The organism is Bacillus sp. GW823-FHT06A11, assembly GCF_058795355.1.
The window spans coordinates 774,230-830,422 of the sequence record NZ_JBXAHS010000002.1; the positions used below are offsets into that span (position 1 = coordinate 774,230).

Annotated in this window: 67 protein-coding genes (2 of these 67 only partly in view); 50 read left to right on the top strand and 17 right to left on the bottom strand. The window is 35.6% G+C overall.

Going from position 1 to position 56,193, the window contains the following annotated elements:
• The 8 genes from AC1Q8L_RS12625 to AC1Q8L_RS12660 form a co-directional block, all read left to right on the top strand.
• Positions 1-133, top strand: the final stretch of a protein-coding gene (locus AC1Q8L_RS12625; protein WP_000348490.1) for a ribonuclease H-like YkuK family protein. 386 nt of this gene lie to the left of the window's left edge; 133 of the gene's 519 nt are visible here — the last part of the coding sequence; the start codon falls outside the window, past its left edge; the stop codon is at positions 131-133.
• Between the two features lie 123 nt (positions 134-256).
• Entirely contained in the window at positions 257-448 is a 192-nt protein-coding gene (abbA, locus tag AC1Q8L_RS12630; protein WP_001188692.1) for an antirepressor AbbA, read from the top strand.
• A gap of 168 nt (positions 449-616) precedes the next feature.
• Positions 617-1,060, top strand: a complete 444-nt coding sequence (gene cbpB, locus AC1Q8L_RS12635; protein WP_000623573.1) for a cyclic-di-AMP-binding protein CbpB — start codon at positions 617-619, stop codon at positions 1,058-1,060.
• 153 nt (positions 1,061-1,213) lie between these two features.
• The gene (gene ccpC, locus AC1Q8L_RS12640; RefSeq protein WP_002094125.1) at positions 1,214-2,098 is read left to right on the top strand and encodes a transcriptional regulator CcpC; all 885 of its coding nucleotides are present in this window, start codon (positions 1,214-1,216) and stop codon (positions 2,096-2,098) included.
• A gap of 71 nt (positions 2,099-2,169) precedes the next feature.
• Positions 2,170-2,892, top strand: a complete 723-nt coding sequence (gene dapD, locus AC1Q8L_RS12645; RefSeq protein WP_000783241.1) for a 2,3,4,5-tetrahydropyridine-2,6-dicarboxylate N-acetyltransferase — start codon at positions 2,170-2,172, stop codon at positions 2,890-2,892.
• A 62-nt stretch (positions 2,893-2,954) separates the two neighbouring features.
• The gene (locus AC1Q8L_RS12650; RefSeq protein ID WP_000218671.1) at positions 2,955-4,085 is read left to right on the top strand and encodes an N-acetyldiaminopimelate deacetylase; all 1,131 of its coding nucleotides are present in this window, start codon (positions 2,955-2,957) and stop codon (positions 4,083-4,085) included.
• Positions 4,086-4,332: 247 nt separating this feature from the next.
• On the top strand, positions 4,333-5,199 hold the full coding sequence (locus AC1Q8L_RS12655; RefSeq protein WP_001167322.1) for a hypothetical protein: 867 nt from the start codon (positions 4,333-4,335) through the stop codon (positions 5,197-5,199).
• 82 nt (positions 5,200-5,281) lie between these two features.
• Positions 5,282-5,947, top strand: coding sequence for a potassium channel family protein (locus tag AC1Q8L_RS12660; RefSeq protein WP_000504032.1), 666 nt, complete (start codon positions 5,282-5,284; stop codon positions 5,945-5,947).
• 38 nt (positions 5,948-5,985) lie between these two features.
• Here the strand turns inward: AC1Q8L_RS12660 and rnjA are convergent, their stop codons facing one another.
• Together rnjA and AC1Q8L_RS12670 are read right to left on the bottom strand one after the other, a co-directional pair.
• The gene (rnjA, locus tag AC1Q8L_RS12665; protein ID WP_000670375.1) at positions 5,986-7,653 is read right to left on the bottom strand and encodes a ribonuclease J1; all 1,668 of its coding nucleotides are present in this window, start codon (positions 7,651-7,653) and stop codon (positions 5,986-5,988) included.
• Between the two features lie 4 nt (positions 7,654-7,657).
• Positions 7,658-7,870, bottom strand: a complete 213-nt coding sequence (locus tag AC1Q8L_RS12670) for a DNA-dependent RNA polymerase subunit epsilon (protein ID WP_000576435.1) — start codon at positions 7,868-7,870, stop codon at positions 7,658-7,660.
• A 547-nt stretch (positions 7,871-8,417) separates the two neighbouring features.
• On the opposite strand from AC1Q8L_RS12670, the gene AC1Q8L_RS12675 reads away from it, so the two are divergent.
• Positions 8,418-9,191, top strand: a complete 774-nt coding sequence (locus AC1Q8L_RS12675; protein WP_000998269.1) for a Cof-type HAD-IIB family hydrolase — start codon at positions 8,418-8,420, stop codon at positions 9,189-9,191.
• Positions 9,192-9,251: 60 nt separating this feature from the next.
• Here AC1Q8L_RS12675 and def read toward each other — a convergent pair whose 3' ends face one another.
• The gene (gene def, locus AC1Q8L_RS12680) at positions 9,252-9,806 is read right to left on the bottom strand and encodes a peptide deformylase (protein ID WP_000957039.1); all 555 of its coding nucleotides are present in this window, start codon (positions 9,804-9,806) and stop codon (positions 9,252-9,254) included.
• A 168-nt stretch (positions 9,807-9,974) separates the two neighbouring features.
• Positions 9,975-10,121 carry a YjcZ family sporulation protein gene (locus AC1Q8L_RS12685; RefSeq protein ID WP_000274562.1) on the bottom strand — a complete coding sequence of 49 codons (147 nt, stop codon included), beginning with the start codon at positions 10,119-10,121 and terminating at the stop codon, positions 9,975-9,977.
• Between the two features lie 514 nt (positions 10,122-10,635).
• Here AC1Q8L_RS12685 and pdhA point away from each other — a divergent pair.
• The 5 genes from pdhA to AC1Q8L_RS12710 all read left to right on the top strand — a co-directional run bounded on the left by pdhA (position 10,636) and on the right by AC1Q8L_RS12710 (position 15,993).
• Positions 10,636-11,751 (top strand): pyruvate dehydrogenase E1 component subunit alpha, encoded by a 1,116-nt coding sequence (pdhA, locus tag AC1Q8L_RS12690; protein ID WP_000536895.1) that lies wholly within the window; start codon positions 10,636-10,638, stop codon positions 11,749-11,751.
• A gap of 3 nt (positions 11,752-11,754) precedes the next feature.
• Entirely contained in the window at positions 11,755-12,732 is a 978-nt protein-coding gene (gene pdhB / locus AC1Q8L_RS12695; protein ID WP_000068163.1) for a pyruvate dehydrogenase complex E1 component subunit beta, read from the top strand.
• Between the two features lie 93 nt (positions 12,733-12,825).
• A complete protein-coding gene (pdhC, locus tag AC1Q8L_RS12700) occupies positions 12,826-14,115 on the top strand; it encodes a pyruvate dehydrogenase complex dihydrolipoyllysine-residue acetyltransferase (RefSeq protein ID WP_000863420.1) in 1,290 nt (429 codons plus the stop codon).
• A 5-nt stretch (positions 14,116-14,120) separates the two neighbouring features.
• A complete protein-coding gene (lpdA, locus tag AC1Q8L_RS12705) occupies positions 14,121-15,533 on the top strand; it encodes a dihydrolipoyl dehydrogenase (protein ID WP_000260104.1) in 1,413 nt (470 codons plus the stop codon).
• 232 nt (positions 15,534-15,765) lie between these two features.
• Positions 15,766-15,993 carry a hypothetical protein gene (locus AC1Q8L_RS12710; RefSeq protein ID WP_000697470.1) on the top strand — a complete coding sequence of 76 codons (228 nt, stop codon included), beginning with the start codon at positions 15,766-15,768 and terminating at the stop codon, positions 15,991-15,993.
• Between the two features lies 1 nt (position 15,994).
• On the opposite strand, the gene AC1Q8L_RS12715 is transcribed toward AC1Q8L_RS12710, so the two are convergent.
• Entirely contained in the window at positions 15,995-16,387 is a 393-nt protein-coding gene (locus AC1Q8L_RS12715; RefSeq protein ID WP_001163297.1) for a DUF1885 family protein, read from the bottom strand.
• Positions 16,388-16,517: 130 nt separating this feature from the next.
• Between AC1Q8L_RS12715 and AC1Q8L_RS12720 the strand changes: the two genes are divergently transcribed.
• The 4 genes from AC1Q8L_RS12720 to AC1Q8L_RS12735 all read left to right on the top strand — a co-directional run bounded on the left by AC1Q8L_RS12720 (position 16,518) and on the right by AC1Q8L_RS12735 (position 17,499).
• A complete protein-coding gene (locus AC1Q8L_RS12720; protein WP_000462038.1) occupies positions 16,518-16,814 on the top strand; it encodes a DUF3055 domain-containing protein in 297 nt (98 codons plus the stop codon).
• A 195-nt stretch (positions 16,815-17,009) separates the two neighbouring features.
• Positions 17,010-17,138, top strand: a complete 129-nt coding sequence (locus tag AC1Q8L_RS12725) for a GapA-binding peptide SR1P (protein WP_000536778.1) — start codon at positions 17,010-17,012, stop codon at positions 17,136-17,138.
• 59 nt (positions 17,139-17,197) lie between these two features.
• Positions 17,198-17,326, top strand: coding sequence for a GapA-binding peptide SR1P (locus AC1Q8L_RS12730; RefSeq protein WP_000536803.1), 129 nt, complete (start codon positions 17,198-17,200; stop codon positions 17,324-17,326).
• Positions 17,327-17,370: 44 nt separating this feature from the next.
• Entirely contained in the window at positions 17,371-17,499 is a 129-nt protein-coding gene (locus AC1Q8L_RS12735) for a GapA-binding peptide SR1P (protein WP_000536796.1), read from the top strand.
• A gap of 36 nt (positions 17,500-17,535) precedes the next feature.
• Here AC1Q8L_RS12735 and AC1Q8L_RS12740 read toward each other — a convergent pair whose 3' ends face one another.
• Both AC1Q8L_RS12740 and speA read right to left on the bottom strand, forming a co-directional pair.
• A complete protein-coding gene (locus AC1Q8L_RS12740) occupies positions 17,536-18,366 on the bottom strand; it encodes a protein-glutamine gamma-glutamyltransferase (RefSeq protein ID WP_000635337.1) in 831 nt (276 codons plus the stop codon).
• A gap of 75 nt (positions 18,367-18,441) precedes the next feature.
• Positions 18,442-19,914 carry an arginine decarboxylase gene (gene speA / locus AC1Q8L_RS12745; protein ID WP_000084899.1) on the bottom strand — a complete coding sequence of 491 codons (1,473 nt, stop codon included), beginning with the start codon at positions 19,912-19,914 and terminating at the stop codon, positions 18,442-18,444.
• 369 nt (positions 19,915-20,283) lie between these two features.
• On the opposite strand from speA, the gene AC1Q8L_RS12750 reads away from it, so the two are divergent.
• A complete protein-coding gene (locus AC1Q8L_RS12750; RefSeq protein WP_000456546.1) occupies positions 20,284-20,553 on the top strand; it encodes a UPF0223 family protein in 270 nt (89 codons plus the stop codon).
• A gap of 81 nt (positions 20,554-20,634) precedes the next feature.
• Here AC1Q8L_RS12750 and AC1Q8L_RS12755 read toward each other — a convergent pair whose 3' ends face one another.
• Complete coding sequence (locus tag AC1Q8L_RS12755) at positions 20,635-21,261, bottom strand: YktB family protein (RefSeq protein WP_000155318.1); 627 nt, start codon at positions 21,259-21,261, stop codon at positions 20,635-20,637.
• 206 nt (positions 21,262-21,467) lie between these two features.
• Here AC1Q8L_RS12755 and AC1Q8L_RS12760 point away from each other — a divergent pair, with 206 nt between their 5' ends.
• Together AC1Q8L_RS12760 and AC1Q8L_RS12765 are read left to right on the top strand one after the other, a co-directional pair.
• Positions 21,468-21,656 carry a YkzI domain-containing protein gene (locus AC1Q8L_RS12760; protein ID WP_001250164.1) on the top strand — a complete coding sequence of 63 codons (189 nt, stop codon included), beginning with the start codon at positions 21,468-21,470 and terminating at the stop codon, positions 21,654-21,656.
• A gap of 88 nt (positions 21,657-21,744) precedes the next feature.
• Positions 21,745-22,548: an inositol monophosphatase family protein gene (locus AC1Q8L_RS12765; RefSeq protein WP_001158700.1), complete on the top strand. Its 804-nt coding sequence runs from the start codon at positions 21,745-21,747 to the stop codon at positions 22,546-22,548.
• Positions 22,549-22,580: 32 nt separating this feature from the next.
• Here AC1Q8L_RS12765 and AC1Q8L_RS12770 read toward each other — a convergent pair whose 3' ends face one another.
• Positions 22,581-22,760, bottom strand: a complete 180-nt coding sequence (locus tag AC1Q8L_RS12770) for a DUF5325 family protein (protein WP_142317963.1) — start codon at positions 22,758-22,760, stop codon at positions 22,581-22,583.
• Between the two features lie 140 nt (positions 22,761-22,900).
• Between AC1Q8L_RS12770 and typA the strand changes: the two genes are divergently transcribed.
• The 3 genes from typA (at position 22,901) to AC1Q8L_RS12785 (ending at position 25,494) form a co-directional block, all read left to right on the top strand.
• Complete coding sequence (typA, locus tag AC1Q8L_RS12775) at positions 22,901-24,745, top strand: translational GTPase TypA (RefSeq protein WP_000914752.1); 1,845 nt, start codon at positions 22,901-22,903, stop codon at positions 24,743-24,745.
• Between the two features lie 156 nt (positions 24,746-24,901).
• On the top strand, positions 24,902-25,204 hold the full coding sequence (locus tag AC1Q8L_RS12780) for a YlaH-like family protein (RefSeq protein WP_000893662.1): 303 nt from the start codon (positions 24,902-24,904) through the stop codon (positions 25,202-25,204).
• A gap of 14 nt (positions 25,205-25,218) precedes the next feature.
• On the top strand, positions 25,219-25,494 hold the full coding sequence (locus AC1Q8L_RS12785) for a hypothetical protein (RefSeq protein WP_001258137.1): 276 nt from the start codon (positions 25,219-25,221) through the stop codon (positions 25,492-25,494).
• 35 nt (positions 25,495-25,529) lie between these two features.
• Here the strand turns inward: AC1Q8L_RS12785 and AC1Q8L_RS12790 are convergent, their stop codons facing one another.
• Positions 25,530-25,730, bottom strand: a complete 201-nt coding sequence (locus AC1Q8L_RS12790) for a YlaI family protein (RefSeq protein ID WP_002093346.1) — start codon at positions 25,728-25,730, stop codon at positions 25,530-25,532.
• A gap of 145 nt (positions 25,731-25,875) precedes the next feature.
• Between AC1Q8L_RS12790 and AC1Q8L_RS12795 the strand changes: the two genes are divergently transcribed.
• Complete coding sequence (locus tag AC1Q8L_RS12795; RefSeq protein ID WP_000024600.1) at positions 25,876-26,331, top strand: pyridoxamine 5'-phosphate oxidase family protein; 456 nt, start codon at positions 25,876-25,878, stop codon at positions 26,329-26,331.
• 246 nt (positions 26,332-26,577) lie between these two features.
• Positions 26,578-27,906 carry a PhoH family protein gene (locus tag AC1Q8L_RS12800; RefSeq protein WP_000358083.1) on the top strand — a complete coding sequence of 443 codons (1,329 nt, stop codon included), beginning with the start codon at positions 26,578-26,580 and terminating at the stop codon, positions 27,904-27,906.
• Positions 27,907-27,937: 31 nt separating this feature from the next.
• On the opposite strand, the gene AC1Q8L_RS12805 is transcribed toward AC1Q8L_RS12800, so the two are convergent.
• The gene (locus AC1Q8L_RS12805) at positions 27,938-28,435 is read right to left on the bottom strand and encodes a molybdopterin-binding protein (protein ID WP_001289810.1); all 498 of its coding nucleotides are present in this window, start codon (positions 28,433-28,435) and stop codon (positions 27,938-27,940) included.
• Between the two features lie 155 nt (positions 28,436-28,590).
• On the opposite strand from AC1Q8L_RS12805, the gene AC1Q8L_RS12810 reads away from it, so the two are divergent.
• The 3 genes from AC1Q8L_RS12810 (at position 28,591) to pyc (ending at position 33,962) form a co-directional block, all read left to right on the top strand.
• A complete protein-coding gene (locus AC1Q8L_RS12810; protein WP_000135694.1) occupies positions 28,591-28,878 on the top strand; it encodes an Fpa/YlaN family protein in 288 nt (95 codons plus the stop codon).
• Positions 28,879-29,003: 125 nt separating this feature from the next.
• A complete protein-coding gene (locus AC1Q8L_RS12815; RefSeq protein ID WP_000758407.1) occupies positions 29,004-30,182 on the top strand; it encodes an FtsW/RodA/SpoVE family cell cycle protein in 1,179 nt (392 codons plus the stop codon).
• Between the two features lie 333 nt (positions 30,183-30,515).
• Complete coding sequence (gene pyc / locus AC1Q8L_RS12820; protein ID WP_000164054.1) at positions 30,516-33,962, top strand: pyruvate carboxylase; 3,447 nt, start codon at positions 30,516-30,518, stop codon at positions 33,960-33,962.
• 88 nt (positions 33,963-34,050) lie between these two features.
• On the opposite strand, the gene ctaA is transcribed toward pyc, so the two are convergent.
• Entirely contained in the window at positions 34,051-34,986 is a 936-nt protein-coding gene (ctaA, locus tag AC1Q8L_RS12825; protein WP_001188740.1) for a heme A synthase, read from the bottom strand.
• 497 nt (positions 34,987-35,483) lie between these two features.
• On the opposite strand from ctaA, the gene ctaB reads away from it, so the two are divergent.
• The 7 genes from ctaB to AC1Q8L_RS12860 all read left to right on the top strand — a co-directional run bounded on the left by ctaB (position 35,484) and on the right by AC1Q8L_RS12860 (position 42,623).
• Entirely contained in the window at positions 35,484-36,407 is a 924-nt protein-coding gene (gene ctaB, locus AC1Q8L_RS12830) for a protoheme IX farnesyltransferase (RefSeq protein WP_001015053.1), read from the top strand.
• 93 nt (positions 36,408-36,500) lie between these two features.
• Positions 36,501-37,550: a cytochrome c oxidase subunit II gene (coxB, locus tag AC1Q8L_RS12835; protein WP_000745273.1), complete on the top strand. Its 1,050-nt coding sequence runs from the start codon at positions 36,501-36,503 to the stop codon at positions 37,548-37,550.
• A 60-nt stretch (positions 37,551-37,610) separates the two neighbouring features.
• Positions 37,611-39,446 carry a cytochrome c oxidase subunit I gene (gene ctaD / locus AC1Q8L_RS12840; protein ID WP_172794245.1) on the top strand — a complete coding sequence of 612 codons (1,836 nt, stop codon included), beginning with the start codon at positions 37,611-37,613 and terminating at the stop codon, positions 39,444-39,446.
• The gene (gene ctaE, locus AC1Q8L_RS12845; RefSeq protein ID WP_000557861.1) at positions 39,446-40,069 is read left to right on the top strand and encodes a cytochrome c oxidase subunit III; all 624 of its coding nucleotides are present in this window, start codon (positions 39,446-39,448) and stop codon (positions 40,067-40,069) included. The genes ctaD and ctaE overlap by 1 nt, the downstream gene beginning before the upstream one ends.
• Positions 40,070-40,072: 3 nt before the next feature.
• Positions 40,073-40,405 (top strand): cytochrome c oxidase subunit IVB, encoded by a 333-nt coding sequence (gene ctaF, locus AC1Q8L_RS12850; protein WP_000985703.1) that lies wholly within the window; start codon positions 40,073-40,075, stop codon positions 40,403-40,405.
• Between the two features lie 80 nt (positions 40,406-40,485).
• Entirely contained in the window at positions 40,486-41,391 is a 906-nt protein-coding gene (ctaG, locus tag AC1Q8L_RS12855; RefSeq protein ID WP_000069031.1) for a cytochrome c oxidase assembly factor CtaG, read from the top strand.
• Between the two features lie 233 nt (positions 41,392-41,624).
• Positions 41,625-42,623, top strand: coding sequence for a formamidase (locus tag AC1Q8L_RS12860; RefSeq protein ID WP_000535802.1), 999 nt, complete (start codon positions 41,625-41,627; stop codon positions 42,621-42,623).
• Between the two features lie 44 nt (positions 42,624-42,667).
• On the opposite strand, the gene AC1Q8L_RS12865 is transcribed toward AC1Q8L_RS12860, so the two are convergent.
• Complete coding sequence (locus tag AC1Q8L_RS12865; RefSeq protein ID WP_001160948.1) at positions 42,668-43,033, bottom strand: YugN family protein; 366 nt, start codon at positions 43,031-43,033, stop codon at positions 42,668-42,670.
• A 204-nt stretch (positions 43,034-43,237) separates the two neighbouring features.
• Here AC1Q8L_RS12865 and AC1Q8L_RS12870 point away from each other — a divergent pair, with 204 nt between their 5' ends.
• The 6 genes from AC1Q8L_RS12870 to AC1Q8L_RS12895 all read left to right on the top strand — a co-directional run bounded on the left by AC1Q8L_RS12870 (position 43,238) and on the right by AC1Q8L_RS12895 (position 46,762).
• A complete protein-coding gene (locus AC1Q8L_RS12870; protein WP_000735387.1) occupies positions 43,238-44,272 on the top strand; it encodes a CAP domain-containing protein in 1,035 nt (344 codons plus the stop codon).
• 186 nt (positions 44,273-44,458) lie between these two features.
• Positions 44,459-44,896, top strand: a complete 438-nt coding sequence (locus tag AC1Q8L_RS12875) for a YlbD family protein (protein ID WP_001143345.1) — start codon at positions 44,459-44,461, stop codon at positions 44,894-44,896.
• An 11-nt stretch (positions 44,897-44,907) separates the two neighbouring features.
• Positions 44,908-45,153, top strand: a complete 246-nt coding sequence (locus tag AC1Q8L_RS12880; RefSeq protein WP_001200990.1) for a YlbE-like family protein — start codon at positions 44,908-44,910, stop codon at positions 45,151-45,153.
• A gap of 76 nt (positions 45,154-45,229) precedes the next feature.
• Complete coding sequence (locus tag AC1Q8L_RS12885) at positions 45,230-45,802, top strand: histidine phosphatase family protein (RefSeq protein ID WP_000134944.1); 573 nt, start codon at positions 45,230-45,232, stop codon at positions 45,800-45,802.
• Between the two features lie 114 nt (positions 45,803-45,916).
• The gene (locus AC1Q8L_RS12890) at positions 45,917-46,369 is read left to right on the top strand and encodes a YlbF/YmcA family competence regulator (protein ID WP_000634361.1); all 453 of its coding nucleotides are present in this window, start codon (positions 45,917-45,919) and stop codon (positions 46,367-46,369) included.
• Positions 46,370-46,495: 126 nt separating this feature from the next.
• A complete protein-coding gene (locus AC1Q8L_RS12895; RefSeq protein WP_002082261.1) occupies positions 46,496-46,762 on the top strand; it encodes a YlbG family protein in 267 nt (88 codons plus the stop codon).
• Between the two features lie 54 nt (positions 46,763-46,816).
• On the opposite strand, the gene AC1Q8L_RS12900 is transcribed toward AC1Q8L_RS12895, so the two are convergent.
• Positions 46,817-47,206, bottom strand: coding sequence for a DUF7147 family protein (locus tag AC1Q8L_RS12900; RefSeq protein ID WP_000616017.1), 390 nt, complete (start codon positions 47,204-47,206; stop codon positions 46,817-46,819).
• Positions 47,207-47,704: 498 nt separating this feature from the next.
• Between AC1Q8L_RS12900 and rsmD the strand changes: the two genes are divergently transcribed.
• Positions 47,705-48,271, top strand: a complete 567-nt coding sequence (gene rsmD, locus AC1Q8L_RS12905) for a 16S rRNA (guanine(966)-N(2))-methyltransferase RsmD (RefSeq protein ID WP_001266976.1) — start codon at positions 47,705-47,707, stop codon at positions 48,269-48,271.
• Entirely contained in the window at positions 48,268-48,759 is a 492-nt protein-coding gene (gene coaD / locus AC1Q8L_RS12910; RefSeq protein ID WP_000200601.1) for a pantetheine-phosphate adenylyltransferase, read from the top strand. The genes rsmD and coaD overlap by 4 nt, the downstream gene beginning before the upstream one ends.
• On the opposite strand, the gene ylbJ is transcribed toward coaD, so the two are convergent.
• Positions 48,751-49,980, bottom strand: a complete 1,230-nt coding sequence (gene ylbJ / locus AC1Q8L_RS12915) for a sporulation integral membrane protein YlbJ (RefSeq protein ID WP_000273089.1) — start codon at positions 49,978-49,980, stop codon at positions 48,751-48,753. The genes coaD and ylbJ overlap by 9 nt on opposite strands.
• A 113-nt stretch (positions 49,981-50,093) precedes the next feature.
• Between ylbJ and AC1Q8L_RS12920 the strand changes: the two genes are divergently transcribed.
• On the top strand, positions 50,094-50,885 hold the full coding sequence (locus AC1Q8L_RS12920) for a patatin-like phospholipase family protein (RefSeq protein WP_000662590.1): 792 nt from the start codon (positions 50,094-50,096) through the stop codon (positions 50,883-50,885).
• On the top strand, positions 50,878-51,915 hold the full coding sequence (locus tag AC1Q8L_RS12925) for a SepM family pheromone-processing serine protease (protein ID WP_000476299.1): 1,038 nt from the start codon (positions 50,878-50,880) through the stop codon (positions 51,913-51,915). The genes AC1Q8L_RS12920 and AC1Q8L_RS12925 overlap by 8 nt, the downstream gene beginning before the upstream one ends.
• A 10-nt stretch (positions 51,916-51,925) precedes the next feature.
• Here the strand turns inward: AC1Q8L_RS12925 and AC1Q8L_RS12930 are convergent, their stop codons facing one another.
• Positions 51,926-53,107 (bottom strand): nucleotidyltransferase, encoded by a 1,182-nt coding sequence (locus tag AC1Q8L_RS12930; RefSeq protein ID WP_025118125.1) that lies wholly within the window; start codon positions 53,105-53,107, stop codon positions 51,926-51,928.
• Between the two features lie 213 nt (positions 53,108-53,320).
• Between AC1Q8L_RS12930 and AC1Q8L_RS12935 the strand changes: the two genes are divergently transcribed.
• The 3 genes from AC1Q8L_RS12935 to AC1Q8L_RS12945 all read left to right on the top strand — a co-directional run bounded on the left by AC1Q8L_RS12935 (position 53,321) and on the right by AC1Q8L_RS12945 (position 54,692).
• Entirely contained in the window at positions 53,321-53,821 is a 501-nt protein-coding gene (locus tag AC1Q8L_RS12935) for a YceD family protein (RefSeq protein ID WP_000872146.1), read from the top strand.
• A gap of 61 nt (positions 53,822-53,882) precedes the next feature.
• Positions 53,883-54,056 (top strand): 50S ribosomal protein L32, encoded by a 174-nt coding sequence (gene rpmF, locus AC1Q8L_RS12940; RefSeq protein WP_001984764.1) that lies wholly within the window; start codon positions 53,883-53,885, stop codon positions 54,054-54,056.
• Positions 54,057-54,185: 129 nt separating this feature from the next.
• A complete protein-coding gene (locus AC1Q8L_RS12945) occupies positions 54,186-54,692 on the top strand; it encodes an RsfA family transcriptional regulator (protein WP_000246469.1) in 507 nt (168 codons plus the stop codon).
• Between the two features lie 34 nt (positions 54,693-54,726).
• On the opposite strand, the gene AC1Q8L_RS12950 is transcribed toward AC1Q8L_RS12945, so the two are convergent.
• Positions 54,727-55,200, bottom strand: a complete 474-nt coding sequence (locus AC1Q8L_RS12950; protein ID WP_000506690.1) for an N-acetyltransferase — start codon at positions 55,198-55,200, stop codon at positions 54,727-54,729.
• A gap of 296 nt (positions 55,201-55,496) precedes the next feature.
• Here AC1Q8L_RS12950 and panE point away from each other — a divergent pair, with 296 nt between their 5' ends.
• Positions 55,497-56,193, top strand: partial view of a 2-dehydropantoate 2-reductase gene (gene panE / locus AC1Q8L_RS12955; protein WP_002094123.1) — the 5' portion only. The gene runs 188 nt beyond the window's last position; only the first 697 of its 885 coding nucleotides appear in the window; the start codon lies at positions 55,497-55,499; its stop codon lies off the right edge, out of view.

Sequence of the window (56,193 nt, forward strand, 5' to 3'; positions counted from 1 at the left end):
CATTGGGAATGATGGTTTAACAAGAGAATTTATTTTAGATATGACAGAAAAAATTCGAGCGATGGGATTAACTGCAAAAATTAAGCCGGATGCTTATGCGGCGTTTAGTTATGCAAATCGATATACGAAATGATTTTTTGTATGTTTATAATTGCTACATATCTTTTGGTAAAAACTGAATATTACATCTATTAAATAGGTTAAATTTTTTATATAATAAGAGTGAGTAACGATGCGAGTGTAAGGAGAGGGGTATATGCAAAGGGAAGTTGTTTTAACGAAGGAAGAAGAAAGTTTACTACTAGATATTTTATTTCAGCAAAATTATGCAAGTGAAATTTTAGCTGTGGAACTTACGGACATTGAGAATGGTTTGAAACAGACAGATGTGATGCAATATAAAAAAATCACAAGGTTATTTTACAGATTAAAAAATAAAGGGTATTAAGCGCTACCGGAATGGTAGTCTTTTTTTTGTGCTGTATGCTAAAATAGCTGTGTGATTGTATTTTTATTGAAATAAATTTAGGACAAAATAATAATATGAAAACGCTGTCATAAAATGTGAATAGAGTTATGAACATAAGCAGGAAAAAGGGAAAATGGGGGATGTAATATGATTAGTATTCCGAAAGACGAATTTCAACAAATTCTTGTGAAGGATTTAATGATTTCATCGGAAAAAGTAGCTCATGTCCAAATTGGAAATGGTTTAGAACATGCTTTACTCGTTCTTGTGAAATCTGGATATTCGGCGATACCTGTCTTAGATCCAATGTATAAATTACATGGTTTGATTAGTACGGCCATGATATTAGATGGTATGTTAGGATTAGAGCGTATTGAGTTTGAAAGACTTGATGATATGAAAGTAGAGCAGGTGATGAAGGAAGATATACCTTTTCTTAAATTAGAAGATTCATTTGCAAAAGCTTTAGAAATGACAATTGATCATCCTTTTATTTGCGCTGTTAATGAAGAAGGCTATTTTGAGGGGATTTTAACACGTCGGGCTATTTTAAAATTGTTGAATAAGAAAGTAAGGCAACATAATCGATAACGTGAGAAAAGTGACTTCATAGAAACGAAGAAGTCACTTTTTTTTCGTGCATATCACTTGTGTATGTATTATATTAAAAAAGACATAAAACATAAGGGAAGTTTGCGCTGAAAAATTGTATTTTCTGAATGAAAGCTTAATGGAATAAGGTGTATGGAAGCTAAGGAAAGAGGGAGAAAGTTGCAAATTGATGATTTTCAAATGATGGTTGTGTTAGCTCAGGAATCAAATATGAGAAAAGCGGCGGAACGTTTATTTGTTTCACAACCTGCGCTGAGTCAACGATTACAATCTATGGAGAAACAATGGGGAATGAAGTTTTTTATTCGCTCACAAAAAGGATTGACAATTACACCTGAAGGGGAAAAAGTTGCAAATTATGCCAAAGAAATGTTGCAAAAGGAAGAGGATATAAAAAGTGAGCTAGCTGTTTTTAGAACGGAAACTCATGGAACTTTAAAAATAGCTGTTGCATCAGTTATTGGTCAATATTGGCTCCCTCCTGTTTTGAAAAAGTTTGTGCATAAATATCCTTCTGTAAAGATATCGCTGTTTACTGGATGGAGTAGTGAAGTGCAAAAGCAGTTTTATGAAGGAGACGTTCATGTTGCTATACTGAGGGGAACACAAGAATATAAAGGTCAAAAGCAACAATTATTTGAAGATGAACTGTATTTAGTTGATAAAGAAATAAAAGATATTTCGATGCTAAAAGAAACAAATAGACCGTTCATTCAATTTAAAAGTGACTCAACTTATTATGGACAAATACAAAATTGGTGGTATGGTTTATTTTCTAATCCGCCTAAGCGAACGATTGTAGTTGACCAAATTGAAACATGCAAACAACTTGTTTTAAATGGTATAGGTTACGCCCTTTTACCTTCTACTGTTTTAAAGGAAGTACAGGAAAATATGTATAAAACACCTGTTCAACTGACGAGAGAAACATGGTTGTTAACAAGTGACTCGGCAAGGCAGTTGAAGCAAGTACAAGCATTTTTAGAAATTATAGAAGAAATTCAAAGGGAAAAATAAGATTATTATCTTGCTACTCGCTCTTTCGTTTGGTAGAGTAACATTATAAATGGATTTAGGAGGCAACAAGAATGAAAATGATGGACGCTAACGAAATTATTTCGTTTATTCAAAAAAGTGAAAAGAAAACTCCTGTAAAGGTATACATAAAAGGGGATTTAAAAGAAGTAACATTCCCTGAAACAGTACAAGCATTTGTGAATAAAAAATCAGGTGTATTATTCGGAGAATGGTCTGAAATTAAGACAATTCTTGATGAGAATAATAAGCACATCGTTGACTACGTTGTAGAAAACGATCGTCGTAATTCTGCAATTCCAATGCTTGATTTAAAAGGTATTAAAGCTCGCATCGAGCCAGGTGCTATTATTCGTGACCATGTTGAAATTGGTGACAACGCTGTAATTATGATGAATGCAACAATTAACATTGGTGCTGTAATTGGTGAAGGTTCTATGATCGACATGAACGCAGTACTTGGTGGACGTGCAACAGTCGGTAAAAACTGTCACGTAGGTGCAGGTGCTGTACTTGCAGGTGTTATTGAGCCACCTTCTGCAAAACCAGTTATCGTTGAAGATGATGTAGTAATCGGTGCAAACGTAGTTGTTTTAGAGGGTGTTACAGTAGGTAAAGGTGCAGTTGTAGCAGCAGGAGCTGTTGTAACAGAAGATGTGCCTCCATACACAGTTGTTGCAGGTACTCCAGCACGTGTAATTAAAGAAATTGATGAGAAGACAAAAGCAAAAACAGAAATTAAACAAGAGCTTCGTCAATTAAACCCAGAGAAATAAAAAGTAAAAAAGCGTAAGAGCGTAAATGGGCTCTTACGCTTTTTATAGATAGAGGTGCAAAAATGACAGTAAGCAAATTTGTCCAAATTCGTAGAGATCTACATAGAATTCCAGAAATCGGATTTAAGGAATGGAAAACACAACAGTATATTTTAGATTATATAGGAACACTTTCTCATGAATTTGTGGAAGTGAAGACATGGAAAACGGGTGTAATCGTTAAAGTAAATGGAAAAAATCCAGAAAAAATAATAGGTTATCGTGCAGATATAGATGGTCTGCCAATTACAGAGGAAACTGGATATGAGTTTGCTTCTATTCATGAAGGAATGATGCATGCATGTGGCCACGATGTACATACAACAATCGGTTTAGGCCTTCTAACGAAAGCTGTGAGCGAAAGAATAGATGATGACCTTGTATTTCTATTCCAGCCAGCAGAAGAAGGACCAGGCGGTGCTCTTCCTATGTTAGAAAGTGAAGAGTTAAAAGAATGGAAACCAAATATAATTCTTGGTCTTCATATTGCACCAGAATACGCTGTAGGGACAATTGCAACGAAAGAAGGACTGTTATTTGCTAATACTTCAGAATTATATATTGATTTAAAAGGGAAAGGTGGCCATGCTGCCTATCCGCATACTGCAAATGATATGATTGTTGCAGCGAGCCATCTTGTTACACAGCTTCAATCCGTTATTAGTCGCAATGTAAATCCTCTTGATAGTGCAGTAATTACAATCGGGAAAATTACAGGTGGTACGGTTCAAAATATTATTGCAGAAAAATCTCGTTTAGAAGGAACGATTCGAACATTATCAGTGGAATCAATGAAGCGTGTGAAAAGCAGAATTGAGGCAATTGTTGCAGGTATCGAAGCTTCTTTCCAGTGTGAGGCGATTATAGATTACGGAGCAATGTATCATCAAGTATATAACCATGAAGAGTTAACAAGAGAGTTTATGCAATTTGTACATAAACAAACAGATATGAATGTTATTACATGTACTGAGGCAATGACAGGTGAAGATTTTGGTTATATGCTTCGAGAAATCCCTGGATTTATGTTTTGGCTTGGAGTAAATTCAGAATATGGTTTACATCATGCAAAATTAAAACCAGACGAAGAAGTGATTGAAAAGGCAATTACATTTTTAAGCCAATATGTAAAGTGGAAAGGGAATAGAAAATAAAACTTCCGCTTTATTGAAGGTTCCAAAAAACTTTTTGTTATGAGGTGTAAGTAACGCTCGTATAGAGTGATTTTAGACATTTACATACAAATGAAAGAATAAAGTTAATTGGACTGTTTTAATAATGAGCAGGGGGTTTTTAGCCACTGCTCATTATTAATTATTTGACTAACTTATATATGTTTACTTTTAGTATGAAAAGTGTGTAAAATCAATGTGAAACATAGAAAAAAGGGTGGGGAATTACGTGCAAATTAGCAGTGCGATTTTATGTTTCGTCTTATATGCGTATGTTATTATTGCGGCGGTTTATTTTGGGATAAGTTTTTATGCCTATCGTTTAGTCGATAATAATGAATATGACGAAACATACAAATGGGTGAAGAGATATTTATCACCTGTACTAGAAATTATGAATGGGTTTGTGCTCTTTTTATTTATTGGATTAATTGCTTTCTCAACGAGTTTAGTAGGGAATAAAACTACGTTATTTGTATTAGGTATCATTATTTTTATGTTGTTAGGAATAAGGATTGGTAATACGGTCTTTTGGAATGAAAGAAAAGTAGATGGTTGGACGGGAATGTTAATTCCATGCATGTTAGCTGCAATCGTGACAAATATAGAACATGAATATTATCAATTACATTTTTGGCTTATTATCGTTTTAACAATTCTTTCTGTTTTGTATATAAGCACAGTAGTACTAACATATATTGCACATGAAAAAGGTGATGTTAAAGGCACTCGTTTCTTTAGAGGACGGGCATTATTTTGGAGTGTGCCGACGATGGCAGTTATCGCGCTTATTGCGATATTAGTAAATGGATATCAATTTTCTAGTTGGCAACTATTTTTAGAAAATTGGTGGATCTTTATCTTTTCGTTTATTGCTTTTTTAGGTGCAACGCATTATTTATTCCATCAACATCATTACATATGGGCGTTGTTATTTGCATTCATACAGCTTCTATTTGCCTTTTTTGGTCAAGAAACATTATTATTCGTTTTTGAAACATTTAGTTCGTTTGGAAATATATTTGTATTTGCTATGTTACTTGTTGGTATCGCTTTTTACTTGCAACAATATTTTTATATACAAAAACAAAAATAAGAGCTAATTACAGTTTTTGTGACGCATATAAAGTGTGTTACACTGAAAATAAATAGTACTTGAAGTTATTGGAGGAATTCCTGTGGGTGAGAAAGAAAAAGAATTTGCTGTCATTGGACTTGGTCGCTTTGGTGGAAGTATTTGCCGAGAACTAGCTCAATTAGGTATGGAAGTAATGGCAATCGACTCAGATGAGGATAAAATTAATGAATTTGCAAATATAGCTTCGCATGCTGTAATTGCAGATTCAACAGATGAGATGGTATTAAAAAGCCTTGGTATTCGAAATTTTGATCACGTAGTCGTTGCTATTGGAGATAATTTAAATTCAAGTATTCTAACTACTTTGATTTTGAAAGAATTGGGTGTAAAAAATATTACTGTAAAAGCTCAAAATGATTATCATGAAAAAGTGTTAAGTAAAATAGGTGCAGATCATATTGTGCATCCAGAACGTGATATGGGAAAAAGGATTGCTAATAATATTGCATCAAGCAATGTGTTAGACTACCTTGAGCTTTCAGATGAGCATAGTATTGTAGAGATTATTGCGAATAAAAAAATTGATGGGCACTCTTTAATTGAATTAGATATTCGTGCGAAGTTTGGATTGAATATTGTAGCAATTAAACGAGGTAAAGAAGTTATCGTATCCCCTCGGGCTACGGAGAATATTCAAGCAGGAGATATATTAATTGTCATTGGTCATGACGATGAAGTGGATCGATTTAAACACTTTTTAAGATAAGAGAAAAGGACAATGCCTTCATAGCATTGTCCTTTTTCTTATATTTCCATAATGATTGGTAAAATCATTGGACGGCGTTTCGTTTTCTCATATAGGAATGGAGCTAATGTGTCTGTAATTTCATTTTTAATTTCAGACCATTGTGTTGTTTTACGCTCCATTACTTTTTCTAAATGAGTTGTAATTAATGTTTGTGCATCATTGATTAAATCGCTGCTTTCACGCATGTAAACGAAACCGCGTGAGATGATATCAGGTCCTGCTGCAACTTTAAATTCTTTCATATCAATGCTTACAACTACAATTACAAGTCCTTCTTCAGAAAGGATACGACGATCTCGTAATACGATATTGCCGATATCCCCAATACCGTTTCCATCAATGTAGACCGAACCAGATGGGATTTTTCCAGCTACGCTAGCTTCATCAGAACGTAAAGCAAGAACATCGCCATTATCCATAATGAAGCAATTTTCTTCAGGGATACCACAATCATTTGCTATGTTCATGTGCATACGCTGCATACGATATTCACCATGAATTGGCATGAAGTACTTCGGTTTAATTAGACGTAACATTAACTTTTGTTCTTCTTGTCCACCGTGTCCACTTGTATGGATATTTGAAAGTTTCCCGTGAATTACATCAGCGCCAGCGCGGTACAACATGTTAATTGTACGACTTACGCTAATTGTATTTCCTGGAATTGGTGAAGAAGAGAAAACAACTGTATCTCCAGGAATAATTTGAATTTGGCGGTGTGTACCGTTTGCAATACGTGAAAGTGCTGCCATCGGTTCACCTTGACTACCTGTACATAAAATAACAACTTTATTAGCTGGTAAGCGGTTTAGTTGAGATGCATCTATGAATGTATCTTTCGGGCAACGAATATAACCAAGGTTTTGTCCGATTTCAATCGCTGCTTCCATACTTCGACCAAACACAGCTACTTTACGGTTGTTTTCAACAGCAGCTTCAATAACTTGTTGTAAGCGGTGAATATTTGATGCAAAGGTTGCGAATATAATCCGTCCGTCTACTTTACGGAAAATGTCTTGAATGCTATCACCAACGCGACGCTCAGACATAGTAAAGTTTGGAACTTCACTGTTCGTACTATCAGATAATAGACATAGCACGCCATCTTTACCGATTTCAGCCATTTTTGTTAAATCAGCTGGTTCACCAACTGGTGTGAAATCAAATTTGAAATCACCTGTATGAACAACTTGACCTTGAGGTGTTTTCACAACAACGCCGTACGAATCTGGAATACTGTGAGTTGTACGGAAGAAGGATACAGACGTTTTTTTGAATTTAATAACGTCATCTTCTTGAATTTCGTAAAGTTTTGCTTTACGAAGTAAGCCGTGTTCTTCCAATTTGTTTTTGATGAGTGCAATTGCTAATTTTCCGCCGTAAATCGGGATGTTCACTTGACGTAATAGGTAAGGGATTCCGCCGATATGATCTTCGTGACCATGTGTAATGAATAACCCTTTAATTTTATCTTCGTTTCGCACAAAATAAGTGTAGTCTGGTATTACATAATCGATTCCGAGAAGTTCGTCCTCTGGAAATTTAATTCCAGCATCAATTATAATAATTTCATCTTGAAATTGAACAGCGTATGTATTTTTACCGATTTCACCAAGCCCACCGAGAGCAAATACAGCAACTTGGTCGTTTTTTAGAAATTTCATATCGCTATACGATTTCCGCTAATGTTAAATCAGCGTTTTCTTTTTCATATTCAAGATGAGCGCCAGTAACAGACTGAACAAACTCGATATTATATGCGAACTTATTTAATTTTGTACGAACATCCTTTTCAGACGTAGCCTCTAAATATAAAACTTTTGTATTTTCACGTACTGGAACCTCAGTTAATTTTTCTTGATAAAATACTTTAAAAATCATTTGGAAAACCTCTCCTTGTCTATGTTTTGCATTATCTGTTACTTATTATAAAGCAAACAGTCACGATTTTCATGTTTTTTCGAATGAGAATGAAGAAAAAGCCCGAAATGGGCACAATTTAAGCGATTGTCTTTTTACGGACTAGACCGTTTAAATAACGCTTGAGCTTTTTCTTCAGCTTCTTCAGCATGATTACTCCTTCCTTTCCTTATTTTAAACATGCATATTACTAGTGAGAATTCTATCTCTGATATAAGAGATAGGACAAAAGTGAATGGTGAGTCTTGTCCTTTCCCATACAGTGAAAGTTATTCTATAGTAACGATTAGTAGCCGTTAGTTATAGGTATAGTATGAGGAAGAATGGAAAAGAAAATTCATCTGAACAAGTATCCACATGTTTTACTAATATATATATGCAAAGTTTACAAATAAGGTCAGAAAGGGAACGCTTTCTTCACAGATGTTTAATATGTTATACTTTTTTTTAGAATTTGAAAAGTGATATTCAAAATAGGAATATAGAGTGCCAGAAAGGATTTTGACAAATGAATGATAAAATTGTCTTTTTTGATATTGATGGAACATTATTAGATCATGATAAAAAAATTCCACAATCTACACGAGATGCAGTAAAACAGTTACAAGAAAAAGGTGTACATGTAGCAATTGCGACAGGGCGCGCGCCATTTATGTTCGAAGATATTCGTAAGGAACTTGATATACATAATTATGTTAGTTTTAATGGACAATACGTTGTCTTTGAAGATGAGGTAATATTTAATAATCCGTTACATCCAGATGCTTTACATAAGTTTACTCAGTTTGCAAAACAAGAAGGATATCCACTTGTATATCTTGACCATCAAGATATGAGAGCATCAGTGGAATATCATGATTATGTGAAAGAAGGCTTTGGAAGCTTAAACTTTGAGCATCCAGCATATGAGCCTAATTTTTATGAGGAACGTAATATTTATCAAACACTACTTTTTTGTGAAGTAAATGAAGAGGAAAAGTTTATTAATCATTATCCAGATTTTCATTTTATTCGTTGGCATGCATATTCAATGGATATCATTCCGAATGGTGGTTCTAAGGCAAAAGGAATTGAGAAATACATTGAAAAGTTAGGTTTTAATCGTGATCAAGTGTATGCATTTGGAGATGGTTTAAATGATTTAGAAATGATTGAAGCCGTTGGCACAGGTATTGTGATGGGAAATGGCCATGAAGACTTGAAAAAACTTGCAAATCATGTGACAAAGGATGTTAGTGAAGACGGTATATATCATGGACTAAAGTGGGCTGGATTGCTATAAGTGAATATGGAACCCATTTCATAATAAAGAGGCGGAAGTTAATCTTCCGCCTCTTTATTATTATCGCTCTAGAGGTTTGGAATCATCAGGAGCGGCAAAAGGATTTTCTTTATTGATATGGTCATAGAACATAACGCCATTTAAATGGTCAATCTCGTGTTGGAATACGATTGCTGGTAAACCTTTTAAACGCAATTTTACTTCTTCGCCGTTAATAGAAGTTGCTTTTACTGTAATTCTTGTATAACGAGGAACATAACCAGGTACTTCGCGGTCTACAGATAGACAGCCTTCACCACCCTGTAAATATGTACGTTCAACAGAATGGCTAATGATTTTTGGATTGAATAATGCATGGCTATATAATGTACCATCCGCATCGGTTACATGAACTGCAATCATTTTTTTGGAAACACCGATTTGCGGAGCCGCTAATCCGATTCCAGGGCGTAAACTATATTTTTCAGCCATTTCAGGATCTTGGCTATTTATTACGAATTCAATCATTTCTTTTAAGGTAGTTGTATCTTCTTCGCTTGCCGGTAATGACACCTCTTCTGCAACGTCGCGCAAAATAGGATCTCCTTCGCGAATAACATCTTTCATTGTAAGCATATGTAATCTCTCCTTTCCTCTTTAGTCTACCAAAGGAGAGGGAAAAAGTCATCGGCAAGAAAGGGTAGGCATTTTGGAAATCGTTCTATTATAGAGTAGTTATGTATGTGATAAACAGAAAAAGACGGCAAAGCCGTCTTTTTCTTTCCATAGTTGTTTCGTTTTACATTAGCGAATGCAAGCAGCACCAACGATAATTAAAAGAATAAACAACACAACGATTAAGGCGAAGCCGCGTCCAGACCCGCCACAAGAACCGCCATAACCGTAGGAAGGATATGAACAAGTTGGATAGCAATATGAGTATCCGTACATGAGATGACCTCCTTTATCATTTCCCGCTAATACTGCGGTTACTATAATGTATGGAAGAGGGGGTGGAAATGTATAGGTATTTACCTAAAAAAGGAAGAGTAGTTTGTATATTTTTGTTACGAAGAGAGAAAAACTAAAGAGAATTAAATCGTTTACATATTATTCTAAGAGAAAAAATAAGTGAAAAAGGGAATAATATAACAGTAGGTCAATGCTTACTAATACAGATGTAAAAAATAAAAACACGTTTGTGTAGTAGAAACCTGCATATTATTTATAAAAAAACGTATTCAAAGTAATTGACATCGTAATTAGAATAGTTGTAAACTAAAAAACGTGATCAAGATTGTATTAATATGTTTCTGAAAAAACATTAGTACAGATTGTTAGGTACACAAAATTATTCTCAACCGACAGACAAACATGTTGGTTTACATCGTTGCGCTTTTTAAACTGGAAAATAGCCAGTGAAAGCGTTTCAGAATATGGTTCAAGAGAGGAAGAGGTGAACGGAATGGGTACTAAAACAAAAAAGACCCTATTTAATGTTGATGAGCAAATGAAAGCTATCGCAGCTCAATTTGAAACATTACAAATTTTAAATGAAAACGGTGAAGTTGTGAATGAAGCAGCTATGCCTGAATTATCTGATGATCAATTAAAAGAATTAATGCGTCGTATGGTGTATACACGCGTATTAGATCAACGTTCTATTTCTTTAAACCGTCAAGGACGTTTAGGTTTCTACGCACCTACAGCTGGACAAGAAGCTTCTCAATTAGCGAGTCATTTCGCACTTGAAGCAGAAGACTTCATCTTACCAGGGTACCGTGATGTACCACAATTAGTATGGCACGGATTACCATTATACCAAGCATTCTTATTCTCTCGTGGACACTTTATGGGTAACCAAATGCCTGAGAATGTAAATGCATTAGCTCCACAAATCATTATCGGTGCGCAAATCATCCAAACTGCTGGTGTTGCGTTAGGTATGAAACTACGTGGTAAAAAATCTGTTGCAATTACTTACACTGGTGACGGTGGTGCTTCACAAGGTGACTTCTACGAAGGTATGAACTTTGCAGGTGCATTCAAAGCTCCAGCAATCTTCGTTGTTCAAAACAACCGTTATGCAATTTCTACTCCAGTAGAAAAGCAATCTGCAGCTAAAACTGTAGCACAAAAAGCAGTAGCAGCAGGTATTTACGGAATTCAAGTAGACGGTATGGATCCATTAGCTGTATACGCAGCAACTGCTTTCGCTCGTGAGCGCGCAGTAAATGGCGAAGGCCCTACTTTAATCGAGACTTTAACATTCCGTTACGGTCCACATACAATGGCTGGTGATGACCCAACTCGTTACCGTACAAAAGATATCGAAAACGAATGGGAACAAAAAGACCCAATCGTACGCTTCCGTAAGTTCTTAGAAGCTAAAGGCCTATGGTCTCAAGAAGTTGAAGAGACAGTAATCGAAGAAGCAAAAGAAGATATCAAACAAGCAATTGCTAAGGCTGACCAAGCTCCAAAACAAAAAGTAACTGATTTAATGGAAATCATGTACGAAAAAATGCCTTACAACTTAGCTGAACAATATGAAATTTACAAAGAAAAGGAGTCGAAGTAAGCCATGGCTCAAATGACAATGATTCAAGCAATCACTGATGCTTTACGCGTTGAAATGAAAAATGATCCTAACGTACTTGTATTTGGTGAAGACGTTGGTGTAAACGGTGGTGTATTCCGTGCTACTGAAGGTTTACAAGCTGAATTTGGTGAAGATCGTGTAATGGATACTCCACTTGCAGAGTCTGGTATTGGTGGACTTGCAGTTGGTCTTGCACTTGAAGGATTCCGTCCAGTTCCAGAAATCCAATTCTTCGGTTTCGTTTTTGAAGTAATGGATTCAATTTCTGGTCAATTGGCTCGTATGCGTTACCGTTCTGGTGGACGTTGGACTGCTCCAGTAACAGTTCGTTCTCCATTCGGTGGTGGTGTTCATACTCCTGAACTACATGCTGATAGCTTAGAAGGATTAGTGGCTCAACAACCTGGTCTAAAAGTTGTTATTCCATCTACTCCATACGATGCTAAAGGTCTTTTAATCTCTGCGATTCGTGACAACGATCCAGTTATCTACTTAGAGCATATGAAATTGTACCGTTCATTCCGTCAAGATGTACCAGAAGGCGAATACACAATTGATTTAGGTAAAGCTGATATCAAACGTGAAGGTACAGATGTATCTGTTATCGCTTACGGTGCTATGGTTCACGCTGCATTAAAAGCTGCTGAAGAACTTGAAAAAGAAGGTATCTCTTTAGAGGTTGTTGACTTACGTACAGTTCAACCATTAGATATCGAAACAATCATCGCTTCTGTTGAAAAAACAGGTCGCGTAGTTGTAGTTCAAGAAGCTCAAAAACAAGCTGGTATTGCAGCTAACGTTGTAGCGGAAATTAACGACCGTGCAATCTTAAACTTAGAAGCTCCAGTTGTACGTGTTGCAGCTGCTGATACAGTATTCCCATTCTCTCAAGCAGAGAGCGTATGGTTACCAAACCACAAGGATATTGTTGAAGCTGTAAACAAAGTAATGAACTTCTAATTTTTAGTTTTTCATGTGCAAAAGAAATCAGCACATGCTGGTTTCTTTTGTACATATTCCATAATAATGAAATGAATCAGGGGGCTGAATTCCGTGGCATTTGAATTTAAACTACCAGATATCGGTGAAGGTATCCACGAAGGTGAAATCGTAAAATGGTTTATTAAACCAGGCGATGAAGTAAATGAAGACGATGTACTTCTTGAAGTACAAAATGATAAAGCAGTAGTAGAAATCCCTTCTCCTGTTAAAGGTAAAGTACTTGAAGTACTTGTAGAAGAAGGAACAGTTGCAATCGTAGGAGATACATTAATTAAATTTGATGCTCCTGGATACGAAAACCTTAAATTTAAAGGTGACGATCATGATGAAGCTCCAAAAGCTGAAGAAGCAGCAGTAGAAGCTCCAGCAGCGGAAGCTACTCCAGCAGCAACTGCAGAAGTAGTAAATGAGCGCGTAATCGCTATGCCATCTGTTCGTAAATACGCTCGTGAAAAAGGTGTAGACATTCATAAAGTAGCTGGTACTGGTAAGAACGGCCGTATCGTAAAAGCTGACATCGATGCATTTGCAAATGGTGGACAAACTGTAGCAGCAACTGAGGCTCCAGCAGCAGTAGAAGCTACTCCAGCAGCAGCGAAAGAAGAAGCACCAAAAGCACAACCAATTCCAGCTGGTGAATATCCAGAAACTCGTGAGAAAATGAGTGGTATCCGTAAAGCGATTGCGAAAGCAATGGTTAACTCTAAACACACAGCTCCTCACGTAACATTAATGGATGAAGTTGATGTAACTGAGCTTGTTGCTCACCGTAAGAAGTTCAAAGCAGTAGCAGCTGACAAAGGTATTAAATTAACTTACCTTCCATACGTTGTTAAAGCTTTAACATCTGCATTACGTGAATACCCAATGTTAAACACTTCTTTAGACGATGCATCTCAAGAAGTAGTTCATAAACATTACTTCAACATCGGTATCGCAGCTGATACAGACAAAGGTCTATTAGTACCAGTTGTTAAAGATACAGACCGTAAGTCTATCTTCACTATTTCTAACGAGATCAATGATCTTGCTGGTAAAGCACGTGAAGGTCGTCTAGCTCCAACTGAAATGAAAGGTGCTTCTTGCACAATTACAAACATTGGTTCTGCAGGTGGACAATGGTTCACTCCAGTTATCAATCACCCAGAAGTAGCAATCCTTGGTATCGGCCGTATCGCTGAAAAACCAGTTGTGAAAAATGGTGAGATCGTTGCAGCTCCAGTATTAGCATTATCTCTAAGCTTTGACCATCGTTTAATTGACGGCGCAACTGCTCAAAAAGCGTTAAACCAAATTAAACGTCTATTGAATGACCCACAATTATTAGTAATGGAGGCGTAATAACAATGGTAGTAGGAGATTTCCCAATTGAATTAGATACAGTCGTTGTTGGTGCAGGTCCTGGTGGATACGTTGCGGCAATTCGTGCAGCACAATTAGGTCAAAAGGTAGCAATCATTGAAAAAGCTAACCTTGGTGGCGTATGCTTAAACGTTGGATGTATTCCTTCAAAAGCGTTAATCAATGCAGGTCATCGTTATGAGAATGCAATGCATTCTGATGACATGGGTATCACTGCAGAGAACGTAAAAGTTGACTTTACAAAAGTTCAAGAATGGAAAAACGGCGTAGTTAAGAAATTAACTGGCGGTGTTGAAGGCCTTCTTAAAGGTAACAAAGTTGAAATCATTCGCGGTGAAGCTTACTTCGTAGATGCTAATACATTACGCGTTATGACTGAAGATGCAGCTCAAACTTATACGTTTAAAAATGCTGTTCTTGCAACTGGTTCTACACCAATCGAAATTCCAGGATTCAAATACTCTAAACGTGTTATCAACTCTACAGGTGCTTTAAGCTTACCTGAAATTCCTAAAAAACTTGTTGTAATCGGCGGCGGTTACATCGGTATGGAATTAGGTACTGCATATGCTAACTTCGGTACAGAAGTTACTGTAGTAGAAGCTGGCGACGAAATCTTAGCTGGTTTCGAAAAAGCTATGAGCTCTGTTGTTAAACGTGCTCTACAGAAAAAAGGTAACGTAAATATCCATACAAAAGCTATGGCTAAAGGCGTTGAAGAAACAGAAACTGGCGTAAAAGTTAGCTTTGAAGTTAAAGGTGAAATCCAAACTGTAGAAGCAGATTACGTATTAGTAACTGTAGGTCGTCGTCCAAACACTCAAGAAATCGGTCTTGAGCAAGTTGGAGTTAAAATGACTGACCGCGGCATCATCGAAATCGATGAGCAATGTCGTACAAATGTACCAAACATCTATGCAATCGGTGATATCGTTCCTGGACCACCATTAGCTCACAAAGCTTCTTACGAAGGTAAAGTAGCTGTAGAAGCAATTAGTGGCCATGCATCAGCTATCGATTACATCGGAATTCCTGCAGTATGCTTCACTGATCCAGAATTAGCATCTGTTGGTTACACTAAAAAACAAGCTGAAGAAGCTGGAATGACTGTAACTGTATCTAAGTTCCCATTCGCTGCTAACGGTCGTGCATTATCATTAAACAGCACTGACGGTTTCCTACAACTTGTAACACGTAAAGAAGATGGTCTTCTTGTAGGTGCTCAAGTTGCAGGTGCAGGTGCTTCTGATATTATCTCTGAGATTGGTTTAGCTATCGAAGCTGGAATGACAGCTGAAGATATCGCTCAAACAATCCATGCTCACCCAACATTAGGTGAAATCACAATGGAAGCAGCTGAAGTTGCTCTTGGAATGCCAATTCACATTGTAAAATAATTTAAGTAATGTAAATAGCCCCTCTCTTATTGTAAGAGAGGGGCTATTTTTATTTTCATCAAATGACTTGCAAGGTCTTTAAATGTACTTGTCGAATGAATATATAATACTTTAACAAATGATTTAGGCGTAACTTACTTCAAAGGTAATATATATCATCCTATAATATGTAATTGATTCAAACTTAACCCCATATATTAATAAAATAGAGCATGTCAAAGGAGAAGGTTCCATGAAAATATTACATGTTATATTTTATCATTTACTACTATGGAGTGGCTTTTCCACTGTATTAACATTATCGAATGGTGATAAGTTTCATTATAAAGTTATTCTTTTTTTCGTATTCCTGTATTTAGCCTATGTAATAGCGTATTTTGTATTACACGTAAGAAAGCAAGCGTTATTTCTTACATGTTCGAATTGTATACTATTTTTAATCGTATTATTTATTTTTTAAATTAACGTTTATAAAAATACATTGTTCTTCCATTAAATAATTGTAACTCTCCTTCTAATTTCTTCGCTAAAAAACGGCAAAATTCATTTGCTTTCCCTTTGTCACCATATGTTGCATTAGGTGGTAAAGAAACTTGGATGAAAAATTGTTCATTTTCTATACCAACACCAATATAAATTGAGTCATACCGGTCGTGATTAGATTGAAGTTTTAATGTTGTTGTAGATGTATCTAAAATTTCATAAGGAAAAGCGGTATTTGTATACGTGTAATTAATTTGGGCACCAGTTTTAGAAGTAACTGTTTTATAATAATGAAAAAGTTGTTTTATATCATCTATTGAAACAGATTGTTGGTTGGATTTTGGTACAAGCGTAATAAAGGCGTGTTGCATATAAGTTCCCCCTAACTTAGTAGAATACTATCATTCTACATCCTACTGAATTTTTTGACAATTAAAAGGAGTATTACATGTTTTGTTTAATATACTATTAATGAAACGTGATGTAGAAAGGTGGAAACCAATGTTTGAAAAATTGTATGATGAGCATGAAAGTGTGAAGGTACGATTTTTAGGGTTTATGACACATGATACACGTTATGATTTTGGTGTTATTTATACAAATATGTTTTTTGGAAAACCGCTCATTGTTTGTATGCAAACAGGAAGGTCTACTTTACTCGGAAGAGATGATGTAGAGAATGTTCAATATATACAGGAGATTTTTAAATTAGGATCAGAAGAGGAAGCGAAGGAGTTAGCTCAGTTTTTCAAATTTCTAGTTCCGTCAACTTCTTTACATGCGGAATATGAAGAATAATTAATGTGAAACAGTCGTACTTATAAATATGGCTGTTTTTTATTTGAATATCGCATACTAATTAAAATTTAAAATATTTAATGTGTTATACTAAAAACCTATTGACGTAAAAAGTATAACATATTAAAATAAAGACAGAAAGTTAAGCGGTTACAAAAAAGTTTTTGGGATTATAAACTTAGGGGGAAATGAAAAATGGGAACAATCGTATGTCAAGATTGTGAAGGTACAATTGCACACTTCGAAGATGAGAAAGTAACGGTACTTTACGGGAAATGTGGATCTTGCGGATGTGATCACACAGAGCATACAAAAGCCCAATAATTGATAGGAAATGGACAGCTAAAAGTTTTTAGGACCATAAACTTAGGGGGAAATGAAAAATGGGAACAATCGTATGCCAGGTATGTGAAGGAACAATCGGACATTTTGAAGATGAGAAAACGACAGTACTTTACGGAAAATGTGGAACAAATTGTGACTGTGCTAGAAAAGATAATGCGAAAGCTTAATGATAGATAAATAGATTACTATTAAAACTCAGGGGGAAATGAAAATGGGAACAATCGTATGCCAAGTATGTGAAGGAACAATTGGACATTTTGAAGATGAAAAATCAACAGTACTATACGGGAAATGTGGATCTCATTGCGAATGTGACCATAAAGAACATACAAAAGCTTAATAATAAGAAAAAGCGCCTACATGTGTAGGCGCTTTTTTAATAAATTGTAGTTGTATGGCCAACTGTTGCAACGATTGCATCATCTCTAATTGGAATAAAGCTTATGGATGTCTGTGGTGTACTAGAAGAAGCGTATTGGCTCATTATACGGCTATCTATACGGGTAATAGTATCGGTCAAGAAAGCTGAAATAAAAGCGTAAGGGACTCGTCGTTCATTTAATGAATAAATAATTTCTTCTTTTGTTTTTACACCTACGCCATGTCCGTAAAAAAAGAAATTTCCTAAATAGATTGTGTTTTCTCCTTGCCACTCAATCGTAGCTGGATTCACTTGTGGGTTTTTAAAGTAAACGAGGTCACCTGGAACAAGATCGCCACCGTTTTTTGTTATGAGTCTTAGATCTTGATCGTAGTCCCATGTATAAAGTAAAAGGTTTGCAAATAGACGATTGAAAGTTTCTTCCTCATACAATGATAATAAAGCTTTATAAAAAATAATGATCATAGCGGTTGCGCATTCAGTTCCATATAGTTTTCCGTTTTTGAAAATATCTTGTATGGCAATAGAAGGTGGTATGTTTGGAAGAAGCTCGAATCCTCCAAGGGATGTTCTTTTCCAATACTGGGGGTTGCAAAAGGATTGTTGAAATGTGCGAAACTGAAATCCACTTTGAAAAAGTTCTAGTGCAGAGATAATAATATTAACTCGTAAATTGAGATCAAAGCTGAGTTCATCAGCTGTTCGGAAGGAATAAACTTCTTGATTTCCTGCCATTATTGATAAAATTTGTTGTTTCTCTGCTGCAAATGGCTCATATTCATTTGTAATATAAGGATGTACAATAGAACGGCCTATTACAATCATAATAGTATCCCCACCTATACGTTACATTCTTTAGTATCGTATGAAGAAAAGGAAAAAAGGTGAAAAAAAAGCCTATCAACTGATAGGCTTGTACTCTTTAATAACACGTAATGTTTGTAATGTCATATCTTCAGGACCTTGTACAGGTAAACCTGCTTCTAAGTTTTTACGAATATACTCTAAGTTTTCTTGTGTAATAATTTCCCCCGGAGTAAAGATTGGAATCCCTGGCGGATAAACCATAACAAAATCAGCTATAATACGACCCGCTGCATTTTCAAATGGAATGACTTCTGTTTCCGAATAAAAAGCATCTCGAGGAGAAAGTGCTAGCACTGGAATTTCTGGAATCTCTACTTGTACTTGAACACCTTTATCTGCCCTATTTCTAAATGTTGCTGCTAAATCTTGTAATGCTGCAATAAGTGTATTTGTATCACTTTCTGTGTCTCCTAAAGTGATAAGACATAGTATGTTGTATAGATCTGAGAGTTCTACTTCAATGTTATATTGCTCTCTAAGCCATACTTCAGCTTGGTGGCCGGTAATACCTAAATCTTTTACAGATACAATTATCTTTGTAGGATCATAGTTAAAGGTAGCATCTGTACCTAACATTTCTTTTCCAGGACAGTAAAGATGCTCAATAGAATTTATAGCATCACGAACATGTTCAGCTAATTGTATTGTTTGTTCTATGAGTGCTGTTCCTTCTGTAGCAAGACGTTTTCTCGCAACATCAAGTGATGCTAACAAGATGTAAGAAGTTGATGTAGTTGTAAGCATGCTAATAATAGATTGGACATGTTTTACATTCACCAAGCCTTCTTTCACATTAAGAATAGAACTTTGAGTTAAAGAGCCTCCTAATTTGTGAACACTTGTTGCTGCCATGTCTGCACCAGCTTGCATCGCTGACATCGGCAATTCATCGTGAAAATGAATATGAACACCATGAGCCTCGTCGACTAGTACAGGGATGTCATAAGAATGTGCTAATTGTACAATCTGTTCTAAGTCTGCAGCAAATCCAAAGTACGTTGGGTTAATAACAAGTAAGCCCTTTGCATCTGAGTGCTCTTCAAGTGCTTTTTTGACAGATTGAATTGTGATTCCATGAGAAATACCGAGTTTCGGATCGATTTCAGGATGCATGAAAATCGGTTTTGCACCTGAGAAAATAATAGCTGACATTACTGATTTATGCACGTTTCGTGGTACTAGGATTTTGTCACCAGGACCGCAAACGCTCATCACCATTGTCATAATAGCGCCACTTGTACCTTGAATAGAAAAGAAAGTATGATCTGCACCGAATGCAGCGGCTGCTAAATCCTGTGCTTCTTTAATCATACCTTTTGGATGATGTAAATCATCGAGTGGCGCAATATTAATTAAATCAATTGCTAATGCATTATGCCCAATAAATTCGCGAAATGTAGGATCCATGCCCTGTCCTTTTTTATGACCAGGAATATGGAATTGAATTGGATTTCGCTTACTGTGCTCAACTAAAGCGGTAAACAATGGTGTTTCGTATTGGGACAATCTATACACCCCTTCTTCTTCATAATATTTAGTATAATTTGTTTTATATAATCCTGCTCTAAAAAAGGTAAGTTCTTTTTTTAGAATGAGGCTTGTTTTTCTGCCATTCAAAAAATCGGTTTTGAGATGGTAGCTTCACTTTATTTTCTATAAAACAAAAGCATTATATCACCAATAATTATAGATGTATAGAAAAAAATATTTTTAAGGTGAGTATGTTTAATAGTTAGCCTCAACTAATGAATAGAGGAAGACAATTCCATTAAAATGAATAAATAGTGTATAATGCAGAGTGGCTATAATGAAGAATAAAATATTCTCTTTAAGATAGCATAATGAAACAAGAAGAAATGATAAATGAGGTGCGAAATGGAATATCAATATCCGTTAGATTATGATTGGTCAAATGAGGAAATGGTTATTATTGTGAAGTTTTATGAAGCAATTGAGAAAGCTTATGAAAAAGGAATTATAAGAGAAGAATTAATGGGTTTATATCGTCGTTTTAAAGAGATTGTTCCATCGAAAGCAGAAGAAAAGAAAATTGATAAAGAGTTTCAAGAAGTAAGTGGATACTCTATATATCGTGCTATTCAAAGAGCAAAGGAAGTCGAAGAACAAAAGCTTGTAAAAATGTAAAAAATATTTTGAAAAATAAAAACTGAAGTGATATAATGTGATAACAACTAAAAACGGACAATATAAATTGTCCGTTTTCTACTATCGATTACAAAGTGCATATAAAGGAAGGAGTGATTGCATCGTAGATTCAATCTTAGCAAGGAATTGTTCGTTGGTCATTGCTGAAAACTCCTCTGGTGATATATGAATACCAACTAATAATTCTGCTTTTTTTACAGTAGCTAGTCGTTCAATCATCTTTTGTAAGTCTTCGGTTTCAAGTGTTTTATGTAATTTCACACTTGGTTTAGTATGGTCAATGGACCAAACGAAGTCATTTGGAATATTTGTTTTTAAATCATTTAAATGTTCTAAGAAGGCATGAGCCGTCTCAACTTTTTGTGGACACTCATAGATTAAACCAAAGTATATGAAGGCATGAGTACCCCATAAGCCGATTTGGAAATGCGGTAGCATTTTATATCCTCGTTTATTTGTTGAAAAAGCAACCCAAGTATCGTTTGGTGGATTGACTTTGCGACGTGCGTGTTTTGCAACATGATAAAAAAAGTTCTCATCAGTGTGTTGGGATAAGTATTCTGCAAATTGTTCCCCTAAAGCTTCTAGCTTAGGATGAATGTTCGTTTTAATTGCACTCATTCGTTCTTCGAGACCATCAACTGTAAAGACATCAAAATCAGTTGACTTGAATGTTTGTATTGTCATGATTGTTCCTCCAACTCCTATTTTGCTTTTATTTTAGCATAGCTTGTACTATTCATAAAAAAAACAGCACAAAAAAATTTAAATAAAAAAATATAATTTTGTTGCATAGATGATTTATCCAACATAGTATAGTATAAAACAAAAAATCAGAAAATTTAATTAATTCTAGTCCGAGGGCAGACGAATATTGGGAGGAGGCAAATAATATGAGACAGGTGATTAATGCGTTAAAGAGAACAGATGCCGAAAAGAGAATACCGGTGCTACGTTTGGAGCTAGATTATGAATTAGCAACTTTATATGATGCGATGATGGAAGATGATAAACAGAAAAAAGAAGAGTGTGTACAAAAGTTAGAAGTGTTAAGACTTGAAATGATTCGTTTAGAAGCGTAATAATAGTATATGTATAAAAAATTAGTTGGTGCGAACCTTATAAAGGGTTCGTTTTTTCTGTGAACAGTAAAGATCGGAGTGTTTAAACATGCAAGAAGTATGGAAAGACATCGATGCACACGCCAAACGGTGGATTCGGGATGCAGGAGAGCATTTAATAGCATCCATGAAAAAAGCACTTATTATAGAAACAAAATCCAATGCAGCTGACTTAGTTACAAATATGGACCGAGAGATAGAACAGTTTTTAATTGGGAAAATTAAAGAAACATTCCCGAATCATAATATTTTAGGAGAAGAAGGTTATGGAGACGAGATAACGTCTTCTGACGGGGTTGTTTGGTTAATTGATCCAATTGACGGCACGATGAACTTTGTTCATCAAAAAAGAAATTTTGCAATTTCAATTGGGATTTATGAGAACGGTATCGGAAAGATTGGACTTATTTATGATCCAGTACATGATGAACTATATCATGCAGTCAAGGGATCTGGAGCTTTTTGTAATGATATATCAATTCCTCCATTGGAAAAAGGAACTGTAGAGCAAGGTATTGTAGCTTTAAATGCGATATGGCTTACAGATAATCCATTGCTTAATATGGAAAGTATGATGGCACTTGTTAAGAAAGCAAGGGGCACGAGATCGTATGGTTGTGCAGCGTTAGAGATGGTGTACGTTGCAACAGGAAGAATAGATGCATATGTAACGCCGAGATTATCACCATGGGATTTTGGCGGAGGACAGATAATTGTAGAAGAAGTTGGAGGGAAGGTAACGACATTCTCTGGAGCGTCACTTTCTATCATAGAGAAGAGCAGTGTGCTAGTTGCAAAACCAGGAGTGTATGAAGAAGTGTTATCTTTTATATCAGAGCCACAAAAAAAGTAAGAGGCTATGTATAAGCTTCTTACTTTTTAGCGTTATTGTGATTTGCGCATTTTTTTTTTTGTTACAAAACCGTATCCAACTGCAACAAATGTACCGATAATGCAAATAATAATACCGATTGGACTATTTTCAGCAATCATAATGCCGATACCGATTAAGAAAATAACACCGATAATTGCGGTTAATAAAAAGCGATATTGAATGTGTTCCATTTCTTCACCCTCCAATCTCATTTTACTTTCACAAAAGTAAGAATACAACTATATTTTCATTCTTGCTTTTATTTTAATTGCTATTGTATCCCCTTCGCTCTTATAATAGAGAAGGATTAAAAAGACATTAGGAGTTGGACATGTTGAAAAAACGACAAGATTTACGTAATATAGCAATTATTGCCCACGTTGACCATGGTAAAACAACACTTGTTGACCAGTTATTACGTCAAGCGGGGACATTCCGTGCGAATGAACATATTGAAGAACGCGCAATGGATTCAAATGATCTAGAAAGAGAACGCGGTATTACAATTTTAGCGAAGAATACAGCGATTCACTATGAAGATAAAAGAATTAACATTTTAGATACACCAGGTCACGCTGACTTCGGTGGAGAAGTAGAACGTATCATGAAAATGGTTGATGGTGTTCTACTTGTTGTTGATGCATATGAAGGTTGTATGCCACAAACACGATTTGTTTTAAAGAAAGCTCTTGAGCAAAACTTAACTCCAATCGTTGTTGTAAACAAAATTGACCGTGACTTCGCTCGTCCTGATGAAGTAGTTGATGAAGTAGTTGACTTATTCATCGAACTTGGTGCAAACGAAGATCAATTAGAGTTCCCAGTTGTATTTGCATCAGCAATGAACGGAACAGCAAGCTTGGATTCAAATCCGGCAAATCAAGAAGAGAATATGAAATCATTATTCGATACAATTATCGAACATATTCCAGCACCAGTTGATAACAGCGAAGAGCCACTTCAATTCCAAGTAGCACTTCTTGATTACAACGACTACGTTGGACGTATTGGAGTTGGACGCGTATTCCGCGGTACAATGAAGGTTGGACAACAAGTTGCTTTAATGAAAGTTGACGGAAGTGTAAAACAATTCCGCGTAACGAAATTATTCGGTTACATTGGATTAAAACGTCAAGAAATTGAAGAAGCAAAAGCTGGAGATTTAGTAGCTGTTTCAGGTATGGAAGACATCAACGTAGGTGAAACGGTATGTCCGGTTGAGCATGAAGAGGCTTTACCATTATTACGTATTGATGAGCCAACGCTACAAATGACATTCCTTGTAAATAACAGCCCATTTGCAGGTCGTGAAGGTAAATTTATTACATCTCGTAAAATTGAAGAGCGTCTTCGTTCACAATTAGAAACAGATGTAAGTTTACGTGTAGATAATACAGATTCTCCTGATGCATGGATCGTATCTGGACGCGGGGAATTGCATTTATCTATCTTAATTGAAAACATGCGTCGTGAAGGTTATGAACTACAAGTATCTAAGCCTGAAGTAATTATTAAAGATATCGATGGCGTAAGATGTGAACCTGTAGAGCGCGTACAAATCGATGTTCCTGAAGAATACACTGGTTCTATTATGGAATCAATGGGTGCACGTAAAGGTGAAATGTTAGATATGGTGAATAACGGAAACGGTCAAGTTCGCCTTACTTTCATGGTTCCGGCACGTGGTTTAATTGGTTACACAACAGAATTCCTAACATTAACTCGTGGTTACGGTATTTTAAACCATACATTCGATTGCTACCAACCAGTACATGCTGGACAAGTGGGTGGACGTCGCCAAGGTGTTCTAGTTTCACTTGAAACAGGAAAAGCATCACAATACGGCATTATGCAAGTTGAAGACCGTGGTGTAATCTTCGTTGAACCAGGTACAGAAGTATATGCTGGTATGATCGTAGGAGAACATACTCGTGAGAACGACTTAACAGTTAACGTTGTGAAAATGAAACAACAAACTAACATTCGTTCTGCAACGAAAGATCAAACTTCAACAATGAAAAAACCACGCTTAATGACTCTAGAAGAGTCATTAGAGTACTTAAACGATGACGAGTTCTGTGAAGTAACTCCAGAATCAATTCGTTTACGTAAAAAGATTCTTGATAAGAGCGAACGTGAAAGAGCTGCTAAGAAAAAGAAATCTGTAGAAGCATAAAAAATAAAACAGCTACCTTTAAGGTAGCTGTTTTATTTTTTATGTTTATTTTTTTAGAATATTTACTCTTTTTAGTGGACAGTATTTTTTTCGCAGGTTACTCTTGTATTAAGTACATAAAGAAATTTTGTTTTTTATGAGAAGGGGGGATAAATAGTGTTAGAAAGAATGTCTTTTTTTGCGAAATTATGTAAAGTTGATGAAAATCCAGAGTTAGGAATGTGGTTACTTTATGGGACGATTATTATATTAAGTGCTCTCGTCTATAATTTAGGATTTGCTAGAAAGTTGTCTGTACTAAAAAATATAGTAATATACATATCATTAGCAATTGGATGTACAGTATTAACCTTTTTTGCTGTATTTTTACCTGTTGGAGAAGGGCTTGTTGTAGCGGCAATTGTACTTGGAATTTATAGATTGCGTTTGCGTCAAGCGAAACAACAAAAAGCAGGGTGAGGGGGCGAAGTTTTATGCGTTCAGTACAAGATGCACTATATAATTGGTTAACAATTAAAACAGTTGCGGAAGCACGTCCGGATGATAGTGCTGCAAAAGAAACGTATTTGTTATTTCAAAATATGATATATGAAGAACATAAATTAAAAGATGTGGAAGTTAAAAAGAACGAGGAAATGTATTTAATTACATATGAAATGAATGGGGAAAGGAGATCTGCAAGGTTTCCGCTAGAAGCCATTGATTGTTTCTTGGATCAGATGAACCGCGAGCCAGAAAAATATAAATAAGTCCTTATCTATATGAGTAAGGACTTATTTACATTTTACCAATCGTCTTCGACTTTTTTATCACGATATAATCGGAAATTACCACTTGCATGACGTTCCATTGTACGCTCTGCAATTCGTTCCGAACATTCCATGCACATATATGTATGAATAGGGCGATTACGCAGTTTTTTTGCCGTAGGATTTTCATCATCTAACATATCTTTTTTATCACAAATCATACATTTGACTCTCATTTCGTCACCTCAATACGAATTCTATCAGTATAAGTATATCATGGAAGTATAATGTTTTTGAATAATAGTGGGAAAAAATAATATTTTCGCAATTCGAAAAATAAGTTATGATAAGGATATACCAAGTATGTTTGGAGGTGAAAATATGGCGAATGTAGTAGAGCCTACTTTAACAGAGGGTTTAGTACAAACGTTGCGTAAAGAGTGTATTGTGATGATAGCAACGACAGATTTCGAAAAACAAGTTCCTAACGTAAGTGCTATTTCTTGGGTGTATGCAGTGAGCAAAACTAGTATTCGATTTGCAGTAGATCAACGTTCACGTATTGTGGAAAATATAAGGCATAATACAGGTGTAGTATTGACTATAATGGCGAATGAATCCGTATTTTCCATAAGTGGTGCAGGTGAAATTTTGACAGATAGAATGGAAGGTATTTCTTTGAAATTAACTGTAATAGAAGTTAATGTGCAAGAAGTACGTGATGTTATGTTTTATGGAGCGAAACTTGCAATTGAACCAACATATGAAAAAACATACGATCTTCGGGCGGCCAAAAAGCTGGATAACGAAGTACTAGTAGGAATAAGAGAATTATAAATGTGCTAAATAAGAAATTCGTTTATTCACTTTTGTAATCGGTTATTGTGATTTAACGTTAATAATTATAATAAAAAGTAATATATTGAATAGAAATGAATAAAGAATAAATAAAAGGTTTAATGACTATGATTTTCGATTCTACCTCGTTTACACGGTACATATAATTATAACAATGGTTCGTCCATATTTTATGGATGAAACCCTTGTTCTACAAATTTAAAAGTGGAGTCAGGGGGTAACAGGTTGGATAAAATTTATGTGTTAGATACGAATGTACTTTTGCAGGATCCTTTATCTATTTTTTCATTTGAAACCAATGAAGTAGTGATTCCAGCAGTTGTATTAGAAGAGGTTGATTCGAAAAAACGTTATATGGATGAAGTAGGACGAAATGCTCGTTATGTATCTAAGTTAATAGATAAATTTCGTGAAATAGGAAAGCTGCATGAAAGTATCCCGCTAGAAAATGGCGGAACATTTCGTATTGAATTAAACCATCGTTCATTTGTGCAACTACAAGATATTTTTGTAGAAAAAACAAATGATAATCGAATTTTAGCTGTAGCAAAAAATCTATCTTTAGAAGAACAGGAAAAAGAGGACGGGAAGTCTGTTATTTTAGTAAGTAAAGATGTACTCGTAAGGGTAAAAGCTGATGCAATTGGTTTGAAGGCTGAAGATTATTTAAGTGATCGCGTAATTGAAGTAGAAAATATATATTCTGGCTTTTTAGAAGGATATATATCAAAAGAACAATTGGATTATTTTTATGAGAAAGGTGAATTGCCTCTATCTGAAATTGCGAATCATCCTTTTTACCCAAATCAATTTGTAGTAATGAAAGATGCATTAGGGGGCTCTAGTTCGGCGCTTGGCATTGTGGATCACTTAGGTAAGAAGGTAAAGAAACTTATTTTTCACAATGAACAAGTATGGGGGATACGACCACGAAACGTGCAGCAAATTATGGGATTAGAATTGTTGCTTCGTGAAGATATTCCGCTTGTAACATTAACGGGGAAAGCCGGCACAGGAAAAACGTTACTTGCGTTAGCTTCGGGACTTATGCAAACAGAAGATTTAGGGTTATATAAAAAATTACTCGTTGCAAGACCAATTGTCCCAGTCGGAAAAGATATCGGTTATTTACCAGGAGAAAAAGAAGAAAAGTTAAGACCATGGATGCAACCAATTTTTGATAACCTAGAGTATTTATTTAATACGAAAAAGCCAGGAGAGTTAGATGCTATTTTAGCTGGAATGGGTTCGATTGAAGTAGAAGCCCTTACTTATATACGGGGGAGAAGTATTCCAGATCAGTTCATTATCATTGACGAAGCACAAAATTTAACAAAGCATGAAGTGAAAACGATACTAACTAGGGTAGGGGAAAAGAGTAAGATTGTATTGATGGGAGATCCTCAGCAAATTGATCACCCATATTTAGATGAATATAATAATGGCCTAACGTATGTTGTAGAGAAGTTTAAAGAACAGCGCATTAGTGGTCATGTGAAGTTTGTTAAAGGGGAGCGATCTAATTTAGCTCAACTAGCAGCAGATTTATTGTAAAAAGGAGTGAGCTTAAGCTCACTCCTTTTCTTTAAATAATTGTAAATTTACGGATGTTCCGGATTGGATTTTGTCGATTAGATCCATCATTGAAATAGAGATGAACAGGTCCGTCTTCTTTTAATGGCTTTCCTTCTTTTGAAAAGCCTAGTATAGCATTTTTGACAGTTTCTAATGGAAGTGTCATTGTATGATCTACCGTTTCAATTTCAACTTGCGTAGCGTCCTCTAAAATTTCAGCGTTAGCAAGGAATGGATGGAATGGTATACCAAATGTTCCAGTAATTAGTTGTTCTTTTTTATATTTCTTTACACTTTGTTGTATCGGCGGGAAGGCAGCACCATCACGAATTTCACGATCCCAATGTTCTGAAGTGTTTTTTAAATAAGTTTCTAGTTCAGACGTGTTTTCTCTAGTTTCATCAAAGTAAGTTGTCAAATCTACTTTTCGATCATCAAAGATCCAAACAGTTGGATCAATAGTGATTGGAAAACGTACTTTTCCGTTAATAAATAAAATTTCGCTCATTGTTGTTCCCCCATTTGTGTTATACTCCCACTTTTCAGTATAATAGCATTAGACACTGTTGTCACAAAAAATGTTTCTATTGCAATTTATTAAAACTATCGCTAATATTAATAGATAGGATAGAGGAGAGTAGGACGGAAACGGAGGGAATCAATTTGGCGTCTGAGACAGTAGCAAATCATCAGGAAAAGGCACTAGCCCTTCTACAAGCGGATGCAGAGAAGATTTTAAGACTTATTAAGGTGCAAATGGACCATCTTACAATGCCGCAATGTCCATTATATGAAGAAGTGTTAGACACACAAATGTTTGGACTATCCCGCGAGGTCGATTTTGCAGTTCGCCTTGGTCTTATTGCAGAAGAACAAGGGAAAGCAATGTTAGGTGAGCTCGAACGTGAGTTATCTGCACTTCATGAAGCGTTTACAAACAAACAACAATAACGGGTTCAAATAAGGGGGCTCAAACTAAATTAGTTTGAGCTTTTTATTTGTATAATAAAGCAGGAAGAATCAATGTACATATGGAATACAACAATAATTAAATTGAAACAGAAAGAGGAAATGAAATGAAAAAAGTATGGAAATCAATGGATTATTCATTGTTACTTCCTCTTGTTATCTTATGTGTGCTGGGAGTTATAATGGTATATAGTTCGAGTTCCATTGTTGCGATTTCGAGGCATAACTGGCCAGCAAATTACTTTTTTAAAAAACAATTAATAACTTTAGCTATTGGAACGGTATTGTTAGCAATTGTGGCTTCATTACCTTATAAGTTTTGGAGGAAACGAATAATTTTATCGGCAATGGGGCTAGGAAGTATTGCTTTACTAGCAGCAGCCTTGATTTTTGGTAAGGAAATAAATGGTGCAAAAGGTTGGATATTAGGTATACAGCCGGCTGAATTTGTTAAATTATCAATTATTATTATATTAGCTCGCTTTTTTGCAAGAAGACAAGAGACAAATACACCTGTTTTTAAAGGATCGGGACTTACACTTGGTTTTGTTGGAATGGCAATGTTTTTAATTTTAAAGCAAAATGATTTAGGTACCGATTTGTTAATTGCAGGAACAGTCGGGATTATGTTTCTTTGTTCAGGGGTACGGATTAACTTATGGATTAAACGAATTGTTTTAACTTCTATAGTATGGATTCCGGCGCTATATTTTCTGGCTAATTATAAATTAAGTGGTTACCAAAAGGCACGTTTTTCAGTTTTCCTTGATCCATTCAATGATCCTCAGAATGATGGATTCCAATTGGTAAATTCTTTTATTGGAATTGCTTCAGGAGGGCTAAATGGTCGGGGATTAGGAAATAGTGTGCAAAAATATGGATATTTACCAGAACCGCAAACAGATTTTATTATGGCTATTATATCTGAAGAGTTAGGTTTTATTGGTGTAGCTATTATTTTAATTTGCTTGCTACTTATTATTATTCGTTCATTCAGGATTGCTCAAAAATGTAAAGATCCGTTTGGAAGTTTAATTGCAATCGGAATTGCAAGTTTAATGGGAGTGCAAACTTTTGTTAATGTTGGTGGTATGTCTGGATTAATACCGCTTACGGGAGTACCTTTACCGTTTATTAGTTATGGCGGGAGTTCCTTAATAGCTAATCTACTTGCGATGGGAATACTACTTAATATTGCTAGTCATGTAAAACGAGAAGAAAAACAACAGAATAGTGTAATAAAAGAAAGAGAACAAAATGGACCACATCTTGTAGTTGTAAAATAAAAAACACATCGTGCTTTAGAGCAGGATGTGTTTTTTATTTTCAAGTAGTTTTAAATATGATGTATTAATTTCTCTTTCAGTTAAAAGATATATCACATTTGTTTAAATGTGATATACAATTGAGTTGTTAGAAAAGGAAGAGGTATGCTATACTATTTTTGTGAAACAAATTGCACAGAAAACTTATCATTTGTTAAAAAATAAGGTATGATGGATAAAAATAAAGTGAAGCTTTCTAAGTATAATATAATGTGGAAAGTGAAGAACTTCACGCTTTTTAAGGTGTGTATATATTTTATCTCTAGAGTGGTAGGAAAGTAGAGGGGGAAAATCATGACAAAGCTGCAACGTATTCAAAAAGTATTGGTAGCTAACCGTGGAGAGATTGCAATTCGTGTGTTTCGAGCTTGTTCGGAACTTGGATTAAAAACAGTTGCAATCTATTCGAAAGAGGATAGTGGTTCTTATCATCGCTATAAAGCCGATGAGTCCTATTTAGTTGGGGAAGGAAAAAAACCAATTGATGCTTATCTAGATATTGAAGGCATTATTGAGATTGCAAAAAGTAATCATGTAGATGCAATCCACCCTGGATATGGTTTCTTGTCAGAAAATATTCAATTCGCGAAACGTTGCGAAGAAGAAGGAATTATCTTTATCGGTCCGAAAAGTAAGCATTTAGATATGTTTGGAGATAAAGTGAAAGCAAGAACACAAGCGCAGCTAGCACAAATTCCAGTTATACCTGGTAGTGATGGTCCAGTAGATTCATTAGAAGAAGTCGAAAAATTTGCTGAAAAGTATGATTACCCGATTATTATTAAAGCGTCCCTTGGTGGTGGCGGTCGTGGTATGCGTATTGTGCGTACTAGTGAGGAATTAGGAGAATCATATAATCGAGCAAAATCAGAAGCGAAAGCAGCCTTTGGTAATGATGAAGTTTACGTCGAAAAATTCGTTGAAAAACCTAAACATATAGAAGTACAAATTTTAGCAGATGAAGAAGGCAATGTTGTTCATTTATACGAGCGTGACTGTTCTGTACAACGTCGTCATCAAAAAGTTGTAGAAATAGCACCGAGTGTATCACTTTCAGATGATCTGCGTCAGCGTATTTGTGATGCTGCTGTGAAGTTAACGAAAAATGTAAACTATTTAAATGCAGGAACAGTAGAATTCCTTGTAAAAGATGATGAGTTTTACTTTATTGAAGTAAATCCACGTGTTCAAGTAGAACATACGATTACAGAGATGATCACAGGAGTCGATATCGTTCAATCGCAAATTTTAATAGCTGATGGACATGCATTACATAGTAAAATAGTAGGTGTTCCGAAGCAAGAGGAAGTGGTTGTACACGGATTTGCAATCCAATCTCGTGTAACAACTGAAGACCCACTAAATAATTTTATGCCGGATACTGGAAAAATTATGGCGTATCGATCAGGCGGTGGTTTTGGTGTGCGTCTTGATACAGGAAATAGCTTCCAAGGTGCAGTTATTACACCATACTACGATTCTTTACTTGTAAAAGTTACAACTTGGGCACTTACTTTTGAGCAAGCTGCTGCAAAAATGGAACGTAACTTAAAAGAATTCCGTATTCGTGGTATTAAAACAAATATTCCATTCCTAGAGAATGTAGTAAAACATAAAAACTTCTTATCAGGAGAATATGATACTTCGTTTATTGATGTGTCACCTGAACTATTCTTATTCCCGAAACGTAAAGACCGCGGAACGAAAATGTTAAATTATATTGGTTCAGTAACAGTAAATGGCTTCCCAGGAGTAGGGAAAAAAGAAAAGCCAATATTCCCAGATGCTCGTATTCCATGTTTAAAACATTCAGAGCCAATCCAAAATGGAACGAAACAAATTTTGGACGAGCGTGGAGCAGATGGATTAGTAAAATGGGTACAGGATCAAAACCGTGTACTTTTAACGGATACAACATTCCGTGATGCACATCAGTCATTACTTGCAACTCGTATTCGTACAAAAGATTTACATCAAATTGCAGAGCCAACAGCGAGAATGTTACCAAACCTATTCTCAGCTGAAATGTGGGGCGGTGCAACGTTTGATGTCGCGTATCGTTTCTTAAAAGAAGATCCATGGGAACGATTACTAGATCTTCGTGAAAAAATGCCGAACGTTTTATTTCAAATGTTACTACGTTCGTCAAACGCAGTTGGCTACAAAAACTATCCAGATAATTTAATTCAAAAATTTGTGGAGTGTTCTGCTCAAGCAGGCATTGATGTGTTCCGTATTTTTGATAGTTTAAACTGGATAGAAGGTATGAGAGTTGCAATTGATGCTGTACGAGATACTGGTAAAATTGCAGAAGCAACAATGTGCTACACAGGAGATATTCATGATCCATTACGTAGTAAATATGATTTGAATTATTATAAAAACTTAGCAAAAGAGTTGGAAGCATCGGGAGCTCACATTTTAGGTATTAAAGATATGGCTGGCTTACTAAAACCAAACGCAGCATATGATTTAGTTTCAGCATTAAAAGAGACGGTATCGATTCCGATTCACCTGCATACGCACGATACGAGTGGAAATGGTATATTAACGTATACGAAGGCAATTGAAGCAGGTGTTGATATTGTCGATGTAGCAGTGAGTTCTATGGCTGGTCAAACGTCACAACCGAGTGCGAACACATTATTCTATGCACTAGGTGGAAATGAAAGACAACCAGATGTTAATATCGATTCTTTAGAAAAGCTATCTCATTATTGGGAAGATGTACGCAAATACTATGCACCGTTTGAAAGTGGTATGAATGCACCTCACACAGAGGTATATATGCATGAAATGCCAGGTGGACAGTATAGTAATCTTCAGCAACAAGCGAAGGCGGTTGGTTTAGGAGATCGCTTTGATGAAGTGAAAGTAATGTACCGTCGTGTGAATGACATGTTTGGAGATATTGTAAAAGTAACACCATCATCAAAAGTTGTTGGCGATATGGCGTTATTTATGGTTCAAAACCACCTGACAGAACAAGATGTTTTAGAGCGTGGACATGCTTTGGACTTCCCTGGATCTGTTGTTGAAATGTTCTCTGGTGATTTAGGTCAACCGTACGGTGGTTTCCCGAAAGAATTGCAAAAGATTATTTTAAAAGGGAAAGAGCCGTTAACAGTAAGACCAGGTGAACTACTAGAGCCAGTAGATTTCGACGCGTTAAAAGAAGAATTATTCCATAAACTTGGACGCGAAGTAACAATTTTTGATGTAGTTGCATATGCATTATATCCAAAAGTATTTATGGACTATGAAAAAGTTGCTGAGCTTTATGGAAATGTATCTGTACTTGATACACCGACATTCTTCTATGGTATGAGACTAGGTGAAGAAATTGATGTGGAAATTGAACAAGGTAAGACATTGATGGTTAAACTTGTATCAATTGGAGAACCACAGCCGGATGGAAATCGTGTCCTTTACTTGGAATTTAATGGTCAACCACGTGAAATTGTCGTGAAAGACGAGAGTGTGAAAGCAACAGTTGCACAACGTGTGAAAGGAAACCGTGAAAATCCAAATCACATTAGTGCAACAATGCCAGGAACGGTAATTAAAGTAGTTGTAAAAGAAGGCGATGAAGTGAAAAAAGGCGATTCTATGGCAATTACAGAAGCGATGAAAATGGAAACGACAGTTCAAGCGCCGTTCAATGGTAAAGTGAAAAAAGTATATGTTAACGATGGTGATGCAATTCAAACGGGTGATTTACTTATTGAATTAGATCACTAAAATAAAAAAAAGAGCTGTGTAAATATACAGCTCTTTTCTTTATTGCAAAAAATCCCTTGCCGAATTGGCAAGGGATTTTAGTTTTAAATTATTTTGTTTGTTTAGAAGTTGATCCGGCTTCTTTTGCATTCACTTTACTTCTTGTTCCTAACATAACTAAATAGCATAGTACGGCAAACAAGCAAGAAATGAATAGAGAATGTAACAATGCCATTGCTAAACTAGCGTTTGTAAATACAACTAAAATCCCTACTACAGCTTGAAGTGTAACAAGGATAAATGAAATGATCCATCCCCAATATACTACAGGTTGCTGTTTGTAATGACGAATAGCGAGAATCATCGCGTAAAGTATCCAAGCGAAAATTAACATTGCTGCAACTCTATGGCCCATTTGAACCCATTCATGTAGTTGAGTTGGCATAGGTCTGTTTTTGCTACATAAAGGAAAGTCTGGACAGGCTAAGCTAGCTCGTTCGTGACGTACTAAAGCACCTGTGTAGACAACGATATAACTGTAAATTGTTACACCATAAATATGAAATTTCATTTTTTTGTCCATAATAAGAGAACGTGCATCAAATTTTTGGTCAATTTCAAAGATAAGACACGTTAATAAAATGACAGAAGCAAATGAAATTAAGGAAATACCGAAATGGATAGCAAGTACAGCTGGCATTTGTCCCCAAACAACTGCTGCTGCTCCCATTAATGCTTGTGCAACTAAAAATACGAAGGATAAAATTGCTAACGTTTTTGTTTCACGCACATGTTTATAATATTTCCAGGACAAAATACAAAGGAGAGTGACAAGAATTCCAGCTGATCCTGATGTTAATCGGTGGCTAAGTTCAATAATAGTTTCCATTGATAAATTAGATGGAACAAATTCACCGTTACAAAGTGGCCATGATTTACCACAACCTTGACCAGAACCTGTTTTTGTAACTAAAGCGCCTCCTAATAAAACTATTAATAAATCAAGGCTTGTAATGACTGCTAACCATTTAATAAAGCGTTGCAATCTCTTTCACCATCTTTCTGCTATGAAGTTATTGCGAAATATTTTCATTCCATTATGTATAGAATAAAACGCGCTAGTTCCTATGATATATAAAAAATAATAAAATAGCAAAGAAATGGAGGGGAAAGGAAAGGGGGAGAAAATAGGTGTAAAAACAGGGTTCCTAAGGAAAAATTTAGGTGAAAAATAGGCTATTTTGAAAAGAAATGGGGAGAATACGTGTTAAATAGGATAAAATAGTTTATTATAGAAGGTAACATCATGTTATGATAAGGACAAGTCAGAATGAAGTTTTTTATATTCGACACAAAAAGTTCATGTTTTCTTCACAAAATGTTCAGGAAATATGATTTAATATATTGGAGTATGGGCGTAGATTAGTAGTAGAATGGGTTAACAATGTTTCTACTGTAATAATATTGCTATATAGAAGCGAATTATTTCATTTGAAATAGGCGCAAAAAGAAAGATGAAAGTTTTAAGAGGGGGTTAGAGTGATGAACCATGCAACAAGTGAGCTGCATGATGAGTCCGCTGTTACAAGTGTACCGGAAACAACTCGGATACAAGATTTAAAAGCACTCGTTAAAATGGGGATTGTAAACTCAAATACACTTACTGTATTTACAGGATTTTGGTTGGCACTACACTTTAATGGATTAAGTGTAATGGACAATCTGGATAAGTTATTCTTTACAATCGTTGGTTCTGGATTAGTTATGGCAGGGGTATGTTGTTTAAACAACTACATTGATCGAGACATCGATCCATTAATGGAAAGAACAAAGACCCGTCCAACGGTTACTGGAAAGTATAAACCAGGATTTGCACTTACATTTGGACTAGTCATATTACTTCTTGGTTTTGTATTTTTATTATTAACAACACCAATGGCAGTCTTAATGGGATTTATTGGTGCTTTCACATATGTTGTTCTATATAGTTTATGGACAAAGAGAAAGTATACACTAAATACTGTTGTAGGTAGTATATCTGGTGCAGTTCCACCTTTAATTGGATGGGCAGCAATCGATCCATCTTTAGGTCATCCAATTGCTTGGATGTTATTTTTAATTATGTTTATTTGGCAAATCCCACATTTCCTTGCATTAGCGATGAAACGTGTTGATGAATATCGAAATGCAGGAATTCCAATGCTTCCTGTAGTTCATGGATTTGAAATTACGAAACGCCAAATTATGATTTGGACAGTATGTTTATTACCACTACCATTTTATATGAGTGGACTAGGGATAACATTTATGGTAATTGCAACACTGCTTAACATCGGATGGATCGCTTTAGGATTTTATGGATTCCGTAAGAAAGATGACATAAAATGGTCCGTGCAAATGTTTGTTTATTCCCTAAATTATTTAACAATCTTATTTGTATCAATGATTGTAGTTACATTCTTCTAAGACAACGACATAATTGGATTTCTTTACGTTGAGATTTACTTTACTTAACTATAAAGTACAATCTAATTCACAAGGAAAGTGGGGGTTGTTTGTATGAAGAAACAGTGGCGACTGCTTTCGTTCGTTTCACTGCTGGCTTTACTGTTAGGGGGATGCGGTAAAGCCTTTCAATCTACTTTAATTCCGCAAGGAGAAGTAGCAAAAATGCAATATGATTTACTTCTACTGGCGAGTGCAATCATGGTAGGAGTAGTACTAGTAGTTACTATTATTTTCTTGTATGTAATTGTGCGTTTCCGACAAAAGAAAGGTCAGGAAGATTATATTCCAGAGCAAGTTGAAGGAAATCACAAGCTAGAAATTATATGGACAGTTATTCCGATTATTCTTTTACTAATCTTAGCTGTTCCAACGGTTACATATACATTCAAACTTGCTGATGTAAGTGCGATGGAGAAAAAGAATATTGATAAAGATACTATCGTTGTTGATGTAACAGCGAATCTTTATTGGTGGGAATTTTCTTATAAATCAGAAAAGATAGTAACTTCGCAAGATTTAGTCATCCCCACAGGTAAGAAAGTGTATTTAAATTTGAAGGGTGCCGATATTAAACACTCATTTTGGGTTCCATCTTTAGCTGGGAAAATGGATACAAATACAGACAATGTGAACAAAATGTGGTTAAAGGCAGATAAATCGGGCACTTATAATGGTTTTTGTACAGAATTTTGCGGCCCATCACATTCTTTAATGCAATTTAAAGTGAAAGCTTTAGATGAAAGCGAGTACAAAAATTGGCTTGCTGATATGAAGAAGATTGATGGGAAGAAAGAAGTAGCTTCAACAAAGGCGCAAGAGGGCCAAGAAATATTTAATAAAAGCTGTATTGGTTGTCACGCAGTTGGATCTAATGATAGTAGACCACCTTCCGCTCGTATCGCACCAAACTTAGCAAACTTTGCGGATCGCGATATGGTTGCCGGTATTGCCGAAAACAATGAAGAAAACTTAAAAAAATGGCTGAAAGATCCTGAAAATATGAAGCCAGGAAACAAAATGACTGGCAAATATGGCAACTTAACGGATGATCAAATTGATGCATTAAATGCATACTTACAAACGTTAAAAGTTGAAAAGTAAAGAGGGATTATTCGCGAAGGGGAGGTTGAAAACGTGAGTTCTGTAGCAAAAAAACAGGGGATGGGTGCTGTCATATGGGATTATTTAACGACAGTAGACCATAAAAAGATTGCCATTCTCTATTTAATTGCAGGTGGATTGTTTTTTGTAATAGGCGGAATAGAAGCTCTATTTATTCGCCTTCAATTAGCGATTCCTAACAACGCTTTTCTTGTTGGGGATGCTTATAATCAAGTATTGACGATGCACGGTACAACAATGATTTTCCTCGCAGCTATGCCACTCGTGTTTGCATTTATGAACGCCGCTGTACCACTTCAAATTGGTGCACGTGATGTAGCGTTCCCGTTTTTGAATTCACTCGGATTTTGGTTATTTTTCTTTGGTGGAGTATTTTTAAATTTAAGTTGGTTTTTAGGTGGAGCACCTGATGCAGGATGGACATCTTATGCATCTTTAGCTTTAGCCTCTAAAGGTCATGGTGTTGATTTCTATGTACTCGGTTTGCAAATCTCAGGTATTGGTACATTAATTGGAGGGATTAACTTCCTTGTCACCATTATTAATATGCGTGCGCCAGGAATGACGTATATGCGTATGCCGATGTTTACATGGACGACATTTGTAACATCTTCGCTTATATTATTCGCTTTTCCACCGTTAACTGTAGGATTAGGACTTTTAATGTTAGATCGTTTATTTGGAACAAGTTTCTTTAATCCAGCATTGGGTGGGAATACAATTATATGGGAGCATTTATTCTGGATTTTCGGTCATCCAGAAGTATACATTCTTATACTCCCAGCTTTCGGAATATTCTCAGAAATCTTCGCGACATTTTCGAAAAAACGATTGTTTGGTTATTCATCGATGGTGTTTGCGACTGTATTAATTGGATTTTTAGGATTTATGGTATGGGCGCATCATATGTTTACTGTTGGACTTGGTCCAGTTGCTAATGCTATTTTCTCAGTTGCAACAATGGCGATTGCGGTTCCGACTGGTATCAAAATATTCAACTGGCTCTTTACAATGTGGGGCGGAAATATTCGTTTTACGACACCGATGATGTGGGCAGTAGCTTTCATTCCATCATTCGTCATGGGTGGAGTTACAGGGGTTATGCTAGCATCTGCACCAGCTGATTATCAATTTCATGATAATTATTTCGTAGTAGCACATTTTCATTATGTAATCGTTGGCGGTGTTGTATTTGGTTTACTTGCAGGAGCTCATTATTATTGGCCACTGATGTTTAATAAAGTATTAAATGAAACATTAGGAAAGATAACGTTTTGGCTATTCTTTATCGGTTTCCATTTAACGTTCTTTATTCAGCATTTCCTTGGCTTGATTGGTATGCCGCGCCGTTACTACACATATCTTGAAGGGCAAGGGTTGGAAATGGGGAATATGATTAGTTCTATCGGAGCGGTGTTTATGGCTCTTGGGACGATTGTTCTTCTATTCAATGTAATTAAAACGACAGTATCAAAAGAAAAAGCTGGTCGTGATCCGTGGGATGCACGTACATTAGAATGGACGATGCCGGCACCGACACCAGAATATAACTTTAAACAACTACCATTTGTTCGCGGATTAGATCCGTTTTGGATTGAAAAACGTGAAGGTAATAAAGAGATGACAGCAGCGGAACCAGTTGGTGATATTCATATGCCAAATCCTTCGTTTTCACCATTTGTCATTTCTTTCGGATTGTTTATAGCGGCATTTGGTGCAATGTATATGCAGGGCGGAAAAGATAAGTTCTGGTTATTAGTAGCAATTGTTGGTTTAATCATTACATTTGGCGCAATGTTCCTACGTTCAGTAATCGATGATCATGGATACCATATTCATAAGGAAGATTTAGATGATAAGGGGGGCAAGGCATAATGCATGTAGATGAAAAATTAACGAATGAAACATTTCCAGCAGAGCCTGAAAAAGCAACCCTTGAAGGGAAAAATAAGTTTGTCGGTTTTTGGTTATTTCTTGGAGGCGAAACAGTGTTGTTCGCTTCCTTATTCGGAACATATTTAGCATTAAAGAATTCTACAAATGGTGGACCAACATCTCAAGAAATGTTCCAAATGCCACTCGTTTTCATTATGACGATGCTTTTATTAACGAGTAGCTTAACAAGTGTATATGCGATGTATCACATGAAAAACTTTAACTTTAAGAAAATGCAACTTTGGTTACTAGTAACTGTATTGCTAGGTTTAGGATTTTTAGGGTTTGAGATATATGAGTTTTATCATTATACACATGAATTTAAGCATACTATGAGAAGTAGTGCGTTTGGCTCTGCGTTTTATGCTCTTGTTGGTACACATGGACTCCACGTATTGTTTGGGTTGTGTTGGATTTTAACATTAATCTTTAGAAATGCGAAGAGAGGTCTAAATTTATACAATGCACCGAAGTTTTATGTTGCATCAATTTATTGGCACTTTATTGACGTAGTTTGGGTGTTTATTTTCACTGTAGTATATTTAATGGGAATGGTGGGATAAACAATGGCGATAAAGCAAACAAATAATCCTAAAGTTGATCTTGTTTATCGGAAGAGAAAAAGTGCGGAGGAAATGAAGCATCAAGTTATTACGTTTGCATTAATGATTTTTTTAACATTAGTTGCATTTGTAGCAGTGGCGTATCCAAAAACTTTTAGTCCGACTTTCTCTGTGCCATTTATTTTACTATTAGCAGTGGTACAAGTAATTTTTCAATTGTATTATTTTATGCATATGAGCCATAAAGGACATGAAGCAGCAAGTTTCTTTCTTTACTCTGGCCTGCTAATAGGGTTAATTACAATTTTAGCTTTTATGACAATTGTGTGGATTTGAAAAGTGAAATATAAGGGAGCTTGTGTTGTCACAGCTCCCTCTTCATATTATGGGATAACCTTACGAAGGTAGGTGTGAAAATGAGTAACTTGTGGATATTTGGTTTTCAGGCTTTATGGAGTCCAATTTTTTTATTATTTATGCTTTCGATTCTTATTGGGTACTTCTTAATTATTGGACCTTATAGAATGCGATTTGAAAATGCGACGAAGGTAAGTAAGAAGCAAATTTTTTATTTTACGACTGGTATTGTTCTTTTGTATTTTGTAAAGGGAGGGCCTATTGATTTAATTGGCCATATTATATTTAGTGCTCATATGTTTGAAATGGCAGTCATGTATATTGCAGTTCCACCGTTACTGTTGCTTGGTATACCAACTTGGTTATATCGTTACATTACTTCTTTTAAGTTCGTTCAAATTATATTAAAGGTATTTGCTAAACCACTTATTGCGTTGTTTGTATTTAACGGCCTGTTTTCTTTTTATCATTTACCAGTTGTTTTTGATACGGTAAAACAAAGTCAAATTGCTCATCCTATTTGTCTCGCTATATTGTTTTTTACAGCAATCATGATGTGGTGGCCGATGTTAAATCCATTACCAGAATATCAAACGTTAAGTGATATAAAGAAACTTGGTTACATGTTTGCTAATGGTATATTATTAACGCCAGCTTGTGCGTTAATAATTTTTGCGACAGCCCCGTTATTTGCAACGTATACGGATCCGGCTGCTTGGATGAAAGCGATGGAACTATGTGTACCAGCGGGCACTTTATCAGATTTAAATATAACGGGACCGGAATTTTTGCACTGGATGCCAGTAGTACAAGACCAGCAAACTGGTGGTATCATAATGAAAATTGTCCAGGAAATAGTGTACGGTACAATTATAGGCTATGTATTCTTTAGATGGGCACGTAGAGAACGTGAAAAGGATAAGGAGCAGTTGCAACAATTGCCGCCGTATTTACAAACTAAGTAAAAAAAGTGTATGGGATTCCATACGCTTTTTTTACTTAGTTTTAGTTTTTCATGAAAGATTGAATTTTCTAATTATTTATGTTAAGTTAGTGTAGGCGTGTACTAAAAGTGGATATAAAATTTACTACTAGCTTTCATGCGTAATAATTCCATATGTGGTGCAAGTTTTTTAGAGAGTTACAAAAATATATTGTTATCTTTAATAAACACGAACTATTTTAAGGGGGAATTTAAATGGGTAGTAGTGGAAGTATGGTAAAGCCGATTAGTGGTTTTTTGACAGCGCTAATTCAATATCCAGTACCAGTAGTAGAGTCACGTGCAGACATTGATAAACAAATTCAACAAATCATAAAAACAATTCATTCGACCAAATCAGGTTACCCTGGATTAGAATTGATAGTATTTCCTGAATATAGTACACAAGGGCTCAATACAAAAAAATGGACTACAGAAGAATTTTTATGTACAGTGCCTGGGCCAGAAACAGACTTATTTGCTGAGGCATGTAAGGAATCTAAAGTATATGGTGTTTTTTCAATAATGGAAAAAAACCCTGATGGTGGAGAGCCATATAATACAGCAGTTATTATTGATCCACAAGGTGAAATGATTTTGAAGTATCGTAAGCTAAATCCTTGGGTGCCAGTCGAGCCTTGGAAAGCTGGAGATTTAGGTTTACCTGTTTGTGATGGACCTGGAGGAAGTAAATTAGCTGTTTGTATTTGTCATGATGGCATGTTCCCTGAAGTAGCTCGTGAAGCGGCCTATAAAGGTGCAAATGTCTTGATTCGTATTTCTGGGTATAGCACACAAGTTAGTGAACAATGGATGCTAACCAATCGTTCAAATGCATGGCAGAATTTAATGTATACATTGTCGGTAAACTTAGCGGGTTATGATGGTGTATTTTATTACTTTGGTGAAGGACAAGTATGTAATTTTGATGGGACTACTTTAGTACAGGGGCATCGAAATCCTTGGGAGATTGTTACTGCTGAAGTATATCCAGAACTAGCAGATCAGGCTAGATTAGGATGGGGATTAGAAAATAATATATATAATCTAGGTTCAAGAGGATATGTAGCAACTCCTGGTGGGGTGAAAGAAAATCCATATACGTTTGTAAAAGATTTAGCTGAAGGTAAATATAAGGTTCCTTGGGAAGATGAGATTAAAGTAAAAGATGGATCTATTTATGGATATCCAGTAAAAAAAACGATTCATTCTTAGGGGAGGGAAAAAACAAGCGCATCATATTGATGCGCTTGTTTTTGTTAATCAATAATTTGAAGTTCCTTTAACTCTTTTTCGACATTTTGTAGGAGTTGTTCACTTTTTTGAAGTACATTCGTTGGGAAAGTCTCATCATCGCCATATTCAACGCCGTGAGGATAATAATGTTTTCCTAATAAGGGAGGGAGTAGTTTTACTTCAGCGTGTCTACTGCCAATGTCACCTTCAACAGCAACGCCTTGCACTCGCAAATAATAAACATCCTTTAATATTTCAAATTTATAATCGTATGTAACCCGTTCATAATCCCACTGTCCAGCAAGTACGAAGTGGTTGTTTTCCATGATTTCAGTTAAAAGAGTTAATTCAACGACGGCTCCATTAAATTTCGTATTTGTAAATTGCATATAATACCTCCTTTTTTAATGTTACACCATTATTTTTATAATAGTATGAATAATAAGAAAGTGCAATTCATATTGAGAGAAAAGGGATAATCCAGACTTTTTTCACAAAAATATGATATAGTGAAAAGAGTACGGTACACACAAAAAGAAAGAAAAGGATTTGTGTATATCTCAATTTTATGTTTTGTTCAGGAGGTATATCGTTTGAAGAAATTATTGCGTATCGTAATGATTACAATTTTAATTTTAGCTGTTGATTTATACGGGAAATTACTCGTTTCACAATATATATTAACCCCATCTCAATCAAAGCAAGAAAATAAAATTGTGAAAAAGAAAAAGCAAATTAAGGAAGACTCCTCAGACACTGTTTTAAATATGATTGGTGAAGACTCTGAAAATTTATTAGCGAAGTGGGGAGAACCCTCTCGAATAGAGCCATCTGCATACGGATATGAATGGTGGGTATACAATCAGGATTTAACTCAGTATGTTCAATTCGGAGTTTCTGAACGTAAAGTTATAACGGCGTACGCTGCTGGTGAACAAGTTAAGGTTCCACCTTATTATATAAATGAAAAATATGAAGAAGTATATAAAAAAAGTCCGCTTTCGCATGAAATTTCATTAAAAAGAGGGAAAAATAGTTATCAATTTGAACTATCTGATACCGAAGTCATGGAACAACCGTTAATACCTGTAGAAGATGGATGGGCGCAATTGTATTTTGATCAATTTACACATGAGCTTGTGGGTGTTCGTTATATGGATGATGAAACTTTATTACGCCAAAGACCATATCAGCTCGTTTATTCAGGTGAATTAATAGCAGAACAACCATTGACTCCAGAAAAGATAAAACAAGTAGAAAATGGGAATATGCAACAAATTTTTGATTTAACAAATATCATTCGAAGTCGTCATAAATTACCATTATTAACATGGGATCAGGAAACGGCAGATGTTGCTGTTGGTCACAGTAAAGATATGAAAGACAATAATTATTTTTCTCATGACTCACCTACATTAGGTACGCTAGGAGATCGTTTGCAGCGCGGGAAAGTAGGATTTCAACTTGCTGGTGAGAACATAGCGGCGCAACATAGTGATGGAATTGCGGCAGTGCAAGGTTGGTTAAATAGTGAGGGGCATAGAAAGAATTTATTAAATGAACAATTTACAGGATTAGGTGTTGGTGTATACGATAAATTTTATACACAAAACTTTATTCGAAAATAAAGCGAAACTGTAAGCGGTGGGGTGTTACATCACCTAATTAGTTACTTCGTATTCACTGAATTGTAGGTGGGAATCTGACCGTATGCAAATAGCAGAAAAAAAGGTGCATGAATCGTCTAAAAATAGGCGAACCATGTGCCTTTTTTTTCTTACTATATAGTAGATATACATGGAGAGGTGAGGATTATGCCAACAACAAAAGGGCCGTTACATCCATCGGTTCAACAGTTTAAAGAATTTGTAAACCATCACCCTAAAATGGTTCATGAGGTTAGAAGTGGTCACAAAACTTGGCAACAATTTTATGAAGAATGGTACTTACTGGGTGAAGAAGATCCAATATGGGCAACTTATAGACCGGATGGAGCGCCTGCGTTTTCTTCGGTAAAAGAAAATAAAAAAGAAGAAGATAATCGAACTGAAGAGGAAAAAACTGCTGATGTGATGGGGCAAATGCTTTCTTTTTTTAAAAAGTTGGACGTGGAACAAATGCAGAACCATTTAGCTAATGTGACGAGTGCTATTGGGAGCGTGCAACAAGTTATTCAGCAATTTCAAGGTAACCGTACGCAGCAAGAACAAAGTACTTCAGAAAATAACCCGTTTTTCTTTCAAAAGGATTAGGGGGAAAGATGATGAGAGCAGAAATTATGGAGTTTATAAAGGCTGATGAGGATTTATCTCGCTATATTAGAGAGCAACCGTACTGGTATAGAAAATTAACACGAAATCCTGAAGAAAAAGAGGCTTTTGAGTTAGCGGCGATGCAACATTTCAAAAAAACAATACCAGATAAAGTGGAAAAATTTCAAAATCAATTGGCTGTTGCTTCCATCATGATTGATATGTTTCAGTATATGAAGCAACAAAATGCAACCTAATTACAAGTGAAAAATATGTCCGTCATGCAGAACTTTTGTTACAATAGAGATTGATTATTTAAAAAGGAGTTGCAGCATGACGGAAATTTGTTTAGTACGACATGGACAAACTGATTGGAATTTTCAAGAAATTATTCAGGGACGAGAAGATATTCCGCTTAATGAAGTTGGTAAGAAGCAAGCGAGTCAAAGTGCAGCTGCTTTACAAGAAGAAACGTGGGATATCATTATAAGTAGCCCGTTAATTAGAGCGCAAGAAACGGCTAATGAAATCGCAAAGGCGGCTGGATTACAATCGATTTTATTAGATGATCGATTTGTTGAACGGAATTTTGGAGAAGCTTCAGGGAAGCCAGTTGCGACTGTTAGAGAGTTGATTGCTGAGGGTAAAGTAGAAGGTATGGAGCAAGATGAAGAGATTGTAGCTCGTTGCTTTGCTGCTTTAGAAGATGTTGCAACAACTCATTTTGGCAAACGTATTATTATTGTTGCTCACTCACACGCGATAAAAGCAATTTTACATGCCATTGAACCAGATGAAATTACATTTAAGACACCATTAAAAAATGCGTGTATTAGTTATGTGAAACAAAATAGTGGGAAATGGGATGTTCTTAAATATAATATAGCGGAACATATTAATGTATAAGTGTGTACGGATATAGTGTGAAAATAGTTTCATTATATCTTTCTTTTGAGTAAGTCACTTCAATTAGTAGTTCTAATCTAAATGTGGTATGATGGATACTCGGAGGTGTCTCTCATGATTGTAGCGACGCTAGAAAGCGTATTAATATTAGATAAGGCAGAGCAGCTTGCAAAAGCGATTATCTGTTCAGATATAGCAGAAGATTATCGTAAGTATTATAGAGAATTACATGAAGATATAGAACTTCAGACGTTAATTCAGCAATTTACAGCGATGAAAGAACGGTATGAGGAAGTACAGCGCTTTGGAAAATACCATCCTGACTACACTACCGTATCGATGAAAATGAGAGAATTAAAGCGTTCTGTGGACTTACATGATAAGGTTGCAGCTTTTAAAAGAGCAGAAACTGCTTTGCAGAAGTTATTAGATGAAGTTAGTGTAGCAATCGGTTCGGAAGTGTCTTCTTCCATTAAAGTACCAACAGGAAATCCATTCTTTGATGCTGGTGGCTGTGGTGGAGGTTGTGGTACTGGCGGAGGTTGTGGTTGTAAAAAAACGGGGTGATGTACCCCGTTTTTTAGAAGTTGGAAGAAAACGTATACAGAGTTTGTCCTGTAATGTTATAAATTTCTGATTGGTTTTCATAGAATATAAAATATATGTTTTTAAAAGGAGAAGATGGAGAAGATTATGTTCGGGCAACGACAAAGTATGATTGTTTATTTACATTCATTGAAACATGCCAAGATTTTAAGGAAATATGGTAATATACATTACATATCAAAACGATTAAAATATGCTGTAGTATATTGTGACATGGAACAAATTGAGCATATGATGCATAAGTTGAACAAACTTCCTTTTGTGAAAAAGATAGAACAGTCGTATCGCCCGTATTTAAAAACGGAATTTGAAAATTCCCGTCCTGATCGAGCAAAAGAATACGATTATAGCTAATAGAAAAAATCCCCTGCTAAATTTAGCGGGGGATTTTTTAATTGAAATAAAGTGTTATTTCATCGGAGGAATGAAATTGTTCATTCGTAAAATACCAATTAAATGATTAAAAAATAGTTCTTTTTCTGGGAAAGTTGTAGATGGCTTTACAGTAAAAGTAGCCACTTTTTTTCCGAGTTGCTCTGCCGTTTCTTCAAATAAAATGACACGTTTACTTTTTTTATTTTCAAATACAGGAATGCCTTCACGACATATGTATAATGGTTGGAAATCACCAGTAGTAGTTGGTTTTAATATTACAACAAGCGAACACACTTTTTTATCGTTTTTTATCGTTTCAAATTGTAACATATGTGCTATACGTTCTTGATTTGTTTTGGCAATTTCAAGTAATTCATATAAATCAGAGTAGCCTTCTCCGAGTTCTATAAAGCGTTGAATCATATTTTTTCCTCCTCTTTCTTTTACTGTACCATTTCACTTTTTAAATGAAAAGCACACAAAGAAAAAAAACCCTGCATAGCAGGGCCCTTCTTATACTAGCATGTACTAGTAAGAAGGCAAAGGGAGAGGAGAAACCGGAGGAAGAACTTATGGGGAAACGTAAGTCTTCTCCGCGGTTGGCAACAACATCGAAGGTGATGTTGTTATAATTATTTATGTCCAATCTAAATGAAGATATACATAATGAAATTAAATTTTATGTCAGGCTTTTTATTTTTCTTTTTTTTATTTTGTGATAGGATAAAAAAGATAAAGTGGAACTAATATACATATTGGATTCATATTAGTGAATGATGAGATGAATACATAAAAATAATGAGTGGTTATTTGATGCTGAGTTTTCTAATATTTTGGTGAATGTAATTTGTTAACGGTTACCAAAGTGGGAATGGCTTTCTATAATCGCTCGATAGATTGAAATAAAGGTAGTGACAACAGATGAGAGTAGTTTCAGGAAAATGTAAAGGACACCCACTTAAAGCGGTTCCTGGTAATACAACACGTCCAACGACAGATAAAGTAAAAGAATCTATTTTTAATATGATAGGTCCTTATTTTGATGGTGGTATCGCCCTTGATTTATTTGGTGGTAGTGGTGGCCTTGGAATTGAGGCTTTGAGCAGAGGGATCGATAAAGCGATTTTTGTTGATAGGGATAGTAAAGCGATAAAAGTAATTCATCAAAATTTAGAAAGTTGTAGAATACAGGAACAAGCTGAAGTATATCGAAATGATGCGGAACGTGCAGTAAAGGCGCTTATAAAACGTGAAATGTCATTCGATCTTATATTAATAGACCCACCATATAAAGAGCAAAAAATTGTATCTTTAATTAGTGTAATGGATCAACATGGATTGCTACATAGTGATGGATTAATTATGGCAGAGCATGGTAATGATGTAGTTTTACCTGATTCAATAGGAAAGCTTGTAAAAGTACGAGCTGAGAATTATGGGATTACTGCAATATCGATTTATAAGTATGAAGGTGAGGGGACAGAATGACAAGTATAGCTATTTCTTCAGGAAGTTTTGATCCAATTACCCTTGGGCATCTGGATATTATTAAAAGGGGAGCAAAAGTATTTGATGAGGTGTACGTAGTCGTTTTAAACAATTCATCTAAAAAACCATTCTTTTCAGTTGAAGAGCGATTAGAACTAATTCGAGAAGCGACAAAGGATATCCCGAATGTAAAAGTAGATTCGCATAGTGGGCTGTTAGTAGAGTATGCAAAAATGCGTAATGCAAATGCAATATTACGTGGTTTACGAGCAGTTTCTGATTTTGAATATGAGATGCAAATTACTTCTATGAATCGAAAATTAGATGAAAATATTGAAACATTTTTTATTATGACAAACAACCAATATTCATTTTTAAGCTCGAGTATTGTGAAAGAAGTTGCGAGGTATGGAGGGAGTGTAGTAGATCTTGTGCCTCCTATTGTAGAGCGTGCTTTAAAAGAAAAGTTTCAAACCCCGTTAAAGTGAACGGGGTTTTTCTTTATACGTGCGAAAAAATAATAAAATAACATATAAATATAGACAAAATAATGTGAAAATTGGTCCGTAATGTATAAAAGATGTCCAAATTTCATGTAGTATAGAAGGATGCTTGGATAAAAATACAGGAATATCTTTTTGCATAGGTGAGAAAGAACTTACTTTCTCATAAAATGGTGTCCAAAATATAAATGTAAAAATAGGGGCAAGAATACTTTGAATAATTCGTGCGAAAAAATAGGGTTTAAATCGGATGTCTGTTTCAGCTAATATGCTAGCAACTTGTGCCTGAATAGAAAGACCGCTAAATGCTAAAATGAAGCTTGTTACCATAGCTTGTTGTAAGAGGGGTGTTTCATTTATTTGACTAATCATTTGGCTTCCGAGTGTCATTTCGAAAACACCTGATAATATAGGTATACTAAAATCTGTACTTAGTTGGAAGAATGATAAAATATGTTGCATAATAAAAGAAAGAGCTGCTGTAATGTGGAATACAGTAATCATTTTATTTAACACAGAGAATAAAATAATAAATCCGCCAATCATAAGTAATGTTTGAATAGAAGAAACGATAGCATCCCCAAGTAATTTACCGATTGGTCTTTTTTCTTGTAAGCGTGTCTCGTGAAGAATTAAAAAAGGGTTTTGAAAGCGGCGTTTTTTTGTAGTGTGTGTATTATTTTTGTAAGCGGTATTATGGCCGTAAAAACGCATAATTAATCCGACAGCAAAGTTACTTAAATAATGGGCAGCCGCTAATATAATCCCTAATTTTGGATTATTAAAAAAACCGATAGACACAGCACCGAAAATAAAAAGTGGATTAGAAGAATTTGTGAAAGAAACGAGGCGCTCCGCTTCAATCTGAGTTAAAAGGTTGCTTTTTCGTAGTCTAGCGCTTAGTTTGGCGCCTGCAGGGAAACCTGAAGCCATTCCCATTGCCCAAACGAATCCACCTATCCCTGGAACGCGAAAAAGTGGGCGCATGAGTGGTTCTAATATAACGCCAATAAATTTTACAACACCGATACTAATTAGAAGTTCCGCAATGATGAAAAACGGTAGTAGTGAAGGGAATACAACTTCCCACCATATATTTAACCCGCGAATAGAAGCTTGTAAAGCGGCTTGGGGGTGGAGTACAAGAGAAAAGGTTAAAAAAAGCGTTGATATGGTAAGGAAAGCGGTTTTCCATTTTTCATACATGTAAGTAAATCCCCCTTTGTCCCAAAAAACGTTCATTTCAGTATACGTGGATACGTAGTGAATTTAGACCATAAGTATGAAAAAGGAATGAAAAAAATTAAAGGGTGAGAAAAATGAAAGAACCAAAGATTGGTTTAGCACTTGGGTCTGGAGGAGCGAAAGGGTTTGCTCATATTGGTGTAATAAAGGTTTTAAGGGAAGCTGGTATCCCTATTCATATGATTGCAGGAAGTAGTATGGGGGCGCTAATAGGTACGTTTTATGCGGCAAGTAGTAACGTTGAAAGATTGTATAAATTGGCATCTGTTTTCAAGCGGAAGTATTATTTAGATTTCACGGTACCGAAAATGGGATTTATTGCTGGAAAACGTGTCAAAGATATGATTAAAATGTTTACATATAATAAAAATTTAGAAGAGTTAGATATCCCGACGGCTGTTGTGGCTACTGACATATTGAAGGGGGAAAAAGTGGTTTTTACAAGTGGACCAGTTGCAGATGCGGTGAGGGCTAGCATATCTGTTCCTGGAGTGTTTGTACCAGAAAAAATAGATGGACGATTATTAGTGGATGGTGGGGTTATTGATCGTATCCCAGTATCGGTTGTGAAAGAATTAGGGGCCGATATTGTTATCGCTGTGGATGTGTCTCCAATTAAGGTGAATGGCGATGTTACGTCCATTTATGACGTAATCATGCAAAGTATAGAAATTATGCAGCATGAGCTTGTAATGAATCGGCAAATTGCATCGGATTTAATGATGCGACCAGCTGTAGAGCAATTTAGTTCACGTGCTTTTACAAACATTGAAGACATTATTCGAGTTGGAGAAGTAGAAGCGGAAAAACATGTTTCAAATATTTATTTATTAATTGAGCAGTGGAAGGAGAAACATAATGTTTAAGCGTTTTCGGTTTATATATGCAATCTTAATAGGGGTTATATTGGCGATGTTACTTGTTTACGTGCGTTTACCGTATTATGTAACAAAACCAGGAATGGCTGCCAAATTAGAGCCTTACGTTCAAGTTGAGGGTGGAACGAAAGAATCTGGTGATTTTATGCTTGTTACGGTTTCAATGGGACCAGCAAATGTGGTGAATTTAATAGCGGCACAGTTTAATAAATATACACATATTTCAAAAGCGGAAGAAATATTGCAAAAAGGTGAGAGTGATGAAGAATATCAATTTCGCCAAAATTATGCGATGAAAGATTCACAAAATGCAGCAATTTATAATGCATATAAACGTGCAAATCGCTCCGTTTCTTTTGAAAATAAAGGTGTATTAGTTGCTGGTGTGGCAAAAGGAATGCCGTCAGAAGGAAAGCTTAAGCTTGGTGATGTTATTATAGCTGTTGATGGAAAAACATTTGAAAAGACGGAGCAATTTATTGAATATATGACTGGGAAAAAAGAAAGCGATGCTGTAAGTATTGAGTACATGAGAAATGGAAAACAATTGAAAGAAAATTTAAATGTAAAGACGATTCCTAATGGGAATGGACGTGTCGGTATAGGTGTTTCTATCGTTACGGAAAGAGAATTAGTGGTCGATCCGAAAGTGAAAATTAATTCTCATGAAATTGGTGGACCATCCGCAGGTTTAATGTTCACATTAGAAATATATAATCAACTTGTGGAAGAAGACTTAACAAAAGGACATGAAATAGCTGGAACAGGTACAATTAATGAAAAAGGAGAAGTTGGCCCGATTGGTGGTATAAATCAAAAAGTGGTGGCTGCTAGCGATGCTGGGGCTGAGGTGTTCTTTGCGCCAAATGAAAAAGGAGCGGAGAAATCGAACTATAAAAATGCACTTGAGACTGCAAAGGACATTAAAACAAAAATGAAAATTGTACCAGTGGATACGCTGGATGATGCGTTAACATATTTAGAAAAGATGGATAAGGAAAAAACCTCTCTGAAATAGAGAGGTTTTTTTATAGGAATTTTGTAGTTGTTTCATCATAGCGAATAGGATGGTGTGTTATATCCTGTTTTAATAGTTGCGTGCGTAACGGTTCGTGCATGATGGAGAAATATACAGAGTTTGCTTTTTTCTCTATATCTAAAGCAGCATGGTCAAATGTTTTTGTATGAGTAAGGATTGGAAGTTCGATTTTTTTCTTGTTTTTTGAAAGATAAGTTTGTCCTTTTTGTGACATGCCTAGCAGGCGGATATATGGTGCATGTTGTTCTATATTTGCGCTACGTATTTCCTCTTTTGTTGTGTTTGTTAAAATGTGTGTACAAGCTCTTTGTAGTCTAGTCCATGTATAACGTTTTGTTTTTAATGCTTCCATGAATGAATAGAAGGAGGAACTGTTTTGTATTTTTGATAAAATACGATGCTCTAAACCTTCTTCTATTTCATATATATGTCGTAAGTCTCCTGAAGACATTGTCATGAGTTTATATTTAAAAAATGAAAAGTATTGTTCCCAATTATGTAATATCCCGTAGTTTTGTTTGTAATTTGCTAAAAGCGAAGTGGTTGCCTGTGGGAGAAAAGGTTCAATTGTTGTAAATGATCCTTCTTCGCTAAAGAGTTGTTTCCGAATGCTTGTCGCGCTTGCAATATGTTGGTCATTAAATGTTTCATCATGATAATGAGAGGCGAATCTTTTTATAGTTTGAGCTTGTATAGAGCTATTTTGTGACAGAATTGCTTTAATGTATTGGAAGCCTAAAATATTATTTGGTTGTGACATATCTATGTTTTTTTCGGATGTTAAAATGTGTGAAAAAGCATCCGATGTTGCTTTTGCATAACTATTTCCAGCGTCCATGAATTGTTTTACAAGGCAGTTAAAAGTCTCTTCTTCGTTTTTTTGTACGGAGATGGTATTATAAAAATTTTCGATTTGTCCATCCTCACTACCGAAACAAATTTCAGAAACATGTAGGGCATTTAAAATGGAAATAGCACCATTTGCGAAGGTTTCAGCCTTTTGTGTTGCAAAGACGTATGGAAGCTCTACAACAAGGTCTACGCCGTTTGCTAAGGCCATTTTAGTGCGATACCATTTGGAAATGAGTGCGGGCTCACCACGCTGTAAAAAAGGACCACTCATAACGGCAATTATTATATCGGATTGTGTTAACTTTTTTGTCTGTTGCACATGATAAAGGTGACCGTTATGAAAAGGGTTATATTCAACAACAATACCACCAGCTTTTATGGTAATCTCTCCTTTCGATGTAGCATCTTTTTGAAAAACGTGATACTCTATATATTATTTACTATGATGACTTCATTATAGTGTAAAGAAAAAACATTGACAAATATAAAATGGCTAGCTATAATTTTGTTTGTTGCCTTGAGGTGATATGATATGAAATGGTCCATCCATCAATTGAATAAATTGAGAAATAAAGGATTGACATTGGATGAGATGGTAGATGTAAGTGAGCTAAAAGAGGTCGAGAAAGATATTCGTGAAATTAATCCTGTTCATGTAACGGGAAGAGTTGATTTTGGCTCCGGTAAGTTTACGTTTCATCTACATATAACTGGAAGCATGGTTTTACCATGTTCTCGCTCTTTAGTAGATGTGACATTACCATTTGACATTAAAACAACTGAGGTGTTCCAAACTTCACAAGAAGAATTTGAAACTGAAGCTGAAATTCATTGTTTAGAAGGAGAAGTACTTGACTTACTGCCCGTAATCAAGGAAAATATACTTTTGGAGATTCCAATGCAAATTTTCAGTGATGATGTTTCTGGTGGAGCACCGACGCAAGGTCAAGACTGGCAAGTGATTTCGGAAGAAGACAAAGAAAAGACTGTTGATCCAAGATTGGCAGGACTTGCAAAGTTTTTTGACAAATAATCGGAAGACTGGTTCAGGCCTTCATATGAAAATAACTATTTCTTTTAAGGAGGTGGGAAGAATGGCTGTACCTTTTAGAAGAACTTCTAAAACAGTAAAAAGAAAGCGTCGTACGCATTTCAAATTATCAGTACCTGGTATGGTAGAGTGCCCAAGCTGTGGTGAAGCGAAATTAGCTCACCGTGTATGTAAAGCATGCGGTACTTACAAAGGTAAAGAAGTAATCAGCAAGTAATTGCGGGAAAATAAACGCAGAAGATATCTTCTGCGTTTATTTTTTTTGTCTTAATCTTTAGTTGTTGTATTCTATCTTTTCTAGTAACTGCATATGCTTAATAAAAAATGCATAGGGAGGACTAGAGAAATGGCGACAACAAGACAAGATGCTTGGACTGATGATGAAGATTTGCTTCTGGCAGAAGTAGTACTCCGGCATATTCGAGAAGGTGGAACACAACTTTCTGCCTTTAAGGAAGTGGGGAAAAATTTATCTCGTACACCAGCAGCATGTGGATTTAGATGGAATTCTTACGTAAGAAAGCAATATAAAGAACGTATTGAGGAAGCGAAGCAACTTCGTAAAGTAGAAAATTATGAAGTGAAAGAGACAAAAGTGTTAGAACCTACGTCAATTACGTTGAATGATGTTATTGATTTCTTGCAAAATTATAAAGATGAAAACTCTTTAACGGTGTTGCAACAACAAGTTGAATCATTACAAACAGAAAGAGAGCGTCTTCTGGAGCGATTATCAGTATATGAGGAAGAGTATAGAACATTGCTTGATTATATCGATCAAAAAAGAAGTGTAATGGTAGCGGAAAGAAACAATGCTCGCTCGACTGAGAAGTTAGAGAAGCTTAAGAAATAAAAAAACAGCTGTTATACAGCTGTTTTTTTATTTCTTAAGCCGATTCTTCATTTGTAACCGCATTCAAATTTGTTTCTGGATGCCAAATATAAAAATCTCCATCAGTTACTGATACGGGGCTGAAATTTAATTTATCCCAAAAACCAGCTGAATGAATACGCGCTATCGTTTTAATAGGAAATTGGAGTTGTTTCGCATGATTTACAAGCATTTGTCCGAATCCTTGTTTTTGAAAAGTTGGTAATACTTCAAGTTTATAAAGTTCTAGGTAAGGACCTGTAATTTCGAATGGTTCTCCGCCGTTTCTTTTCATATATAGACTCATACGTGCGATTAGTGATCCGCCATAATAAATACCGTAAAATGGAGATTCACTGTCGTTTTCAATAATGTTTGCTTGCAATTCTTCCAGCATAGATAGTTCCTGGGCTCCGCACCCTTTAAATTTTTTGAATTCATCTAACGTTTTATAATTGATGAGCAAGCGCTCAACTTTTGGGAATCCCATTACATCACATCCTTTTCTTATCTCGTTGAATGCAGAAAAGTAAAAATATTTATAATAATAGTATAACTCATTTTTTTATTTTTATGAAGAAGATAGTATATTTCTTTTATTATTTTTTTGAGGATTTGCTAAACTAAGAGTATAAGCGTATTAATAGGCAGTATATACATAGTGAAAAGTGAGAGTGTATTTGTTTGGCAGAGGACAACGAAATTATAGGGTGTGCTTATGTACTTTAAAAAGATATAAAAAAGGGGGGGAGGCAAGGGCGCTTAATGTGAATCCCTTGTGTGAAAATGAAAATTGGAATTGTCGGACCAGGTGCTATTGGTCTATTGTATACATTTTATTTACAAAAAAGTAACCAAGATGTTACGTTGTTTACAAGAACAGCTAAGCAAGCTGAAGAGTTAAATGAAACAGGTGTAACTTGTATTAGAGATGGAAGATGTGAAACAGTATATCCAGCTGTTTTACCGATAGAAAGTATGGTAGCGCAAAATTTAGATTATATATTTATTGCTGTGAAGCAATATCATATAGATGACATACTACCGTTTGTGGAAGGTGCATCATCATTAATCTTTTTGCAAAACGGAATGTCGCATCTTCCAAAGATGCTGCAAATAGGGAGTGAAAATATAGCTGTTGGTATTGTAGAACATGGTGCGAAAAAAGAGGGAGGGCACATCGTTCATCATACTGGAGTAGGTGTAACGAGATTTGGAGTGGTTTGTGGCCAATCTATACATTTTAAAAAAATATTTCATTCTTTTCCGGTTGCTTATTTTCCAGTTCAAATAGAAACAGATTGGGAAGAGATTATGCGCAAAAAATTAGTAGTAAATGTATGTATCAATCCGTTGACAGCGTTATTGGGAGTTAAGAATGGTGAATTAATCACGAATCGTTTTTTTTATCAAATGATGGAGCAAGTGTTTCAGGAGGTCGCATTTCTTATTAGAGGAGAAAAAGAAATGGTATGGCAAATGG

Coding starts and splice junctions, on each gene's coding strand:
- AC1Q8L_RS12670 (WP_000576435.1), bottom strand. CDS start 7,870: ATGATTTTTAAAGTATTTTATCAAGAAAAATTAACTGAGGTTCCAGTA.
- AC1Q8L_RS12740 (WP_000635337.1), bottom strand. CDS start 18,366: ATGATTGTAATAGGCCGTTCTATTGTACATCCTTATATTACAAATGAA.
- pyc (WP_000164054.1), top strand. CDS start 30,516: ATGACAAAGCTGCAACGTATTCAAAAAGTATTGGTAGCTAACCGTGGA.
- dapD (WP_000783241.1), top strand. CDS start 2,170: ATGAAAATGATGGACGCTAACGAAATTATTTCGTTTATTCAAAAAAGT.
- AC1Q8L_RS12935 (WP_000872146.1), top strand. CDS start 53,321: ATGAAATGGTCCATCCATCAATTGAATAAATTGAGAAATAAAGGATTG.
- ctaF (WP_000985703.1), top strand. CDS start 40,073: ATGGCGATAAAGCAAACAAATAATCCTAAAGTTGATCTTGTTTATCGG.
- AC1Q8L_RS12750 (WP_000456546.1), top strand. CDS start 20,284: ATGGAATATCAATATCCGTTAGATTATGATTGGTCAAATGAGGAAATG.
- AC1Q8L_RS12790 (WP_002093346.1), bottom strand. CDS start 25,730: ATGAGAGTCAAATGTATGATTTGTGATAAAAAAGATATGTTAGATGAT.
- def (WP_000957039.1), bottom strand. CDS start 9,806: ATGCTTACAATGAAAGATGTTATTCGCGAAGGAGATCCTATTTTGCGC.
- AC1Q8L_RS12755 (WP_000155318.1), bottom strand. CDS start 21,261: ATGACAATACAAACATTCAAGTCAACTGATTTTGATGTCTTTACAGTT.
- lpdA (WP_000260104.1), top strand. CDS start 14,121: ATGGTAGTAGGAGATTTCCCAATTGAATTAGATACAGTCGTTGTTGGT.
- AC1Q8L_RS12805 (WP_001289810.1), bottom strand. CDS start 28,435: ATGAGCGAAATTTTATTTATTAACGGAAAAGTACGTTTTCCAATCACT.
- AC1Q8L_RS12725 (WP_000536778.1), top strand. CDS start 17,010: ATGGGAACAATCGTATGTCAAGATTGTGAAGGTACAATTGCACACTTC.
- AC1Q8L_RS12885 (WP_000134944.1), top strand. CDS start 45,230: ATGACGGAAATTTGTTTAGTACGACATGGACAAACTGATTGGAATTTT.
- AC1Q8L_RS12920 (WP_000662590.1), top strand. CDS start 50,094: ATGAAAGAACCAAAGATTGGTTTAGCACTTGGGTCTGGAGGAGCGAAA.
- AC1Q8L_RS12950 (WP_000506690.1), bottom strand. CDS start 55,200: ATGGGATTCCCAAAAGTTGAGCGCTTGCTCATCAATTATAAAACGTTA.
- AC1Q8L_RS12710 (WP_000697470.1), top strand. CDS start 15,766: ATGAAAATATTACATGTTATATTTTATCATTTACTACTATGGAGTGGC.
- AC1Q8L_RS12945 (WP_000246469.1), top strand. CDS start 54,186: ATGGCGACAACAAGACAAGATGCTTGGACTGATGATGAAGATTTGCTT.
- AC1Q8L_RS12770 (WP_142317963.1), bottom strand. CDS start 22,760: ATGGAACACATTCAATATCGCTTTTTATTAACCGCAATTATCGGTGTT.
- abbA (WP_001188692.1), top strand. CDS start 257: ATGCAAAGGGAAGTTGTTTTAACGAAGGAAGAAGAAAGTTTACTACTA.
- ctaE (WP_000557861.1), top strand. CDS start 39,446: ATGCATGTAGATGAAAAATTAACGAATGAAACATTTCCAGCAGAGCCT.
- AC1Q8L_RS12895 (WP_002082261.1), top strand. CDS start 46,496: ATGTTCGGGCAACGACAAAGTATGATTGTTTATTTACATTCATTGAAA.
- coaD (WP_000200601.1), top strand. CDS start 48,268: ATGACAAGTATAGCTATTTCTTCAGGAAGTTTTGATCCAATTACCCTT.
- cbpB (WP_000623573.1), top strand. CDS start 617: ATGATTAGTATTCCGAAAGACGAATTTCAACAAATTCTTGTGAAGGAT.
- ctaD (WP_172794245.1), top strand. CDS start 37,611: ATGGGTGCTGTCATATGGGATTATTTAACGACAGTAGACCATAAAAAG.
- AC1Q8L_RS12880 (WP_001200990.1), top strand. CDS start 44,908: ATGAGAGCAGAAATTATGGAGTTTATAAAGGCTGATGAGGATTTATCT.
- rnjA (WP_000670375.1), bottom strand. CDS start 7,653: ATGAAATTTCTAAAAAACGACCAAGTTGCTGTATTTGCTCTCGGTGGG.
- coxB (WP_000745273.1), top strand. CDS start 36,501: ATGAAGAAACAGTGGCGACTGCTTTCGTTCGTTTCACTGCTGGCTTTA.
- AC1Q8L_RS12900 (WP_000616017.1), bottom strand. CDS start 47,206: ATGATTCAACGCTTTATAGAACTCGGAGAAGGCTACTCTGATTTATAT.
- AC1Q8L_RS12685 (WP_000274562.1), bottom strand. CDS start 10,121: ATGTACGGATACTCATATTGCTATCCAACTTGTTCATATCCTTCCTAC.
- rpmF (WP_001984764.1), top strand. CDS start 53,883: ATGGCTGTACCTTTTAGAAGAACTTCTAAAACAGTAAAAAGAAAGCGT.
- AC1Q8L_RS12760 (WP_001250164.1), top strand. CDS start 21,468: ATGAGACAGGTGATTAATGCGTTAAAGAGAACAGATGCCGAAAAGAGA.
- pdhB (WP_000068163.1), top strand. CDS start 11,755: ATGGCTCAAATGACAATGATTCAAGCAATCACTGATGCTTTACGCGTT.
- AC1Q8L_RS12890 (WP_000634361.1), top strand. CDS start 45,917: ATGATTGTAGCGACGCTAGAAAGCGTATTAATATTAGATAAGGCAGAG.
- AC1Q8L_RS12720 (WP_000462038.1), top strand. CDS start 16,518: ATGTTTGAAAAATTGTATGATGAGCATGAAAGTGTGAAGGTACGATTT.
- AC1Q8L_RS12865 (WP_001160948.1), bottom strand. CDS start 43,033: ATGCAATTTACAAATACGAAATTTAATGGAGCCGTCGTTGAATTAACT.
- AC1Q8L_RS12860 (WP_000535802.1), top strand. CDS start 41,625: ATGGGTAGTAGTGGAAGTATGGTAAAGCCGATTAGTGGTTTTTTGACA.
- AC1Q8L_RS12815 (WP_000758407.1), top strand. CDS start 29,004: ATGAAAAAAGTATGGAAATCAATGGATTATTCATTGTTACTTCCTCTT.
- ylbJ (WP_000273089.1), bottom strand. CDS start 49,980: ATGTATGAAAAATGGAAAACCGCTTTCCTTACCATATCAACGCTTTTT.
- pdhA (WP_000536895.1), top strand. CDS start 10,636: ATGGGTACTAAAACAAAAAAGACCCTATTTAATGTTGATGAGCAAATG.
- ctaG (WP_000069031.1), top strand. CDS start 40,486: ATGAGTAACTTGTGGATATTTGGTTTTCAGGCTTTATGGAGTCCAATT.
- ctaB (WP_001015053.1), top strand. CDS start 35,484: ATGAACCATGCAACAAGTGAGCTGCATGATGAGTCCGCTGTTACAAGT.
- AC1Q8L_RS12875 (WP_001143345.1), top strand. CDS start 44,459: ATGCCAACAACAAAAGGGCCGTTACATCCATCGGTTCAACAGTTTAAA.
- typA (WP_000914752.1), top strand. CDS start 22,901: ATGTTGAAAAAACGACAAGATTTACGTAATATAGCAATTATTGCCCAC.
- ccpC (WP_002094125.1), top strand. CDS start 1,214: ATGGAAGCTAAGGAAAGAGGGAGAAAGTTGCAAATTGATGATTTTCAA.
- AC1Q8L_RS12765 (WP_001158700.1), top strand. CDS start 21,745: ATGCAAGAAGTATGGAAAGACATCGATGCACACGCCAAACGGTGGATT.
- AC1Q8L_RS12730 (WP_000536803.1), top strand. CDS start 17,198: ATGGGAACAATCGTATGCCAGGTATGTGAAGGAACAATCGGACATTTT.
- rsmD (WP_001266976.1), top strand. CDS start 47,705: ATGAGAGTAGTTTCAGGAAAATGTAAAGGACACCCACTTAAAGCGGTT.
- AC1Q8L_RS12650 (WP_000218671.1), top strand. CDS start 2,955: ATGACAGTAAGCAAATTTGTCCAAATTCGTAGAGATCTACATAGAATT.
- AC1Q8L_RS12795 (WP_000024600.1), top strand. CDS start 25,876: ATGGCGAATGTAGTAGAGCCTACTTTAACAGAGGGTTTAGTACAAACG.
- AC1Q8L_RS12925 (WP_000476299.1), top strand. CDS start 50,878: ATGTTTAAGCGTTTTCGGTTTATATATGCAATCTTAATAGGGGTTATA.
- AC1Q8L_RS12785 (WP_001258137.1), top strand. CDS start 25,219: ATGCGTTCAGTACAAGATGCACTATATAATTGGTTAACAATTAAAACA.
- AC1Q8L_RS12675 (WP_000998269.1), top strand. CDS start 8,418: ATGAATGATAAAATTGTCTTTTTTGATATTGATGGAACATTATTAGAT.
- AC1Q8L_RS12735 (WP_000536796.1), top strand. CDS start 17,371: ATGGGAACAATCGTATGCCAAGTATGTGAAGGAACAATTGGACATTTT.
- AC1Q8L_RS12715 (WP_001163297.1), bottom strand. CDS start 16,387: ATGCAACACGCCTTTATTACGCTTGTACCAAAATCCAACCAACAATCT.